Here is a 56,887-nt window from a genome sequence, read left to right as displayed (position 1 = left end):
AGCTTGCGGACAGGGTCGAGGCGGCATAGGATATCAACCGTATTCCAGATTCTGGGACGCCGGGCCGACTCGCTTCGGATCGGGCACTACACCAACTTTCTCGACACTACCGCAATCCGCGATGAGAACCATCAAATTTGGTGCCGTTCCGAGCCTCAGCAAAGGGCATAAACATCGTTTGCATAAGGCTGAGTTCCACTATCTATTTGCGAAGCAGACAACGCTGAAGAACTAAATACAGACTAAATCAAACACTTGCATCGAGCTCATTCATGATAATTCGACCGATTCTCAAGCTCCTTTTCGAGCAAGGCAATCCTTTGTGTGAGGCTTTTGATTGCTAAAACATGACGGCTCACTGCAACGCTAAGAGACAGAGAAATTGCAAGCAACAACACTATTGCACCCAGAAAGAGGAAATTGGCTGGGTTAACAAATCCGATAGCCGTGGAGCAATAATAAATAAGCTGAGGAAATAGATCACAAAGCAAGGCCGCCATGCACATCAAAATCCAAAGCAGAGAATACTTAAGAAGCATCTTTCCTTTGGATACGAGTCGAAGAACATAAACGAGGAACCCACCAAAAAAGATGGCCGCCCCAATCCTTAGAAAAAAATTCATTATTGGTCTCCCCTATGGATCCAACACACAAGGACAATAGCAAGCGTGACTTTAATCATGTAGTAGACGGAAGAGAGGACCCCAATGGATGAACGCCCGCCCTGGCGCTCATTCATCTTTACAGGTGCCTCCATAACGGGGAGACCAAGCTTCATAGCCAAAGCTATCGATTCCGGCTCCGGATAATCATCAGGATAGCTCTTGCAGAATAAGTCGATGGCGTCTTTATTGCAGGCTCTAAAGCCAGAAGTGGGATCGGTGACCGCCTTACCTGTAAGCAACTTAAGCAAAAAAGAGAGCCACCTGATTCCAACACGACGCATAAAGGTTGATTGGAAACCGTCAGTCTCGACCAAGAATCGAGAGCCTATCGCCAGACTCGCCCCACCCTCAATCAGCTTAACAAGCTCAGGTATATAAGAAGGATCATGTTGGCCATCGCCGTCAACCTGAATGTCAATATCATAGCCAAATCTCTGAGCATACTTATGCCCCGCCTGGACCGCCCCACCGATACCAAGGTTCTGTGGGAGATCCAATATGTTGACATCATGCTCTCGGCAAAGCCTAAGTGTCCCATCCTGTGAGCCGTCGTTAATTACGACATAGTCATATCCAGCAGCCTTAATAGAAGCAACGGTATTGAGAATACATTCCTGCTCGTTATAGGCGGGAATAATTACCAGAACACGCGGATATCCTTTTGAATCTTTTGTTAAAGCAAATGACAATCGAGTTTCATCCATTCCAAATAATAGTTGGCCCTTAGCGACGCTCGAAGAAAATGCGGCCCTTACAGTCCAACGCACTGTCTAGTAATGAATAAAGTTTACAGCATCCGGACTAACCATCGCGAAGTTACATCTCAAGCTTGGACATTTAGTTTGCACGGCTGGCATACAGCTGACGTTCACCTGGAGCCCCCATCCGCCATCGCGAGACACAAATCCGCTGCGGCTCTCGCCCAATTGCGCGGTGCATAAGACTTCGACGTCATTCTAATCGGACAAATCTGCTCCAACTATCCCCCCATCCCAACGATAGCCTTAATCTTTGGCACTAGCTTAAAGAAACGCGGTCTGGGTTGATACAGGCGAGGCCAACATGCGGCAGCGACGCGACGCCGGACGATAGCAATAAATAGGCGCCGAGACCCATGTCGGCCCCAAAGCCAGGCGCAATAACAGCGGCGTGCTTCTTGATATTCAGCGGTGCTCAAGCGAGCAAATATTCATGAAATAGGAGGAATCGACAATACCAAAATCGGCACTTATATCCAACTTCACGCAAAAGCCGAACAAAAGCCCTTGATTATCAACTTCATCCGAACAAAAGCCAGCCAAGTATCACTTAGCAAATACAAAACGCCTTCTCGACATCCATAGCAGTGGCATCCCAGTTATATCGACTTTCAACAAGCGCCCTAGAGTTTCGAGACTGAAGAGAAAGCAGCTCTCGATCATCAAAAAGCCTGCATAATGCCGAAACCACCTCATCAGATGCCATGGACCGAATTATTGTGCCGTAGCTATCATCTAAGATAAGCTCGCGTGCCCCGCCCACATCTGTTACCACTGCAGGCGTTCCGCAGGCTGAAGCTTCAAGAAGTACCGTTGAAAAGCCTTCGGAACGAGTTGGAAGACAAAGCACATCTGCTTGCTGAAGTAAGGAAGAAATATCCTCTGTGTTACATCTCCCAAGCCAAAACAAGTTAGACGAACAGGCTTCCTTGACCTCATTAGCCAGCGGACCATCCCCTGCAAGAACAAAACAAATATCACGCTTGGTAATATCTTTTGTGCGAGCCGCCTCAATAATTGAATTAATTCCCTTTTCAGGAATAAGCCGCCCGACAAAAGCTACAACCAAAGATGACTGAGGGATACCTAATTCAGATCGGAAATCTCTCCCCGAAGAAATACTCCTATAGAATGAGGCATTGATTGAGTTTGAAATAACGCCCTTTGCAGTGATATTAAAGTGCTGAAGCCATTCAACACTTTTAGAAGAAATCCCATAGAAATCAGGGTCAAACGTCTTTACGCGATCCGTAGTCCAATCCTCATATCGGCGCACAAAAAAATCAAGGAGTGGCTGATTGAAGGAAAGATACGCTGAGCCGTGGTCGAGAACGACAGCCTTAGCACTATGATCCGCAGCAAACTTCAGCCCTTCGAGCGAGAGAGGGAAAAGTCTCGTGTTTATCAGAACACCATTCCACTCATAATCATCAAGGGTTTGCAGGAGTCGGTAATAATCACTGGTTTTTTTGGGAAGAGGAAGTCTTCCATCAAGTAAGGGAATGCAAGGAAGACGAATTACCTCCAGGCCGTTTTCGACTGAATGACCGACTCCCACGCGCATCGAATCATTAGTAACGATAACCACCCTATCGCCGCGTGCGGTCAAGGCGTGAGCGAGACCATCGACAAAATTACCAATTCCACTAAGTTGCGGGTGATAATGGTGAGTGAAAATACAAATAGAGGAGCTCATCACATAACCTCATCTGATATAGATGTCATATCCTTAATTCTGTGCCGTCCAGACTTCCCCATCTCCAAAGTCGAGCAAGAGCGGAAGATGGGTATGTCGATTATCCGGTGACGGTATTTTTTTCCAATCGCCATACATCGTTGTAAGATATTTATCCGTCATACGAGGAACAGGGAATTCACTGCCTTCGAAAACAGCACTGCTCAGAGGGAAAATCTCTGAAATAGGCACTGGCGCCATATTCGGCCAGCTTAACGTCAGACAGTAATCAGAGACCTCACCCGTATTTGAGTCGGCAATACAGGAATCGAACAAATCCTGGTAAGAGCATGCGCCTCGAGAAACCAGTTGTTCCACCACGTGCATAGCAGAACAACCAATTTGCTCGAGTTGACCAAGGAACCCTTTATGAGGGACAACAATGGAAGAAGAATGATATAAATAGGCTCTTTTCTGTGCAATTGATGCAGTTCGGACTTGCTTTGCACGAAGGCGTTTATCTGTATAGAGCTGGTCATATGGAAAGATGTCGACAAAAATGCCCATCGAACTGGAAGCCTCTCGAGCCTCTTGATTCTCGAAGCGAGTTCCATCGCGATACACCTTAGCAAACATCGCAGCATAGCCAGTAGTATTCCGCGATGTATGGAGCGAATATCCTTCCGGTAACCCACCCTCGGCTAAAGAGCAAAAGCGGTCATAATCTGAACGCATCATTCCGATATCTATATCATCATCCCAAGGGATAAACCCCCTATGACGCATTGCTCCTAAACATGTTCCACCGTCAAGCCACCACCTGATGCCGTGCTTAGAGCAGAATGCGGCGACAACCTGAAGGATATCCAATTCAGTGTTTTGAAGCTTTAATAGCGCGTGAGCTTTAGACATCATCGGCCTATCTCTTTTCCCCGAACCATTGTTGCGTCTGTTTCCCCAAAACAGAAGACTGATAAATAAGGCAAATGGCATTGGATATAAGCGCCGATACAGTAGGGCCATTTAAGCCAAACAGCATTTGCGCAGGAGCCATAACAGCGACAGCACTAATTAAGGACAGCATGCTGCCAACAAATACCCCTCGGTAATTATCAAGAGAAACCAGCAAATCGTTGACAAACCAAGCGATGCCAGTCAAAAAGGCACAAGCCAACATAGGCTGAAGGAGATCGGTATGTTTAGCTATTCCAGCGCCATAAAACAGCGACAGCAATAATTTACCGAATAAGAAAAGGGCAACTGAAGATATGACACCGACAAAAAAGATGCCAGCAAGTATTTTACCTATGAGCGAAAAAAAGGACATTTCTCTAGAATGGTAACGCTCTACTAGATAACCTAATAAAGGATTATAAATATAGGTCGCACCCATTTGGATAATTGCCACAGGTGCAGCAACTGATGCATAAATACCCAGAGCAGAATCTCCGAATGAATAAGATAAATACTGCCTGGGAATATTCGGCGCCGCAGAAGCAGCGATGCCGCCCAGAACGATGGGCAAACAGCTACATAGGAAGGCTCTGACCTTCGCTCGGCTAATTCCAAGCTTGATTGCAGAAATCCGATTTGATCTTGGATAATCGTAAATAACTCCGATGCCTATTGTCACTACCGTCATAAGCAACAGTGCACCTTCGAGGCTATTAAAAAATCCAAAGACAAGAATGAATGAAAGGAGAGAGCCGATGCCCTGCATTATGAGGGATTTCCCAATATAGTCCATCCTATGACCAACCTGATCATTAGCATGCATGACATCAATGACTAAGCCAGCGGTTTTATAGAGAGCATACAGAAGAATAGCGGGCACCGCACCAATACGACACGTTGCAATGGAATAGACGGCTAACATTGCAAACGCTATAAACGTAGTAAAGAAACGAAAAGTCAGGTATTCACCAGCAGAGTTTTTCCTTTCAACATCTGCAATTTGCACCGTGTACATCCTGTATTGGGCTAATTGAGAAAACATGTTGAAAATAGACATAGCCAGCGAATAAATGCCTGCAGCACTATATCCATCAGACAGCCGAACGACCAAAATGGTGATAAGCCACTGACAGCCTAAATTAGTCAACGAACCGACGGTATTCCAGAACATATTATGTTTAATCGAAAGAGTCTTCTCTGTGGCCTTCACAAATATAAGCGCCCTTCTAAACCTGTCGAAATGAGGATACGGAACTATCTCGCAGCTTTAAGTTCTTTTAAAATCAAAATAAACAGCCAATTCGGCACAAGACGTATAATGATATCTGCTTTAGCGATAGACGGGCAAGCTCGTCGGTATTTAAGTAAACCAATTATGGAGCGCCGCTCCCTTGCTTCAGCGAACCCCAATATTTCCTTTAGATGCGGTGAATCGGGAAATCTATCGGCAAATCGCCTAGCAGTATCAACCCTGTTTTTAACTCTTGTCGAATACCAATCATCTTTTGAGGAAACACCTGCAAGGAATCCGGTTTCGTTACCACCATGTCGACGATACTTAACCAAAGGAGTCATAGTAAAGCTGCACTTCCCCAGTTCACTGCAACCCAATGTCAACCACAAGTCATGTGCAGTCGATTCCGGAAAGGGAATCATCGACTTCGCCGCACTCGCATCTAACATGAGAGCCATACCAATGCCGTAACATACGCTTGCGGCCTGTACAGTAATATCCTCTCCAGAGCACCAATTTACTTCCGGCGAATTAGGATGAGCTTTTCTATAACTCTTTACCAGAATATTTCCGTTTTCGTCAATTACCGATCTATCACAAACATCTAGAATTGAGCCTTCTTCTAGCATATGGTTGAGCGAAACTTCAACTCTATTAGGCTCCCAAATATCATCCTGATCGCAAAGTACTACGTAATCCCCTTCCGCCAAGGAGAGCAGCGCCTCGAACGATTTGACATAACCGAGATTATTATCACCGTGATAATACCGATAGGCGTTTTTCGTTATATGCGCTTGGATAAACCGCTCTAATGAATCCGATTCAGGGCAGTCATTTCTAACTAGAAGCGTAAGCGGAAACGTTTGTTTATCTATCGAATCAAGTTGTTCCGCGAAAAACTTAAGATCGGGTTTATAAGCTGAGAGAAGTACGCATACGCCAATATCATTTCCCATTTCTATTTCCAAAAATCCTCCCAAATTCATTGCTTAAAGATTATCAAAGCACCCTCAGTTAAAAGAAACTCTTTTAAAAATAGAGTATTAATCCCTGTCTCTTAAAACGAGTGCCTAATATCAATAAGTAACAACCTTTGTTCCATAAGGAATGTTATCGTAAATCCATTTTGCATTCTGAATCTCAAGGCGTACGCATCCAGCAGAGGATGGAACGCCCATCGTGGGATCCATCACGCGGTTGCTGTTGACGTAGTAGGGTGAGGAATGGAATAAGTAATCACCATAGAACTGCGTGTAGTAATAGCAAGTATATCCATGCCCAAAGGAGTATCCCTTACCGTAGACTTGATACTCCCCTATCACCGTAGGCGTGCTAGCTTTTCCCGTCGAACATACATATCGACGGTTTAAGGACCAGTTATTCCAGGATCCAGTGTAAATACTCGTAACGCAACGTGACGTATCGACAAGTATCAGCCAATTTGTATTGCTTGAATAACTTTGAGCCTTAGCATCCATATAGTCTGACACCCACGCGCCGTTAGCCATAAAGAAATTCCAGGATCCGTCCACAACGCGCCAGCCAGTAGCCATAGCTCCACTAGCATCAAGCCAATACCAGGCGCCGCCCAGATTGAGCCATCCTGTCTGCATATAACCAGACGAATTCAAGTAATACCAAGATCCGTTAACGGCAACCCAACCGGTTTTCATAGCATAAGTGGACGGATCTAAATAGAACCAGGAGCCATCCTTGTACAGCCAGCCAGATCGTGCATAGCCAGCGGTCTCATCAAAAAAGTACCATTTTCCGTTAACGTTCTTCCATCCAGCGCAGGGGGAGCCATCGGTTGAATCAGCATAGAACTTACAGCCTCCAAGCATCACAAACCCGTGAGCTTCGGCCAATTCGCCATCGCCGTTTGATGTAAACAGTTTTCCATTACGCAATGCTCCACACAATGAGCAATCAGAACCAGCAAAAGCCTTAGATGGCTCATCCTGAACCGAGTCCTGGACATCTACCCATTCACGACAAGCAACAGCGCCTGAAGCTTTTGCATAATAGCTTTTCCCATTTACAGAAAAATGACCAAGAAGCATTTTACCGTCGGCGGCAGGATCGAGATAATAGTATTGACCACCGTCCTTCAGCCATTCAGTCTTTATAATGCCCGACGCTTGAGAAGGCTCAGCGTAATACCAGTCTCCATCGCTCATAAACCAGCCAAGTGACAACGCTCCCGTTGAAGAAAAATGATACCGGTTGGATCCGATGACATAAAAGCCGGTAGCCATTCTATTGTCATTTGCGACATCGAGCCAATACCAAACGCCATTCACCAAACGCCAGCCCGATGCAAGTGCGCCGGAACCGTCAGCGTAATACCAGTCCGTCCCATCAAACGCCCAACCAACAGCCATTGCGCCGGAATCCGATAAATAGTAACGAGACGAACCGACAGAAACGATTCCTCTAGACATAACACCATCATTGGCGGGATCAAGCCAATACCAGTTATTGCCAGTTTGAAGCCAGCCGGTTAAGACTTCACCATTGCTACCCCAATACCATAAACCGTTATCAAGGCACCATCCATTAATCAGTCCATAGGTTCCAAGAAGATAAGGGTGCCCATCAATAACACGTCGACCAGTAGCCATAGAACAGCTGTTAAGGGAGTCAAACCAGTACCATTGGTCTCCAATAAACTGCCAGCCACTTGCCAAAGCGCCTGACGGACCCGCGTAATACCACTTCTTTTCAGTAAAAATCCAGCCGCAGCTCATTGCGCCATCACGAGCGGGGTCCAAGTAGTACAGCGAGTCGTCAATATTCTGAATTCCGGTCAAACGACAGCCATCTAGATAGTAATACCAGGACAAACCGTTCCATTGCCATCCAGATAGTTGTTCTGTAGTCGACGGGTCATGGCTTTCGACAACCTGTAGGCTCGAATCTTCCGTTGTTTTGCCGGCACAATCGCTGGAGTCTTGAGAGCAACCGCCACCGACCAATGCTCCCGGCCCTCCTGTCGAGTCGCGCTCTACGACACCGTTATCCGCCCCCTCTTCCACGGCATAAGCAGTGCAAGAAAATGCGGGGGCTGTAACTGAGAGTAAGGCGGAAAATAGCATCAAGCCAATTACTCGCCAGCAAATTCGATGATCAATCCGAGCATTCATTTCAAGCCCCCAACCGGTACCGACTGTCTTGCAGGGAATCTATTAAATAAACGGACGAGCTGCGCCGATTACATTTCCCCTCGCGCTAATAGGATGAATTCCGACACCTTGATGAGGCCAGGAATCAATCATCAAGCCGCCGCCAAGTGCAATTGCAATATGACCGCGGTAATAAATCACATCGCCGCGTTGAATCGAGCTCGTGCTCACGGGCATAAAGATATTGCTTCGATACCAATTCATGGAATTGTAGGTTTGGCTTGGATCCCAGCGATGGTTATAAGGGTTGTAAACACCCATATCCATGCCAGTAGCATAAAGGCACTGCAAGACAAAACCAGAGCAATCAACAGCTCCACCGGGAGCGGTAGACCAAGGCTCAATATATTGCGTACCGATATACTCATAGGCGCGCTGGATAAAGGCGTTCACGCAATCTTCCCGCGTTGCTTCGACAGAAATGCGAGAAGGGGTCACATAGGTAAAGTATCCGGTGCAATAGCTAGGCAGCTGAACAGTCCAAGAACTGACCTGAGGATACTGGGATGGGTTTTGCCAGCCAACTTTATCGCACTGGCCATCGCTCCAGAAAATTCGGCGAACACCGTCGATGGTCCTTGCGCCCGTTGCCATAGCGCCGCTGCCGTCTAACCAATACCACTTACCCGAATCTTTAAGCCAGCCAACATGCATGCTTCCATTGGACCCAAGGTAATACCATGTTCCATTCAGGCATTTCCAACCAGTTGCCATTTTCCCGTCGGCGTTCAGGTAATACCATGCACCGCCAGCAAAAACCCATCCGGTCTTCATCACGCCAGAATCAGCATCAAGCCAATACCAATCGTCGTCAATCTGCAGCCATCCACGATGAATGACGCCCGTTCCATGCTCAGCGTAAAACCTTAGATTTGCGACATTAACCCAGCCGGACGCAACCTGCCAACCATCGGCTCCGGCTATTTTCAGGATGGTGCCGTTTTCGCGAATCGCATCCTTGCAAAGGTATCCATTACCATCGGCATATCTTTCAACGCCTTCATTAACGGTAACCCAGCTTGAAATCACAAGCCTACCGCTCTGGTTTGCAAAACAATCGTTGCCGCCCACCTCAAATAAGCCCGTTTTCATGAGATGGCCAACAGGGTCCAAGTAATACCAGCTCGCGCCTTCTTTATACCAGCCAGAAATAAGTGCGCCAGATTGGGAAGCGAAATACCAACCGTCCTCGGACTGAGCCCAACCAACAGCCATAGCCCCATTGGGGTTCAAATAATATGCCGCGTTACCAAGGTCTAAATACCCAACGAACATTTTGCCGTCGGAAGCTGGGTCGAGATAATACCAACACCCGTTAACGAGTTTCCAGCCAGTAGCCGCAATACCGTTGGAGCAGTAATACCAATCTGCTCCATCCTTGTACCATCCATTTGCAAGGCCATAGTCACCAAAAATGTAGGTACAGCCATCAATCTTTTGACGGCCCTTGAGCATGATGAGCGTCTGTGGGTCAAAATAATAGCGAGTCCCACCTATCGTCTGCCATGACGAAGCAAGGGCACCCGATGAATAAGCCCAGTACCAATTCCCGTCAACGAGAATCCAGCCGGTTTTCATAGCGCCCGAGGCATCTAAATAGTATTTCTCGCTCCCGAGGTCGACAAAACCAACCTGCATTACATGGGTGGTAGGATCCAGGTAATACCATGTGCCATCTTGATAAAACCAACCAGCAGCTAAATCGCCTCCAGCATTGGCATAAAACCAATTTCCATCTGAGTTACGTAGCCAGCAGTTCTGATATAGCGCGCCAAAAGGCGTTGCGGCATTACCGTCATTCGCATAAAACGAAGCAGTCAAACCGCCATCATCGGTCACATTGAAATAACCTGTCTGCATTGCACCATCATTGGCTGGATCAAGCCAATACCAATAGCCCCCGCTTTGCAGCCAGCCGGTTTGGTGTTTACCGTTTTTTCCGTAATACCAAACTCCAGACGACTCGTCTCGTTGCCAGCCATCTTTTATGACGGAAGAATTATCAGGTTGCAAATCATCGGAAACCACAGAAGAAAAATCCACTTTTGACTCAATACTCTGAGCCTCAACGGAATCCTGTGCAAACGCGACATTCGCACTCAGGGGCAAGCAGCAAGCAGTAATTAATGACGCAGCAGCACAAACAAGCGTGGCCTTCTTTTCGAATCGATACATAAGCGACCCTCCCAGATATCTCCTTTATTTATTTTAATCCACATTCCAGGATTGATTTTCGTTACTGTCTGTTCAGTCTATGTAGATAAATATATTAAATTGAACACAACGTTCAATCATTCTATTCTTTCCCTAAGCAATGAACATCTTAATTGGAGGCCTGCAGTGGAACTGACCAAGCGTAACTTTACTGTTCTGTACGAATACCTAAAGAACCCATATGCCAGCCAGCGAGAAGTTGCCGAGCGCACTGGCCTCTCACTTGGATCGGTAAACGCAGCAAATAAAGAGCTTACGAATGAGGGCCTTCTCGAATCGGACAGCCTAACCGACAGCGGTTACGAAGCACTTCACCCCTATAAGGTTGAAAACGCAGTGATATTGGCTGCGGGGCTTTCGAGCCGCTTTGCTCCCATTTCGTATGAAAAGCCCAAAGGCCTTTTAAAGGTACGTGGTGAGATTCTCATCGAACGTCAGATTAGGCAGCTGCAAGACGCAGGTATCAGCAATATCACCGTCGTTGTCGGCTATAAAAAAGAGTATTTCTTCTATCTTGAAAGCAAGTTCGGCGTTTCGATTGTCGTCAACAACGAATACGCATCCAAAAATAACCACGCATCGCTTATGTGCGTAAAAGAGCGACTTGGCAACACCTACATTTGCTCAAGCGACGATTACCTTCTAAACAATCCATTTGAAGCATACGTTTGGAAAGCATTTTATTCTGCTCAATATGCTGAAGGCGCCACCAAAGAATGGTGCATTCAAACGGGAGCAATGGACAGAATCACCAATGTTACGATTGGCGGTTCCGATGCTTGGTATATGCTCGGGCACGTCTACTTTGATAAAGCTTTCTCGCTTGCATTTAAGCAGATTCTTGAGACGGAGTATAGCAAGCCGGAAACAACGGACAAGCTTTGGGAAGATCTATATATCGAGCACATCAAGGAGCTCGATATGGTTATCAAGAAGTATCCTGAGGGCGAGATCAACGAATTCGATTCTCTTGATGAGCTGCGTGCCTTTGATCCGCATTTTATCGAAAACGTTGACTCCGATATTTTCGATAACATCGAGCAAGTGCTCGGCTGCTCCAAATCAGAGATTCACGACGTTTATCCCCTTAAACAAGGTCTTACGAATCTGTCGTGCCACTTTAGAACCAATGATGGAGAGTACGTTTACCGCCATCCGGGAGTCGGGACCGAACTGCTTATTAACAGAAATGGAGAAGTAGCCGCACTTAAAAAAGCTAAGGAACTCGGCCTTGACGATACGTTCATCCATGAGGACCCAAAGCGTGGTTGGAAAATTTCGAAGTTTGTACCCAACGCAAAGCAGCCTGATCCGCATGATGCTGCCCAAATGAATCGAATGATGCAGATGTGTCGTTCGCTTCACGAGAGTGGTGCAAACGTCGAAACCGAATTTGACTTCTACCTCGAAGCAAAGCGCTACGAATCACTTCTTCTGGAAAAAGGTCCCATCGACATTCCAGGCTACAGGGAAATGGCCGCCGAAATCGATGAATTAGAGCGCTTTGTACAGGCCGACAATGCACCAAAATGCCTTTGTCACAATGACTTCTTTTACCTCAATTTCCTTATCGATGAGAACGACAAGTACTATCTCATTGACTGGGAATATGCTGGCATGAGCGATTACGCGAACGATTTTGGAACGTGCAGTGTCTGCTGTGAGCTTTCCGAAGATGAAGTCGACCGCGCGCTTGATGCATATTTTGGGCGCAAGGCAACGAATAACGAAGTTGCGCATAACTATGCGCACATCGCCCTTGCAGGATGGTGCTGGTACCTCTGGTCTCTTCTGAAAGAAGCCGAAGGTGACTTCGTGGGCGAATGGCTCTATATCTACTTTAATTACGGTGCCATATACCTCAAAAAGGCACTGGAGATCTATCGGAAAGGTGAGTAACGATGCAATTCGGCTTCTTTAGCGGCCTTCTTTGGGGCCTTGATACAGTAATTCTTGGAATCGGCTTGGCGCTCGCGCCCTATATTGGATCGGCGGAAGCGCTTGCATGCGCCTCCATTGCGGGGTCTTTTCTCCATGATGCCTTCTGTGCAATCTGGCTCTTTGGCTACATGGGAGTCCGAGGCAGACTGAAAGACACGCTCGCTGCGCTTAAAACTCGTTCGGGCAAGGTCGTCATCGCCGGCGCTCTACTCGGTGGACCTATCGGAATGACCGGCTACGTATTGGCAATTAATAACATCGGAGCTGCCTACACGGCAATCATCTCCGCCTTCTATCCCGCAGTCGGAGCATTCCTTTCCTTCGTGCTGCTGAAGGAGAAAATGGGCAAAGGCCAGATTCTTTCCCTTCTCGTTGCTCTTTGCGGCGTAATGACGATGGGCTATCTATCGGCCGGGTCGAGTGAGATTGCAAATGCCCCCCTCGGCTTACTCGGGGCGGTGCTTGCCGTTATTGGATGGGGATCCGAAGCGGTGCTGTGCGCATGGGGAATGAAAGATGATGCCGTTGATGACGAAACAGCTTTGCAAATCCGCGAAACTACAAGTGCGCTTGTTTATGGAGTGCTTGTACTTCCCCTCTTCGGAGCATGGCATTTCACGCTGGGCGCAATCCCGAGCATGCCCACATTGATTATTGCACTCGCCGGACTCGCAGGAACTGCATCCTATCTGTTCTATTACAAGGGCATTGCGGCAATCGGAGCAGCGCGTGCGATGGCTCTGAATATCTCCTATTCGGCATGGTCGGTGGTCTTTGGCCTGATCTTGCTTGGAACAATTCCCGACATGGCATCCGTAATCTGCTGCGTTGTAATTGTGTGCGGAACAGTTTTGGCAGCCAGTAACTGGGACGAACTATTTGGACGAAATAAGACGGCGTAGCTTGATTAACAATGCAGTAAAAAAGGGAGAGCTCGACGAGCTCTCCCTTTTTTAGCATTATGGCTATTCAATTACCACGGCCTGGCTATCCATCTGTTGCCACGTGCCGAAGAACACCTGGGCATTTCGCGTAACATTGCCGTTAATCGAATCCGAAAGAAAGACAATTCCCCGCTCGTCATCATAGCCTTTAAGGACTACGGCATGATTACCGCCCCACAGACCATAGGAATGCCCGTTATACCAACGAGCAGCATAACGGCCCCCTGGCCAACTTCCCCACTCGGTATTCCACATCTCAACAGGTTGACCACAGGTCAGCCTGTTCTTAATGGAAGAAATTGACGAGAAAGAGACGTCTTTTGCCTGCTTGCCACTTCCAGCAGCACGCAGAAAATTATTTCCAGCAATAGTAATCGCAGGGGCGACACATCCCATGAGACCCCCGCTGCTACGCCTCGGGTTGCCATCAAAAGCGGTAACAAAGTTGCCGTTGCTTCCCTTGGGCAAGTAATAATCCGCAATAATCGTCTTACCTAAACCGAAACCATAGTAGTTAAGCAAGTTTGTTAGGGCAACCGACTCACAGCCAGTAGGAAGTTCCGGATACTGCGAATAGCAAGGGACATCGACCCAAGCGCCAACCATTGCGCCGGATGAACTGAACTTGTAGTCAGTAGAGCCGATCCAATACCAACCGTTACTCAACATTACTCCCCCACGTGCGACATCAAGGTAATACCATGTGCCTCCAAGGGAAAGCCATCCCGTTTTCATCGCGCCAGAAGCGGAATCCAGCCAGTACCAGTTGCTGCCATCGTTAAGCCAGCCGGTCGCCATTCGACCATCCGGGTTAAAGTAATACCAAGACCCAGCAATTTGCTGCCACCCAGTCAGAATTACTCCACTAGCAGAACAATAATATCGAGCACCCTGACTCTCAATCCAACCAGTTCTGGCATTACCGTCATCGTCAATCAGCTGGATTCCCGAATCGGTCATGATGCCTTTAAGGTCAATTGCGCCGCTGGATGACGAATGATACATCCAAGACCCATCACCGTTTGACCAGCAATTAGCCATCATCTTGCCGGTACTATTAAATATGTATTCACATGATCCGATAGTTTGAACGCCCGTGGTCATGGCATGCGTCGAGGGGTCGAGCCAGTACCATGCACCGCTTAGGTTGAGCCAGCCGGAGGCGAGGGCACCGGAGCCCGTCGCGTAGTACCAGGTCCCGCCGTCGAGCACCCATCCGGTCGCCATCGCGCCGGAGGCGCTGAACCAGTACGCTGAGTCGTTGCACGCGTGAAGGCCCGTCACCATGGCGCCGGCCGCCTCGGGATCGAGCCAGTACCAGGAACCGCCGGTGTAAAGCCAGCCGGTCGAGGCGATGCCGTTCGCAAACCAGTACCAGGAGCCGTCGACGAGGCCCCAGCCGTTTAGGGGGCCGCAGCTGCCGAAGTAGCGGCGGACGCCCTGGGCATCGGTCTGGTAGCCCGTCAGCATGGCCCCCGTCCGGGCATCGAAGCAGTAGGGCACGCCGCCGACGGAAACGGGACCGTGCGCCAGCGCGCCGGAGCCCGTCGCGTAGTACCAGGTACCGCCGTCGAGGACCCACCCGGTCGCCATCGCGCCGGAGGAGTTGAACCAGTACAGTGAGCCGTTGCACTCGTGAAGGCCCGTCACCATGGCGTGCGTCGAGGGGTCAAGCCAGTACCACGTACCGTTTAGGTTGAGCCAGCCGGAGGCGAGGGCGCCGGAGCCCGTCGCGTAGTACCAGGTGCCGCCGTCGAGCACCCACCCGGTCGCCATCGCGCCGGAGGCGTCAAACCAGTACGCTGAGCCGTTGCATGCGTGAAGGCCCGTCACCATGGCCCCGCCCGCCTCGGGATCGAGCCAGTACCAGGAACCTCCGGCGTTAAGCCAGCCGGAACGCAATGCAACAGGATTGGTCGAATCCGCGTAAAACCACTTACCGTCAACCGAATTCCAGCCCTGCTTCCATTTAATGGATCCTTGAGCAGCGACCCCCTCGATGGAATCGGATGAAATGGCGGCCGAAGAGAAGGCTTGCCGTTCGGAAATAGAAGGCTCGGAAGAGTCTACAGAAACCTCATTCTCGGCACCAGCCACACTTGGACCAGTGAGTAATATCGCAGACAGAACAAATAGAGTTAATATTGTCAGCTTATTTCTTACCATGCACGGCCCCCAGAGAATACCAATCGTACATAGACATAGTCTACAAATGGACTAGCTCGCGCAATATGTAATTAGAAAAAAGCAATTAAAGAAGAGCTGTTAGCCGAGCCAAACGCCGTTACTCGAAAAAGAATACTGTGACCCGTTGATTTGTTGAGTGCCAGTGACCATCGCGTGTGTCGATGGATCCAGCCAGTACCACGCACCGCCGACGTAGGCCCATCCCGAAGCGAGGGCGCCGGAGCCAGTCGCGTAGTACCAGGTGCCGCCGTCGAGGACCCAGCCGGTCGCCATCGCGCCGGAGGAGCTGAACCAGTACATGGAGCCGCCGCATTCGTGCAGGCCCGTCGCCATGGCGTGCGTCGAAGGGTCGTGCCAGTACCAGGTACCGCTTAGGTTGAGCCAACCGGAGGCGAGGGCGCCGGAGGCCGTCGCGTAGTACCAGGTCCCGCCGTCGAGCACCCAGCCGGTCGCCATCGCGCCGGAGGGGCCGAACCAATAGGCAGAGCCATTGCATGCGTGAAGGCCCGTCACCATGGCGCCGGCCGCCTCGGGATCGAGCCAGTACCAGGAACCGCCGATGTAAAGCCAGCCGGTCGAGGCGATGCCGTTCGCAAACCAGTACCAGGAGCCGTCGACGAGGCCCCAGCCGTTTAGGGGGCCGCAGCTGCCGAAGTAGCGGCGGACGCCCTGGGCATCGGTCTGGTAGCCCGTCAGCATGGCCCCCGTCCGGGCATCGAAGCAGTAGGGCACGCCGCCGACGGAAACGGGACCGTGCGCCAGCGCGCCGGAGCCCGTCGCGTAGTACCAGGTACCGCCGTCGAGGACCCACCCGGTCGCCATCGCGCCGGAGGAGTTGAACCAGTACAGTGAGCCGTTGCACTCGTGAAGGCCGGTAGCCATGGCACCGCCCGCGTCGGGCTCGAGCCAGTACCACGTGCCACTCTGAAACAACCATCCGGTATACGCCTTGCCGTTGGAGGCTGCATAATACCAGGTGCTGTCAATTAGTTGCCAATGATAAAGGGAGACATCAACATACGCGTAGTTCATATCAACGTTGCCGTTGATTCCAGGGACTTTTCCGTTGCTCTTATACTGCCAAAAACTGTAATTGCCGGTATAGTCACATTGCGAGTTATATTGAGCAATCCAATGATCCCAAGAGCTACTCTTAAATACAGAGTCAGTCAAAATGTTGTTAAACCAATTTAAATTTGCATAAATACCAGGCTCATATCCTGCGGCAGAAATCCTATTACAAAAAACCTGCGCCCTCGATGCAATTCCGGTTTGACGTCCATTTGCAATTATCGAGCTATCCTCAAGATCGTAATACACCGGCAATCTTGGATTATGCCCAGAAAGGCAGTCAATCACCATTGATGCCTCGTCAGCTGCTTGCTGATCATCCCGAGCATACGAATAGATATAAATACCGTAAGGAATTCCAAGACGCTCGCACTCAGTAATATTACGGCTGAACTGATAGTCAACACGGCCGCCCCAAGATGGAGCGCCAAATCCAACACGCAGAATAGCGAAATCGATACCAGAAGCCTTAACGGCATCCCAGTCAATACGTCCTTGATGCTCGCTGACGTCAATGCCCTGTGCTGTAACCCCATCGGGAAGAGCGCCCATAGACAATAAGGCTATTCCGTCTTCTTCGGAAGAAGAATCATCTGAAACTAATTGTCCCCCCTCATAACGCCAAGAATTCTCAACTAGAGTCTGTGTAGCCTCCGCATCCGCAGGGCAAACAAACACGGAAACGAACGCAAGGACCATCAGCACCAACAATGCCAAAAACAACTTAAGATGTTTGTTCATATAAACCTCGTCATTCGCTCTTGATTGCGTCTAGCTTACAGCATAGCTATGAAAGAATCCCGAACATCTAACAGGACAAGACGCCATCTAGGACAATAAATAGTTGGGCGCAATGCTGCAAAGAAAATAAGAACTTACCGGAAGGGCCGAACCCGAAGGCTCATTGTCCCCCCCCCTCTTACCCCCAAGAATCCCGAGCTCAAACAAACTTTCAAACCAGATGTCAAAAAGGTAGGGGACCCAGAGAGTCCCCTACAACTCGGAATTCTAATGAATTAATATTACTTTCGATGGACCCAAAGCAGTCAAACCGGAGATGCGATTTCCATAACCATCACTATGCCAGAACAAATTTTCGCTCGGCGAATTGCCCCAGAAAAAGCCAATGTGGCTATCGTCCGCATATGGGTTGTAAGGATTGAAGAACACAATGTCCCCCTTACGAGCCAAACCGCTACGTAACAACTCATCAATAGAGTTGAAATAAGTCACGTTCGCGCACGTATCGATAGCGTAGCCGTACCAACGATACGCGTTTACGCAGCCGCCCCTTCCGGGACCTCCACTCCAAGGGGAATGGCTCTGCTCGGCGGCAATGGGAGCTAAATTACCGCCCGCTTTCATATACGCATGCGATACAAATCCACCACAATTCATGCCCGTATAACCGTCCCAACGCGGATCGCCCTTTGGGTATATGCACGTTTCCTGGCTGAGATGTGTGTCGTAGCGTGTTCCACGGTAATAGCCATCGTTTTCGTGGCTCATAAGCCAATTGACCAGGCTGGACCTATTGACCCCCAAAACAGAACCAGACGTATTCAACCATGCACCGCTTGCATTGAAGTAGTAGTCGACGCCATCAATTTTCAGCCACCCATTAGCAAACATGGCGCCCGAAGGCTGGAGCCAGTACCACGTACCGCCGTCATTAAGCCATCCAGTTTTCATCTTGAATGTAGAAGGGTCCATCCAATACCACGCACCGTTGACATATTGCCAACCAGACTTAAGGACACCATTGGAAGATGCGTAGTGCCAAGAATTGCCATTTTCGTCAGAAGCGTCATTCGACATAATCCAACCAGATGCCACATTAACGACACCGTTTGCGTCCGCATAGAAAACCGCGTCTCCAATATGAATTGTACCTGGCAATGAAGACAAGTCGGTACGATCAGCGATTACGGGAGATCCATCAGATGAAGTAGGCAACGGCTCGCTCAGTGCTCCAGACGAATTCGCCCATGACATACCGTCGCCCAAGTTAATCCAGCACGAAGATGCCATCGCGCCGGAATCATAAGAAAAATAGCGCGTGCTTCCTACCGCGAATTCACCAGTACGCATTGCACCGGATACATCATCAAGGTAATACCAGGCGCTTCCGGACTTTATCCACCGTCCTCGTTGAATAGCTCCGCTTGATGCGGCGTAATACCAAGTACCATCAGCAAGTGCCCAGCCTGTTGCCATGGCACCTGAACTCGTAAGGAAATAGGTGGACGAGCCCACTTACACAAAGCCCGTGAGCATAATATGGCTTCCTGGATCCAGGTAATACCAAGAATTCCCTAGAAGCAACCAGCCTCCATGCAGCAAGCCGTTGGAGTCAGCGTAATACCAGTTATTGTCAACAAGTGCCCACTGAGAGGAGAGCATGGCCCCCGACCCGTTAAAGATATAAGGGGTTCCATTGCATGCATTCAGCCCGGTTGCCATAGAACCGTCCGCAGGATCAAGCCAGTACCAACGGCCCCCATCCGAGAGCCAGCCCTTTACCAGGGCGCCAGAGCCGGAGAAATAATGCCAGACGGAAGCATCAAGGTGCCATCCGATAAGCATTGCGCCAGAAGAGGAGAATCCATACGTGGCTTCCCCGATCTGCAGCATTGTATCGTGGACCATCTTGCCCTCATCATCCAGCCAATACCAGTTGCTGCCGTCTGAAAGCCAGCCTTTTACCATGGCGCCAGAACCGGAGAAATAACGCCAAGCAGAAGTGGAGCCCGTAGAATCTAGGTACCAGCCGACACGCATTGCGCCAGAAGAGGAGAATCCATAAGTCGCACCCCCGACTTGGACCAATCCATCCTGAGCCATTCGGCCTTCGTCGTCGAACCAGTACCAGCTACCGTTTATATGTCTCCAAGAAGAAACAGCAATTGTTCCGTCGGACAAGCCCCAACGCCAAAAACCAGCCCCCTCTTCGGGCGATATCCACCCCTGATGCCAAATAATTTGATTCGAAACCTCAGAAGAGACCTCATTATCCACCTGAGAGTTCTGCTCAACGGCGAAGGCCGATTCGCGCTGAGCATCAACACATGATTCGACAGAAGCAATAACAACGGCAGAAGAAGGGCCCTCATCATGGTTTGCCAAATCAAGAGCGCATGACATCGAGGGAGAACCCAATAGGAGCCCAAAAGAAATGAGGCCCGAAAAAACCAGCACTCCGAATGACCATTTCTTCATAGCAGCACGGTATCCAATCACGCAGCGACCCCGTCACCTCAGGGCAACGGGGCCTCAATCAAAACTAGCTCAATAATGCGTTAGCCAATTTGTTGGCAGTTCTTGCACTCTCGTAAAGCACCGCGCTTCTGGGCCTCCTGGATAGAGATCTGCGAATAGCCCTTTGCGTCCTTGCCAACGGTACGACACTTATGCGTATGGTAAACATCGCTACCGCTCTTATACCAAACTAAACCGTAGCCCGGAATCCACTTGCCGTCCTCGCCGACATAGTAGGAGCCAACCCAGGCATTCGTAGCCATGGCGCCAGAAGACTGGAGGTAGTAGTCGCCGACCCAGGCGTCGTGGGCCATAGCGCCGGAACCGCTAAAGTAGTACCAGGCGCCGCCGACCTGACGCCAGCCGGTGGCCATCGTACCGGAATCGTCGAACCAGTACCAAACTCCACCAACGTTAGCCCAAGAGTTAGAGGCCATAGCGCCCGAACCTCCGAGCCAATACCACGTGCCGCCATTGCTGAGCCAGCCGGTTGCCATGGCGCCCGAACCGCTCGCATAGTACCAAGAGCCGCCTGCCAAGAACCAGCCAGTGGCCATTGCACCGGAGTCGCCGAACCAGTACCAGGAGCCGCCGAGGCTGCGCCAGCTGTTAGCGACCATGGCGCCCGAGCCGTCGAGGTAGAACCAAGTACCGCCGATGTTGAGCCAGCCAGTGACCATCGCACCGGAGGCATTAGTGTAGTACCAGGTACCCGAATCGTTGATCCAGCCAGTCAGCATGACCCCAGATTCATTGAAATAGTACCAAGCCCCGCCGAGATTATGCCAACCGGTCAATAGCTCACCGTCAGAGGTCGCATAGGACCACTTTCCGTAGATGGAGTCGTAGAACCAGCCGCCATGCTGCATGCGGCCATCGGCGTTGGCGCCAGGGGTGTTCAGGAAGTAATTCTTGCCGTCAATTTGAACTCGGCCGTATGCCATATCATGGCTTTCGGGGTAGAAGTAGTACTTGTCCCCACCGATAGACTGCCAGCCCGAAACTGCGGTCCCGTCAGCGCCAAAATAGTACCAGACGGCTTCGTAATCGTTATGCCACTGGTTCGTGACCATGGCGCCAGTTTTCGGATCGAAATAGCGAAGTTCGCCGTCCTCGCACCAGACGAGTCCGGTCTTCATGAAACCATCTTTGTTGAAATAGTATGTACCTGCGGGACGTGATGTAACTACAGAAGAATCGGTCCTCGAGGCGCTCTGATCAATTGAGTTTAAGCCTACTAGAAAATCCCTGTGAGTAGTCCCCCCAGCATTGCACTCAACGCTATACCGCGTAAGAGGGTCAGACGTCTGTTCATTTTGAGTGCCGTTCCAACCGTCATAGCCCCAGTAAGAAATCGGACGACCGTCGGAACACCATTCCGTAATCGGTCCACCGCCTCCGCCACCGCCAGCAATATCAGCAAATGAGGGCGCCGGGGCAACCGTCATGCAGGCAGCAGCAAATGCAACAACTCCCAGCACTGTTAGTCCGTGCCATCTTTCTCGAAGGTTTTTCATACGACATCCTTTCTCCGAGATTTAAGGCTCTCTAAAGTTATTTTTAAACTATCAATTCAGTTTTTCAACGGGAATTCGATAAAAGGTGTCTTTGTAGCTGCAATTTAAATATGAGTCACCACACCTCAACCGTTACGTCAAATAGCTTCTGAGTCAAACCGAGCACATAAGCGAACCAATTTAATACAACCACCTGTAAAAATTCTGAGGCACGTTTTCGATATGACAAGAGCTGCTTGAACGAGGAGTACTTGAACCCCACCGCTCTTGCAGCTCTTGAGGGCACTTTGCCGGATCTTGAAATTACTTCGCTCTAAAGCAAGAAGTACTCACTGTCGGAGGATAGGTTCGGCCCGAGCCACGGATCGCCATCCAAGAAGAACTCAGGCCAGCGCCGCATGAACAGTGCTTGCTAGCGCTTCCAGCGGCGCAGTTTTTCCTCGTTGCCCTCTCCCCTGCCGCGCGAGGTGAACTCGTGGTGGTACAGCTCTGCATAGGGCGTAAAGATGGTGCGGTAGCCGGCCACCCACACCCGAGGGCAAAAGTCTGCGTCGTTAAAGCCGGCGGCGAGTTCCTCGTTGTAGCCTCAAACCTGCTCAAATACGTCGCGTAGGACCATCTGGTAGGCGCCCGTCACGGCACTGAAGTTGCCCGGGCGCACAGCACGGGCAAGATAGCCCCCACGCTTTGCAAAAGGCATCTTTGTGGCCGCAAATTAAAAAACGCAATATCATGCCCATATCGATACGTCATATGCGGCCAGCGCATTCTATTGATGTGGAAACCGGTTCGATTCCTTGATTTAAACCGAAGCCTCTACAGCAATTAATAGCGCCTCCAACAACACCAGCACCAGAGGCATACCGACCGAGTCATCATCGACGGTCTCAGAAACTTAGCAACGGTTACCATGTCAGCCTTCGGCTCGATCGGCTTCTTAACAGCAGCCTCGGTGATAGTCGTCTTAGTTGCAACAACCGTGGGCGTTACCATGCCTCTAACAGGTTTCGCGTGCTCACGACGCGCTTTCCTAGATGATTATCGACCAATCCGCTACAACCAGTGAACGTTGGTTCGGAATCCCAATCTTTCCACCACCAGCGTAGCGGGATCGTCGTCAAATCACGTATGCGAAAGAAAATATCAAAAGTCTTGGTTCTACGACAAAGCTTTATTTAACAAATCGAAAGGGCCGATAAAACGTATGATGAAACCAATCAAGAGCTTCCTGAGACCTTCCAACATTAAGCAAATCGTGAACACAGCTGTTGGAACCAGAAGCACCTGCAACATTCCCAGTCCAACGCCGACACGCGTAAAGGGAAACTGCGAGCTCCAGAGCCAACTTTGGATAGGCCCATAGTCAGAAATAAGATAAGTAGCAAAACAAAGTTTCGCAACAGTGTTAACGAAACGGGAGGAAAAATGCGGCATTTTTAAATCAATCAACAAGACAGAGATGGCTATAACTAGTGAAAAAATAGACGCCGGCGAACCAAAAAAGCCGTTATACAAATTCGCAAAGGTCGAGCCCAGCAAACCATCAAAATGGAATTGACCATAAAACGAGATTGCAACTCCAACAAAAGAAGCAATGCAGCAAGCAACCAAGTGCCTTATATTCACTGTTGACAAATCTACATACCAGCGAATATAGCAAACAAGAACGCAAATTATAATAAAATCCACTAGTAGCCCGTCGATGGGAATCCAAAAGAGCGGCACATAACGCAGGAATCCAAAGGCGAAGACCAGAAAGATTGATAGATAAAGATGTAGTTTCTGGTCCAACGCATGCAAAGCCGGAATTAAAAAGGGCAGTAAAAATACAAGCCAAGCATAGACGGTTACAAACCACCAACTAGAACCAGTAAGAATTGGTGCAAAAATATCTATCAAATTGGTTGGACTTACTTGAATATCGCCGCGAAGCATGAAGAAAAAACCCAGCGCAATACTATAAAAGAGAACCGTGCCTTCAATTGAAGCTATCTGTTTGACAGCTTGTTTAATGGAGTATCCAGCTTTCCCCGCAACAAACCAGATTGTTATTGCAACAAAACAGCCGACCGCAGTTCTTCCAATTGGATAGAAAAAGATATTGTAGAAAAACCTAGTAAACGAACCAGGAAATACGGAAACAGAATCAGCGTTGTGAACAACAAAATGATGAGCCATTACCGTCCACATAAGGACAATGCGAAGTAATTCGATACGGGAATCTCGTATTTTTGCCATAATGCCCCCAAGTAAAATCAAAACCTAATTAAGCCTCGACCTAGAACCGTTCGAGAATCTCCTCGGCATTCTCTCGCAGATAGATATCTAGGTCCGGCACGGCAAACTGCACGTAGCCCCTCTGTGGTGCCTGAATAACCTCTCTTTGTAGCAATTTGGCCCTAATAGAGCTGATCTCATTGGTCTTTTTACCCATGCGCTTAGCAATCTCAGCTGATTTGGACTGTTGTTTATCCTCGCACATGGCCAATAGGTATTTGATATCGTTGAGCCCCAGTCCAGAAATCGCGGGCTCGTGAACAACATCGTGAAAACGAGCCTCTGCCAACGCAATGCCTTCGGTGACGTCGCGCTCGCTCACAATGGCACTTTTGGCACGATGCAAGTTGGCGCGCTGCCAAATGGAATAACCGACCAGTTGCACCAGATAGGCATAGCCCTTAGTGGCCTTAGCGGCTCTCGACAGAAGATCGTCCTCTATGGTCAAACCAGTCGCGACAAAGCTATCGCCCATAGAGAGCGCTACCTCCACCTGGTTGATAGGCGCCAGATCTTCGGGGAGAGCACGACGCAAGAACGTAAGCGCCTTGCCGTTAATAAGATCCATAACGCCGGCGGGTAAGCCGGCAAAGGCAAGTGCGATATCTACTTTTTCCCCTATCAAAAGCTGAACCGTAGACGCAATGGCACGCATATCGTCAATCGGAGCGTCCTGAACTTCATCGATGGCAATAAAAAGACCCTTGGATGACTTCGCTGCCGAACTTAGCAACTTTCTAAGGCTCGACTCTTTGGGTGCAACACCGACTTTCGCAGAAACAAAGCCGGCGTTTACGCCGACCGAAGCATTGGCCGCAAGGGAAGAATCAGCAACCTGATCCCTCAAGTCCAGCAATAGGTTAGGGCCAGCAGAAACAATAGCGGTCTTCCATCCAAGCTCTCGCGCACGATCCCTAAGATCGCAGAGCAAAACAGTTTTTCCGGAGCCCCTCGGTCCAGCAATGCGCATGAGCCTCGCAGGTGCACCAATTCCCGCATTCAAACTCTCGGTAAACTCAAGGGCGATATCATCGCGACCAATTATGCGCGGAGGCTCAGCGCCGGCAGTGGGACGAAAGGGGTTATGGAATGCTGTGACGCTCACTTGTTCGCCTTCCTAGGGAATCGATTAACAGTCAATCATTGCTTATATTTCTATCGTAGACTATATCGGATAATATCGAGTTATATAAGCCTGTATAAAATTATCGCGGAAGTATCGACCTTTCGTAATTTGTCTTAAAAAGTAGTCCAACGTTGCTTTCTTCCAAGCTCATACCGAAAGAAAGTTAAGGACTACCTAAAAACCATTGCCTTAATACGAGAAATACTCGCTCTCAGCGGATAAATTCGGCCCCAACCACGGATCGCCCGTCAAGAAGAACTCCGGCCAGCACTGCATGAACAGCGCCTGTTCACGCTTCCAGCGGCGCAGTTTTTCCTCGTTGGCCTCCTCCCTGCCGCGCGAGGTGAACTCGTAGTGGTACAGCTCTGCATAAGGTGTAAAGATGGTGCGGTAGCCCGCCTCCCGCACGCGAAGGCAAAAGTCTGCATCGTTAAAGCCGACGGCGAATTCCTCGTTGTAGCCTCCGACCCGCTCAAATACGTCGCGTCGGACCATCTGGCAGGCACCCGTCACGGCGCTAAAGTTGCCCGGGCGCACGGCACGGGCAAGATAGCCCTCACGCTTTGCCGAGAAGTCCTGGTTGGCATGGGCAAGTGCGCCGCGCACGCCGACCAAAATGCCAGCGTGCTGCACCAGATGATCGGCAAAATAGAGCTTGGCACCCACCACACCCGCATCGGAACGCTGCAGATAGCCCATCATCTCTTCGATAAAGTCCGGGCTTATGACCTCGGTATCGTTGTTCAGCAGCAGCAGGTAATCGCCCTTGGCATGCTCAACGCCAAAGTTGATGATCTGGGAGTAATTGAACTCGCCCGGCCAGTACACAACGCGTGCGTCACCCTTGCCTTCGGATGCTGCAGCCACGCGCTCCGGCAGGGTTTCGTAATACGCAAACGTCTCCGGATCTTCGCTGTTGTTCTCCACCAAGACGATCTCGTAGTTGGCATACGTGACCTTCTGAACGATCGACATCACACAGGCATCGAGCGTCTCGACGTGGTCCTTGGTGGGAATCACAATACTCACCAGCGGCGCAGGCTCCGGCAGCGCATAGCGCATGCGGTAGACAAACGGCGTCTCGGTCTCATCGACCGTTCCGTGAATGCCCAGTGCATTAAAGTGACGCTGCAGCGCAAGGCGTCCGGCCTCGATGGCATACGGCTTGCTATCTGCAGAGCCATCGGCGGTAGAACCGGGATGCACGCGCCAGTGATACAGCACGTGGGCAATATGCTCAAACCGTGCGCCCGATGCAAGGCAGCGAAGCGTCAGATCATAATCCTGGGCGCCCGCGACGTCTTCCGGCGACATGCCAATGCGATCGATAAGCGCCTTCTCCACCATCAGAAAATGCGTCACGCAGTTATGGCTATAGAGCAGGTCAACGTTGAGCTGCGTCTTAAAGACCGGCTGACCCCACTCCCCCGTTTTCTGAAACATGTCCTCGTCACAAAACAGGACCTGCGGACGCTCCCCCTCTGCCGCCTTGTTCAACGCGGCGACATAGTGGAACAACGCATCCGGCTCCAGAATGTCGTCATGGTCCAAAAATGCGATGTAGTCGCCCGACGCTTGTTGAATGCCGGCGTTAGTGTTGAGCACAATGCCGCCGTTGCCGGGTAGTTCGATGCGACGAACGCGCTCGTCATTGGCGGCGGCCGCAAGCTTGGCCACCGCATCCCATTCGGGCGAGGCGTCCATAAGCAGCAATTCCCAGTTGTCATAGCTCTGGGATAGCACAGAGTCCAGCAGCTCACGCAGGTAAACCCGATCAGTCTTATAGCACGGCACCACAATGCTCACGAGCGGCCTGTAGGCGAATGCTGCCGCTACAACGCACTGACACGCCAAGTCGCCCGGCTTCGCGCGATGCTGCTCAAACCAGCGTCGATAGGCCGCGTCATCCGCACGCGCATCTTTCATGCGGTTCCAACTGTCGTCGACCATGCCATTGTACAGACGACCATCCATGGCGCAAAAACCGCTCTGAATCTGGCCCGTGGGATCAGCCGCAATCGCAACAAAATCGCGTATATCCTGAGGCATCTCCACGCTCAGATACGTTTTATTGACGCGACAACCGTTTTGCCGGAGAACATCGACCTGCGACTCAAACACATGCACGGTGGCATCAATCGCATTCATGTGCGTATCGAAAATCTGGAGCCCAGGGACGCACTGGGGGTCTCCCGTCCACTTTACCTCATAGCGCCAGACGACGCCCTCATCTGCCGGTAAATAACGAACGGCATCGATCTCGTAGCGACCGCAGCACTCGCCGCGCTGCGCATCGCGGACAAGCGCGCACATCGCAGGCTTTGCTTTGTAGTTAATCTTAGATTCCAGCTTGGCAATACGACTATCAAGGCGAAGAGAGCCCAGCCTTTTGCCGCCGGACGCAAATGAGACGTCAATTGTAGAGCCGTCCATAAACGGAAGCACCAAGACGACGAGCTCACGCTCATAATCGGCAACGGAGGGGCAAAGCGCAAGCACGCGGCCATGATCGACCGGCAGTGCCAAAGACGGCACGCAAGCGCCATTGGTCGTCGCGTGAGCAAAGGCCTGGGAACCCTCCTGCTCAATAATCCCCGCGACATCCTGACCGGCAAAACGAAGCAGGACAAATAGACGACCCTGACTGCGGCAAAGCGCCAAACGTTTGATACTCATCTACACTTCTCGCTTTCCCAGAGCGTTCGCAGCCATGCGCTTGCACGCGCCCAGGCGCCCAAACCTCAAGACGTCGTAATCGAACATGAGCTTTTTGCACGAACGAGCAGCAGGAGCCTTACCGACAAGCGCCGCACGCACCATAGCGGCAACAGAAGGAGCGCATTGTGCGAGCGCAGCATCATTGCCCACGGCAGAACCGTCAAGCGCCGCGGCGACGGCAGCAAACACCTTGCCGCAGTCCGAACCCAGCAACCTGAGCGCGTCATACAGCACCAGATCACACAGGAAGTACGCCAGGTCATCGGCATGCCGGGCATCAAGCCCATCACGGCGCCAGTCGGCCAGCACCGCGGAGTAAATCTTCACGTGCTCCAGCAGACGTGTCTCGTCGTCGTAGCGCATGGTGTCCATGAGCGAACCCTTGCGCGCCACGCGGTAGTCGTACAGCTTGTTCGAGATAAGCGCGGTCTTACGCGAACGACCGTACACGGCAAAATCGAAGACCTGGTCCTCGCCATACTTAACGGTTTCATCAAACACGATCCCGCTACCCAGCAAAAAAGCGCGCTTGCAGGCGGTGCGCCATGCAAAAGGGCGAGACGCTTCCTTAAACAGCAGGTCGGAGCTATAGCCCTCAAACGAAACGTCGCGTGGACTCAGCACATAGTTAAGCCACGGATACCCCGCGTCGAGCGGATACGGGTTTGCGCCAAAGGTCAAAACGTCGCAGTCCTCGCGCTCAAAGGCATCGACGATTACACGGCACGCATCGGACGTAAAGCGGTCGTCGGAATCCAAAAACGCCACGATAGGCGCCGTGGACGCAGCGATACCCGCATTACGTGCGCTAGACAGGCCACCGTTCTCCTTATCGACCAGCGTAAAGCGCGCGTCCTTTTCGCAATAGGCAGCCGCAATATCGCGCGACCCATCCGGCGAGCCATCGTTAACCAGCACACCTTCCCAATCGGGCATATCCTGCGCGAGTAGAGAGTCCAGGCACCATGCCAGACAATCCTCCACCTTGTAGATGGGAACGACTACGGAAATCTTAGGGGTAACCATAATCACGCGCTCCTACTGTGCCGCCGGCACGTCATCGGGATGCGGGTTATCGCCATAGGCGCGCTGATACGTCAGCACGCGCCAGACCAGCGGCAGGCCGCCGATCTTAAAGTAGTGCTTAAATGTATTGAGCTTGCCCGGCTTCTTAAAATCAAAGCGCGAATCGATATAGGCGCGGGGCGACTTGACCATCAAACGCAAGTCGGTCTCGCCGCGCGGATCGAACAGCGACAGGTCAAAGCGACCGGCATCCCAATCGGCCTTGAGCTCGGGCGATGCCTTCTCCCAAAACTGCCCGCGCAACTCATCGACCAGGCGCTCATCATTCCAACGGTACGTATCGACCTTCATGCGCATTAAAATGCCCTGAAGCCGAGCCTTAAGCTCGGGGCGTTCATCCAAAAAGCGCTGCATCTCGGCATATTCATCGCACACGCAAAATACCTTGTTGGGCGAATTAACGGAGCTCTTCTCGTTGTCTTGGCGATAGCACAAAATGGGGTCTGCAATAAACGCAGCGCGCTCGGCGCAAGCCCAAACCTTAAAGTTAAAGCCTGCGTCCTGATACGAGGCGCCCGGCGTGGGAAGAAACCGAATCTGATTGTCGTTGAGGAACTCGCGCCGATAGATGGCAGACCAAATGGAAGGCTTGCGGTAGAAGATACCCGGACGATCGGCGGGGCGATACGCGGCGCCCGTCATATGCTCGTCGATGATCCCAAACAGCTCACGGCGCTCGCTGGGCGTGGACCAATACAGATAAAAGTCGCCCTTTACCACATCGGCATGCTCAGCATCGGCCTTGGCGACCAGCTTTTGGAGCGAGTCCTCAAACATAAAGTCATCGGACTCAAGGATGCCCACGTACTCGCCACGCGCCATCTCTAGACCGCGGTTCATCGAGTCGCCGTAGCCGCTATTGGCCTTGTCAATCATCTTGACGCGCGCATCGCGCTCCATGTACTCGCGGATGATATCTGGCGAGCTATCGGTAGAACCGTCGTTGATGCAGATGATCTCAATGTCCTTGAGCGTCTGCGCCACGGCGGAATCGAGGCACTCGCGCAGGTAGCGCTCAACATTGCAGATGGGAACAAGCAGCGAAACTTTAGGGGTATCAGAGTTCTGCAAGAGAACCTCCTGTTGAATAGCGTGTAACAGGGTTATTTTAGCAGCCGAGTTGCGGCGGGCGGCAGCGCCCAGAATTAGATAAAGCGTTCCAGGCAGGCCTTAAGACCGCGGGTCGAAAGATAGAACAGCGTGGCATCTGCCATCGAAACGCCCGAGGTCGCCGCTACGAGCTTATGGGCAACACGACGAACGGCGCCCTTAGCAGGCATATCCGCCCACTCCGATCCCAAAAACGTCGTGAAATCCATATTGACGCGAGCCGCCACGCGATGGAAGTCATCGGCGTCCAAGCGCGCCAGGTCGAACACAATGAGGTCCAAAAACCAAGTTATCAGCTCGCCGGGGCACAGGTCCAAAAGACCGTAGGCCGCCCAGTCCTCCAAGACCTCCTCGAGCATCCTCATGTGGGCGTCAAGCTTTTTGGCGCGGGCCCCGGCGCTGTTGAACTCGTGCGTCGCCGATTCGCTCTCCATCACGTAGTGGTAGAACTTGTCCGGTATGACGACGGTCTTGCGGGCAAGCGCATAAGCCGCAAATTGGAAGACGACGTCCTCGCCCAAAGCCAAACCGGGGGCGAAGCGAATGCCTTCGCGATTGAGCAGCTCGCGCGAAAAAGCCGCGCGGCACGCATAGGGCTGTGCGTTTGCGTGGAACAGCAACTGGGGATCACGGGCGCCAAAAGTGCCCGCCTTGGGGCTCATGAGTTGTTGGACACGTTTAGGTGCGGCGTCGGACGGCTCGCAGACGCCGCCAAAAACGGCAACCTCGGCATCCGCGGACGCCATGGCCTGCAGCACGCAGTCGACTGTCTGAGCGTCGATGTAATCGTCGGCGTCCACAAAGAAGACGACCTCGCCCTCGGCGGCATCGATACCGGCATTACGAGCGCACGAGACGCCCGCGTTTTCCTGGTCAATCACCAGCACACGGTCGTCGGCCTGCGCAATTTGACGCAAGACGCTTAGCGAGCCATCTGCGGACCCGTCGTTAACGCAGATAACCTGAATCGAGCGCTCCGACTGCGCCAACAGCGAATCGAGACATCGCCGAATCGAGCGCGCCGAGTTGTATACGGGAACGACAATAGTCGCTTTGGGGCTCGTGGCCTCTCCCATGCCGATCTACCCCCTCAGCGATTCGATGAGAAAGGCGGCGACCACGCCAGGGCCTCCAACCGATGCGTAGTACTTGGCACGCCCCAAGGCACCATCCGTCGCAAAACTCGGATGCTCGTCAACCCAGCCCTCAGGATCTTTGAGGATGGCAGCAAGATTCGCGCGCTTCCACGGCTTGAGGTCGTCAAGCGAAAAATCCCCCGCGTCCAAGGCCGCCTGAAATTCCTTGGCCATCTGAACCAGGAACTCCTTATAGAATTTGGGCGCCAGGCGCACGTAGTTCCACATGTACGAATCGTACTTAATGAGCTGATTGAACTTGAGCATGCGGGCGACTTCATCGCTTGCGTGATCGCGGGCATAATCCTCTCGGATCCAACGCTCAATCTCGGCATACTCGGCATTGACGCAAAAGACCTTGGCTGAAGAATTAACCGAGGAATTCTCGTTGTCCTGGCGATACGACAGCACGGCATCATGCAGGTAAACAGCCTTGTCGGCGCACGCGATCACCTTAAAGGCAAACGACGTGTCCTGAAAGGATGCCCCCGGAGTCGGCAGGAACTTGATGCCGTTGCGCTCAAGAAAATTGCGGCGGTACGCGGCCGACCAAATCGACGGCTTCTGCTTAAAGAACCGCGTCGTGTCGCTCGGGTGTACCGGCTTGCCGCAGTCCCTGGGCTTAAACATCTCGTGCAGCGAACGGCGCTCCTCGGGCTTAGACCAGTAGAAATCAAAATTCGCCTTTGCAAAATCGGCGTCAAAGCGCTCGGCAGCTGCCACGAGCTTCTCCAGCGCATCGGGTGCCATAAAGTCATCGGACTCTAGAATGCCCACGTACTTGCCGCGCGCCATATCGAGCCCGCGGTTCATCGAGTCGCCGTAGCCACTGTTGGCCTTATCAATCATCTTCACACGCGTATCACGCTCCATGTACTCGTGGATGATATCCGGCGAGCTATCGCTAGAGCCGTCGTTGATGCAAATGATCTCAATGTCCTTGAGCGTCTGCGCCACGGCGGAATCGAGGCACTCGCGCAGGTAGCGCTCAACGTTGTAGATGGGAATAAGCAGCGACAGAACAGGGCTGCCAGAGGAATTAGTAGACAAATGTGCTCCTTAGGAAATACCTATCGTTAATGGTATCAAAGGGCTGTCGTGCCAACGGGCGTTTATATAATCTATGGAGCCCATAGAGGCAAACCGTTACGAAAGGAAGCCATGCATCCCAAAGCCGCACGCAACATATCCATCGAAGCGCTGCGCTTATTCGCGGTCGCTGGGATTGCCATATTCCACACGTTTCAGTGGACCTTCCAGGCGACCTGCACCGGCCTGCCGGAATATGCGCCGCTCGCCGCCTTCCCTTACTCCGGCGCGCTCGGCTTTATCAACCTGCTGGGCTGCTGGGCCAACGAGGTCTTCTTTATGATCTCGGGGTACTTCCTTATTACTTCGGCTGCTCGCGCCTGGAGCGACGGGGCTACGTGGACGTCGCAACTTCAGCGGACGACGCAGCGCCTTGGCAAGGTCATCTTGCCCACCGCGTTTTATTGCCTCGCTGCACTCGCATGGTCCACAGCCGTCTCCCCCATTCCCGACGTCTCCTTTCACACGCACTATTGGTACACGCTAGGCCTTGAGTTTATCTGGGTCTATGCCGCCACGGTCTTCGTGGCACCATGGTTTGGACTGGCCAAGAGCCGACTCTCCCAGAAGAGCTACACGAAGACGGTCATCGCCGTTAGCATCCTCGCATTCGTTGCGAACGGGTATTTTGCCGCCATGAGTGCGACAAGCACCGGCGAGTTTTCTTGGCTGCAGAAGATCATGAGCGCCGTCACCTACGTCGTCGCCTTTTTGATGGGAGGGCTGCTCCGCGACTATACCGGGACGACAACTCCGCGCAAAACGCGCACTGTCGCCAAACGATTGCTTGCAGCAGCTTTTATCATCACGATCGCCCTGGAAGTCGCACTCTCCGCAACCGGTAATCTGTCGGCAATGGCAATGCTTTCCTATAAGTCGACCTCATTCGTCTCGTTCGCCCTCGCTGCCACCTCGTTGTTCTTTGTGGCAACCCGCGACAATAAATCGAGTAATCCTCGCGCCGCGAATGTCATTGTCACCCTATCGACCGCCACGCTCGGTTTCTATGTGATGCAGTCGCTCACCAGTAGCCTGTGGCGTCCAGTCTTCAATACGTTGCTCGCAAACATACTGGTCAGCCAAAACAGCCCGGCAGCTATATGTATCGTCACGGGTACCGTCATTAGCATCGTCTTTGCGCTGACGCTTCTCATCATCGATGCAGCTAGAAGCCTTATCGCCCGTAGTCTCAAGCAGCGATCAACGCATCACCATTGAGTATCGCGGCCACCATGCCCATGGCAGGTTCCTGCGTTTTATTCAAACCTTGCCAACATGGCGCAGCGACCCTTTACAATAGGTGCCGTCCAACGGACGCATTCGATAGCTTCCGCGCAGCGCTCGCCCGCCGCGCGTGAAAGGATATATTCCCCATGACTTCTACCCTCCCCGCTCCCATCGACAAGCTCGCCATCGTCGTCGTTACGTACAAGCGTCAGGAACTCCTGGCCAACCTGTTCGACTCCATGACCGAGCTCACGGCCGCGCCGTGGCGTATCGTAATCGTCGACAACGAGAATTCGCACGAGACCGAGGCCATGTGCGCGGCGTTCAACGAGCGCCTGGCCAACCTGTGGGGCGTCGACACCGATCAGCCCGACGCGCAGGGCGGAACCGACCGCGTCATCTACGCCCCGCAGCTCGAAAACGGCGGCGGCGCGGGCGGCTTTTCTGCTGGCACCAAATGCGCCTATGACCTGGGCGCCCAGTGGTTTTGGGTGATGGACGACGACGTGCTCGTCATCCCGGAGGGCATCGAGCGCCTGGCCAAGTGGACCGACCGCTACGACGTCATCCAGGGTTCGCGCCTGGACTTTGACGGCGGCGCTTTTTTTTGGCAGTACCAGCTTATCCTTTCGCTTGGCATCCCCAACCCCATCGCTAAGTGGGACCTGGGCCCCGAGGGCTACCGCGCCATGAACCAGTTGTGCTTTGAGGGTGGCCTGTTCTCACGCCGCGTTGTCGACAAGATCGGCCTGCCTGACGCTCGTTTCTTTATCTACGGCGATGACGCCTGCTATGGCTATGTCGCCAGCCAACACTTCCCTGCCGTCGTAGTCGCCGATGTGGTGCTCAAGCGCGCCCGCGCCGTCTCCAACTGGGATATCGCCGGCAAACGCCAGCTCAACTCCACCAGTGACACCAATCGTTACTACATCATGCGCAACCGCGGCTACTTGGCCCGCTACATGCAGATCTACGGTGATTACCACCCCATTTTGTTCCGTTTGGGCAATGTGGCGACCTTCTGCAAGGAGTTTATCCGCCTTGCCGCCGTCGACAAGTGCTTTAAGACCGGCATTCCGGCGCTGCGCCGTGGCATGAAGGATGCCCGCAAAATCGTACGCGACCCCAACTGGAAGCCCATGCCGCCCATGAAAGAAACCGAGTAAAGCCGGCCCTCCTATAACTTCTGACACGCGACGGTAACTCGTTGCCCATCAAAGCCAAACCCCCAGCGCATGCGGCCCACAGCAGGACGTGGCACGCGAATGTCGTCGAGACCGCTCCGCTCGATATCGAGCAATGCCTGTACCGACAGAAGCTCTAAGCCCAACGCATCGACATCGGGGTCGTACAGCATGCTGACCGAGATAAGCGGGCGGCTATCCAATATGCCAAGCGTATCCGCCGCATCAAAGGTATTGACGGTCGGAAACACCTGGAAACCCCCAAGCTCCGAACCGTGCGCTCGTTTTGTAACGGGGTCGGCATACCCAGGCAACCCAAAACAAAGACCCTGCAGTGCCAAACGAAAAGCCAGCAGCAAATCCGACTCGTCTCCATCGACGCCCAAGTCATTAATAATTGCGTCCAAAGCTCGCCTAACTGCACGCTCGTCTCCGCGGCAAAGACCCTCTTGGAAATCATCGATAGTCTCGGCACTCTCGGCAGCGCACTCGAACCATTCGATAATCACAAGACGCAGCGCATACCGGAGCTCGTTATTGGGAAGGCGCAGGGCGCGGGGCAGACTGCCGTCCGTCTGGTGATCGGTCGCATCTGTCGTCAGGAGTCCACTCAAATACAAATCGGTCCAAACACCTTCCGCTGTCCCGGCATCAGGCTTCACGGCGTCTATGCGCAGCGGCGCCTCAACACAGCCATACGGATTAAGCAAATCAAACATTGCCGCAAGCCATCTTAAATCCCAGGCGCCCACAGTCTCGTTCAGACAATCGGCATAGCAACATAGATCAAAGCGCGTTGGCGGCAGGCAGCCCCGAGCCAAGAACTCAACCACACGAGCCGGGTTCGAACAATAGAACCCGCCAAACCGGTAGCCTTCGAACCATTCGCGCGCGCAAGCCAGCCTGTCGCTCTGACCAGCGCAATCTAGCAGCGCCCTGTTTTCGGCATCCGAAAAACCAAAGCGGCGATCGCACCAGCTCGACAAGGGCGAAGCCAAACAATACGGGCAGTTGCGATGCGCAAGTGCCGCCCGTGCGGGGCCGGGTCGCTCCCCCATCAAGCAAACCAGCCGCAAAGAATCGATCGAGGAGACAATGACGTCAAAGAGCAGGCGGTCAAGCAACTCGACAAAGCACGAGCCATAGGCGCCCTTCGCCTGCATATGATTCGTAAATGCCGCGTCATACCCATCAACCAGCAGCACAACCTGTTCATCACATGCCACACGGAGGAGCTCGATTAACACGCCAAGAGCCGAATCGATTTCATCAGGAGCGGCAACACCACGCGCTACGCGCTCGATATGGCGCACGTCGCCGCGCGCTAAATCGGGAACTTCCAGCAGCGGCAACAGACGAGCGCACTCACGAGCGACGGCATCGCGCATGGCGGCCTCGGCATCGGCGCCTCGATAGGAGGAAGTAGAAAAATCCAAAGCAATGATCGGGTAGCGTGCATACTCATCACGATAGATGCCATCTTCTGCGTCCCATATTTGGCTACCGATGAACAGATTCACGCTCGACGAGCCGGGCACAGGACGCTCCAGATAACATTTGAGCATGGAGAGGTTCATACTCTTGCCAAAACCATGAGGCCGACAACAGAGCGCCACAGTCGATTCGCAATCTAAGATATCGGCAATAAACATGGTCTTATCAACTAAAACACAATGATCGGCGGCGTCGGCAAAATCATGAATATCAATCGGCAGAACAGCATTTCCGACGGGATTGAGCAACTTCACGCCAAAGGTGTTATCAATATCATACATTGCCTGTTCAGACACCGTTTTATCTCCCCTTTTATAATAACGATGCCATTTTAGCGACCATCTTGATAACAATTTTATTGTTCAACAAATGATTCGGGTAACGGTAGAAATGAATCCATAAGGGGGGCATAACAAAACGATTCGCAACAAATAGGGGTCCGGTGTTATCGCATCGGGCCCCTATTTCAATCGCTAAGGCAAAACGCTCGCTGAGAGCCTACTTTTGGGCGTCTTTCTCCGCAGCATCTTTGTTTTGTTGGTCAAGTTTATGCTTACCGCTCACAATAGACGTAGCGCCCAATGTGGCCAAGCTCGCGCTGGCAAGGCTCGCCATCAAAATCAAGTCACCCGTCTTGGGCATGCTGCCCTTAGAGGACTCAGTCGTCGTGGCTGAGGCAGTCACAACCTTGGTCTTACCCTGGTTCTGGTCGGCGCCATCATCAACCAGGCCCTTGGACCCATTGTCGTCCGTGTGCTTGCCATCCTTATCAAGGCGGGGATCCTTCGATTCCGCACCGTCTGATTCCGTGCCCTTGTCGGAATCAGACCCCTTAGAACCCTCGTCCTTCGAATCGCCCTTAGCATCCTCGGTCTTTTCCGTAGCGCCCTGGTCGGAGCCATCCTTCTTGGAAGACGAGCTGCTGTTGATGTCAACCATCAGCGAGGAGCCAAACATGGAGCCAAGTTGTTCGCTCGCAGAGGGTTTGCCATTCGTCGACGAGTCGCTCGAACCGGCAGTCGATCCACCGGCGGAAGAACCAGACCCTGCCGCAGCATCTGCGGAATTCGAAGGCGAGGCAGACCCCGCGCTGCCGCCCGATGCGACATCGCCATTTCCGTCGCTTGCTCCGGCATCGTATGAAGGAGCATCGACGGTATCCTCGTCAGCACCATTGGTATCGGCACTAGGCCCAGAGGGAGCAACGGGAGCGGCGGGCGCCTGGCTAGGCGCTGGAGTCACGGGCTTGGGCTCAGGCTCGGGTTCAGGCTCGACCGGCGGCGTCGCCGCGGCCTCGTCCTCGGTAATATAGACCAGGCAATCCTTAAGCTCGTTCTTGTAACGGTTCTTCCAGCCCTCGTGATATTGCGGCTGGCTCGAGTACTTACGGGCAACGTTATTGACCACGCTGCTGGAAAGCGCCGTCACAAATTCACGGTCGGTCATATCGTTTGTAAGATTTGCCCAGCGGAAAAAGTCCTGGCAGCCATAGGTGCCGCACATGTTGGTGATGCTCCACACCATACCCTTGACGCAATCGGCGCGGCCAGAGATATCAATACCAAGCGCGCTCTTGAGCCAGGCCTCGGTCACCGCGTAATAGGAGTTGTATGCATATGAATCTTGCAGCGCCGAGAACTCAGCCGGATCGGCGTTATAGGCGCCCTGGAAGGCCTCCTGTGCAATGCGGCCCAGATCCGTCAGCTGACCGTTCGAATGCATGGGGTTGCTTGCGTTGGAGATATCGCCTCCGCGGTCAATTGCAGACTTAAGCATGCCGTACTTGGCAGGATTGTAGTTATAGACCTGCTTCATAAACGGGACGAGCGACCAGCGTCGGTCAAACTGGTAGTAACCGAGCGCGTTGTAACCATCGCCGTACGAAAAGCCCTGGTTATAGTTGCCGTGGCTCTCATACTTGGTAAAGTACTTCATCTCGCTGGTCACATTGACAAACGAGACGCCTTGGACCGACCTCAGCACGCCCGAGAAAGACTGCTGGGTATAAAGACCCTTATCGATATCGGTGGCATCCGAGGCAACGCCCGGCGTGGGCTCATCCGCAGCAGCGGGCGCGGGCGCGGCAACGGCGCCAAACGAAAGAGCCAGCGTCAATCCGGCAACAATCGCAGAATGCTTGGGCTGCATAAGATCCTCCTTGCATTGGTGTAGTTAAAGTGCAGTTTGCAAAGATAGATTTAAGTATCGCAGCAAGACCGATGTCGTACAACAACAACTCGACAGACGGTAACTCCCTCCGCGAAATCTTGAGGAATTGCGCTCGAGTTACAGCTTGATATCGAAGTTAATCTCGGGCACGGCCGCCAAGTCGGCCAACGTCACGCCGTCGACGTACTTTTCAATCACGTCGTCCAGACCGCGCCAGAACTTCACAGTAGAGCACAGATCGCTGCGAGTGCAGTTGTTGTCGATGCCATCGCATGCGACGGGCGCCGTGCTGCCCTCGACGGCGCGCAGTATATCGCCGGCTCGCACCTCGGCCGGGTCCACGCCCATCATGTAGCCGCCGCCCTTGCCGCGCACACTCTTGAGCAGGCCCGCCTTCATAAGCGGACGGACCAGCTGCTCCAAATACTTTTGCGAAATATGCTCACGGTCGGCAATCTCGCGCAGGGCGATTTTGCCCTCGGCGTCACCGAGCGCCGCGATATAAATCATCAAACGGAGGGCATAGCGGCCCTTAGAAGAAATGAGCATACCTACCCTCCCGGTGCGCTTGAGACAAAATCATCAGCAGAGTTTGCCCCCGATGCCAAGCGTGTGGGACAGACGATCCCGATTATTATGTCCCACATCTGAAAAGTCGAGTGGATTAGTCGGGTTTTCCCTTGACTAACGCCGAACCCATAGTAACTTTATTCCGAGAAGATTCCTAGGGTTTAGTACACCTATGAGTACACCATAAACAGAGAGGGACAGCATGAGCGCAAATCCGCTGCTTTCCATCGAAGGTCTGACCGCCTCCGTGGACGAGAAGACCATCCTCCACAACGTCAACCTCAACGTCGCCGCCGGCGAGACCCATGTGCTGATGGGGCCCAACGGCGCCGGCAAGTCCACCCTCGGCCACCTGGTCATGGGCGACCCCGTCTACACCGTGCAGAACGGCCGCATCGTCTTTGACGGCCAGGACATCACCGAGCTCACCACCGACAAGCGTTCGCGCGCCGGCCTGTTCCTGAGCTTCCAGGCTCCGGTCGAGATTCCGGGCGTGCCGCTGTCGAGCTTTTTGCGCGCCAGCATCGCCGGCCGCCCCGGCCTGGAGATGAAGGGCAAGGAATTCCGCCGTCGCGTCAAGGAGCTCGCGGCCGAGCTCAACATGGATACCGCCTACCTCAACCGCGAGCTGGGCGTAGGCTTCTCGGGCGGCGAGAAAAAGAAGGTCGAGATGCTCCAGCTTCTGCTGCTGCAGCCCAAACTCGCCATCCTGGACGAGACCGACTCCGGCCTGGACGTCGACGCCCTTTCCACCGTCAGCCACGGCATGGACGCCTACCGCAAGAGCTGCAACGGTTCCATGCTCATCATCACGCACAACACGCGCATCCTGGAGCACCTGGATGTCGACCGCGTCCACGTTATGGTCAAGGGCCACATCGTGCGCGAGGACGACGCCTCGCTGATCCCTTGGATCGACAAGAACGGCTTTGAGGCCTTCGAGCGCGAGGCCGTCGAGCAGCGCGCCCAGGCCGAGGCCGTCGCTGCCGAGCAGCAGGCGTAAAGGGGCGACGCAATGACCAAGAACCGCACCGAGGTCGCGGACATCGACCGCAGCCTCTACGACTTCACCTATGGCGAGGAGGGATTCGAGCGCCTCGACGCCGGCATCACGCCCGACATCGTGCGCGAGATCAGCGCCAAGAAGGACGAGCCGCAGTGGATGCTCGACCTGCGCCTCAAGTCCCTCGAGATCTTCAACCGTTTTCCCGACCCGACGTGGGGCCCCTCCATCGAGGGCCTGGACATGGACAACATCGTCACCTACGTCAAGCCCAACACCGACCAAAAGCACGACTGGGAGTCGGTGCCCGACGACATCAAGAACACCTTTGAGCGCCTGGGCATCCCCGAGGCCGAGCGTAGCTACCTGGCAGGCGTCGGCGCGCAGTACGACTCCGAGCTCGTCTACCACAACATGCAGGACACGGCGTCCAAGATGGGCATCGTCTACTCCGGCATCGAGGAGGCCCTGCACGACCCGCGGTGGGAGCCGCTCATCCACGAGAAGTTTATGACGCTCATCCCGCCCACCGACCACAAGTTTGCGGCCCTGCACGGCGCCGTATGGTCGGGCGGCTCGTTTGTCTATGTGCCCAAGGGCACCAAGCTCGATTTTCCGCTGCAGAGCTACTTCCGCCTCAACGCCAAGGGCGCCGGCCAGTTTGAGCACACGCTCATCATCGTCGAGGACGACGCCGACCTGCACTTTATCGAGGGCTGCTCCGCGCCCAAGTACAACGTGGCCAACCTCCACGCCGGCGCTGTCGAGCTCTTTGTGGGCAAGCGCGCGCACCTGCGCTATTCGACCATCGAGAACTGGTCCAAGAACATGTATAACCTCAACACCAAGCGTGCGCGCGTGGACGAGGACGGCGACATCGAGTGGATCAGCGGCTCCTTCGGCAGCCATGTGGGCTACCTCTACCCCATGAGCGTGCTCAACGGCCGCCGCGCCCGCTCGAGCTTTACCGGCATCACCTTTGCCGGCGCCGGCCAGAACCTCGATACCGGCTGCAAAGTCGTACTCAACGCGCCCGAGACCTCGGCGACCGTCGAGACCAAGGGCATCTCCAAGAGCGGCGGTATCCAGACCTTCCGCAGCTCCATCGTGGCCACGCCCAAGGCCGAGGGCTCCAAGGCAACCGTGAGCTGCCAGTCGCTGATGCTCGACGACCAAAGCCGCTCCGACACCATCCCCGCCATGGACATCCGCGCCAAGAACGTCGACATCGGCCACGAGGCCACTATCGGCCGCATCGGCGACGACAAGGTGTTCTACCTGATGAGCCGCGGCATCTCGGAGGAAGAGGCCCGCACCATGATCGTCAACGGCTTTGCCAACCCGGTCTCCAAGGAGCTGCCGCTTGAGTACGCCGTCGAGATGAACAACCTGATCAAGCTCGAGATGGAAGGAGCGATCGGATAATGAATCAGACCACGAACACGCCGAACGCATTTACGTCATCCGAGCTTCTGCAGTGCGACGTATCGGGAGCGACGAGCCCGACGACGCGTACTAAAGGTACGCGAGGAGGGTCGGAGCCCCGAGACGGCGTGCTGCAGGAGATCGGGGGCGTCAACGCGATGCCGGCCGCCACTTGGGGTTGGCTCAAAATGAACCAGACCAAGCTTGAGCTTTCGGACGAGCTTGCCGCCGCTCCCGCCGAGGCCGTTGAGGTCGAGGGGCTGGACGAGCAGATCCATGGCGCGGCAGACGCCTTCGACGCCGCCATGGACGCCATGGCCGAGCGCTTCCCCGAGCGCCGTGCCTCTGCCCCCGGCGACGCCGCCGACCGCGCCCGCATCACACCCGAGACCGAGCTCGACGTGCCCGCCACTTCCGTCTACCAGGCCGGCGCTATCAAGCTCGAGGAGGAGCTCTCCCCTGCCGAGGCCTTCGAGACCGGCATGGGCGAGGCTGCCTACACCTATCTGGCCGACCATGCCACCAAGCGCATCGTCATCGACGTGCCCGCCTACGGCCGTGCCACGGTCACCGTGCGCGTGAGCGGCGTCGATGCCGCCGCTGCCATCGCCGCCATCGATGTCGTTGTCCGTCCGCAGGCAACGCTCGACCTGCAGATCGCTCTGGACTCCCCCGTTGCCGGCGAAGGCGTCGTGGGCTCCGTGCTGCGCGTGTGCGCTCACGAGTACGCCACCGTCAACGTTACCTGTACGCAGACGCTCGACGACAGCTGGATCGCGCTCGACGACACCGGCCTGTTCCTGGACGAAGGCGCACGCGTCAACGTGCAGCACACCGTACTGGGTGCTGGCGCCAGCGCCACCGGCCTTGCCGGCGACCTGCTGGGCGACACCGCCAAGGTGATGATCGATACCGATTACCTGGGTGCTCGCGAACAAGTGCGCGACTTTAACTACGAGCTGCGCCACCGCGGTCGCAAGACCGAGTGCGAGATCGACGCCAACGGCGTGCTGACCGGCACGTCCAAGAAGGTCTACCGCGGCACCATCGACCTCGTGCACGGCTGCAAGGGTGCCGTCGGCACCGAGCGCGAAACCGTGCTTTTGGCCAACAAGGGCGTCGACAACAAGACCGTTCCCGTCATCCTCTGCGACGAGGACGACGTTTCCGGCAACCACGGCGCCACCATCGGCCACGTCCGCGACGAGCAGCTGTTCTACCTCGCCTGCCGCGGCCTTGACCAAAATGCCGCCGAGGACCTGTTCATCCGTGCCAAGCTGGAGGACGCCGCACTTTCCGCCGCCGACGAGCGCATCCGCGCCGCCGTCGTCCGCCTGGGCAACAACCTGATCGATAACTTTGAGGAGGAGCTCGCATGATCGACACCGAGCACGTTAAATGTGATACCTGTACTGCCCCCGAGCCCATGGAGTTCGACGCCAGCGATGAGGCCTCGCGCGGCTGGCCTACCGTCGACATCGAGACCAACCCCTACAAGGCGCAGTTCCCGCTGTTCCAGCAGCACCCCGAGATCGCCTTCCTCGATAGTGCCGCCACCGCGCAGCGCCCCGCCTGTGTGCTCGACGCCGAGCGTGACTTCTACCAGCGCATGAACGCCAACCCCCTGCGCGGCCTGTACTCGCTGTCCGTCGAGGCCACCGAGGCCATCGCGAAGGTGCGTCAGCAGATCGCCGACCTCATCGGCGCCTCCCAGGCTAATGAGATCGTCTTCACCCGCAACACGAGCGAGTCGCTCAACCTGGTCGCCAAGAGCTTTGCGCCCACGGTGCTCGAGCCCGGTGACGAGGTCGTCATCACCATCATGGAGCACCACTCCAACCTAATCCCGTGGCAGCAGGTCTGCCGCGAGACCGGCGCCAAGCTCGTCTACCTCTACCCCACCAAGACCGGTCAGCTCACGACCGAGGAAGTGCTTGCCAAGGTTGGCCCCAAGACCAAAATTCTGGCCGTGGGTCAGATCTCTAACGTGCTGGGCGTCGAGAACCCGGTCAAGAATCTCGGCAAGCTCGTGCATAAGTACGGCGGCTATCTGGTCGTCGACGGCGCGCAGTCGCTGCCGCACATGCCGGTCGATGTGGCCGATCTGGGAGCCGACTTCTTTGCCTTTAGCGCGCACAAGGCCATGGGCCCCATGGGCATTGGCGTGCTGTGGGGCAAGATGGATCTGCTCAACGCCATGCCGCCCATGCTTACCGGTGGCGAGATGATCGATTCGGTCACCGAGCAGGACGCCGTCTGGGCGCCCGTCCCCGAGAAGTTCGAGGCCGGCACGCAGGACGCCGCCGGCATCTTCGCCACGGGCGTGGCGCTTGATTACCTCGTCAACACAGTGGGCTACGAAAACATCCAGGCCCGCGAGCAGGCGCTTGTCCACTACCTGATGGGCGAGCTCATGCAGCTCGACTTTGTCCAGATCATCGGATCCATCTATTGGGACAACCACCACGGGGTCGTGAGCTTTAACGTCAAGGGCGTCCACCCTCACGACGTCGCGAGCATCATGGACATGGACGGCGTCTGCATCCGTGCCGGTCACCACTGTGCGCAGCCGCTGCTCACCTGGCTGGGCGTCGAGAACCTTGCCTGCTGCCGCGCCAGCGTGGCCTTCTACAACGACAAGGCCGATATCGATAAGTTCATCGCCGGCCTGTATCACGTTTGGAGCACGTTCAATGGGTAATCTGTACACCTCCACCACGTTTATGGAGCACAACTCCCACCCCGACTACAAGTACGAGATGGATGCCCCCACGCACGAGCACGACGGCATCAACCCCAGCTGCGGCGATGAGCTCACCCTGCAGCTGCGTGTCGAGAACGATGTGATCGAGGAGGCCTCGTTTACCGGGCACGGCTGCGCCATCAGCCAGGCCAGCGCCGACATCATGGCCGACCTCATCACGGGCGAAACGGTCGAGGAGGCTCGTCGTCTGGCAGGGCTTTTCCTCGCCATGATCCGTGGCGAGGAGCTCTCCGAGGCAGACTTGGAAGACCTAGACGAGGCCGCTCAGCTCCAGGACATCTCACACATGCCCGCCCGCGTCAAATGCGCCGAGCTCGCCTGGCGCACCCTCGACGGCATGCTCGAGGGTCAGGCTAACCAGTAACGGATGCCCCGAATCCAAGGTTTTTGATTGCCGAGCCGCCCGATACGGGCGGCTCGGCTTTTTCATAACGAGCGCACGCGCAGCCACGCTTCCGGCGCCCAATCTGTCATTTATCGCACGGCCAACCGCAAGCACAAGCGTTTTTCACAGTACCAAAGGCTTGCCACAGGGCCACGGGGCACGCCGAGCAAAGCGCCAGGCACCGTCCTACTAGGCTCCGGCTCGCCTCCTGCCTGCCGCAGACGGGTCCCATAGGGTGCGGCGTGCATTTTTGCGAGTTTTCAGCACGCCAAGCTATGTGCATACAAATCACGAGCATAAATTAGCGCCTTCGGGCGCGTATATATTGCGTTTTAGAACAGGCATTACGGTCTACGGGGACGCAAACGCGTGCTTCGGGGCGTATTGGCAGACAAATAATTGTCTCGGGGCCCGCAAGTTGCAAGGTTATAGCAGTTCCGACAGCACTACGATGCTGAAAACTCCGCTTTTTGCACGGCGTGGACGGGGGTAGGCACGGGCAAAACCGGACTGAGCTATTGTTTTATGCAAGACGGCAATCATTCTATGCATATTTAGAAGTGTAGTTAACGTCCAAGCATTTAGAATGATGGTCCCAGTGGGCAGACAGCCCTATCCCAGGCTGTCATCAGTCCGCACCGCCGTTCGAGCACGGGCACGCACAATACGAGAAGCGGTACTTTTGCTTATCCCCGTATACCGCTCAATCTGGCGCACCGTAAAACCAGCATCGTGCAAGCCAAGAATAACGATATTGCGCTGCGCCGGCGGCGCCGCTTTAACCCCCTGGAGCGCAACCCCGCATCCCTTCGCCAACTCGTCGGCAAAGGCGCGCCGCTCCAACTCCATCTCTACCAAATCGCGCATCGCCGGATCGCCGCCGTCGGGCGTCGAAAGCGAATAGGCAATAAAGGCTTTGGCAGAACCAAAAAGCTCAAGCACGCAAGAAGGATCGGAAAATACCCTCGTAGCATCTGCCTCGTCACCGTCGTAAACGCGCAGATGCTCCGCAAAGCTGCTCCAGGGATACCGCTCAATTAGGTTGATGCCCGCATCCTGCGGATCGGCGTGAACGGAGCGAACAGCCTCCATCACCTCCCGGTCGGTATCGAGCGAACAGCGCTCAAAACGTTCCCGGAACAGGCAGCCCGAACGCCCAGTACGCTTATTGAACCGACGAGCATACGTCAACAGCAGGCGTTGCATGGCTGCACTCATGTTGTCCTCATAATCCAGAAGTACCAGATCCACATGGTCGCCCATGAGGCACCACGCCACAATCGTTACCTGGGCATCGCGGCAGCAGTCGCGCATCAGCTCCAAAAACTCCCACCGGTCCTCGTCGCTCTCAAAGATCAGCTGACTGCCCATACCGCGGGCACAGACATGGTAAAAACCGGTGATCGTTTTCCAAACACGCTGCATGGCGCTCCCTTCGCCGGGACCTGCTTACCATCCAATACATCACGATTGAAACGTGCCATCAAAACATTCACGCAAAATGGCACCCGTCGACGGTAAAAGGCGGCAAACCGACGGCGAATGGCATCATAACCACAGGCTAGACACCGCAACATGGGCAAGAACCAACCAATAACTTGACCAGAACTGACCCCCTATAACGTATCGCATAACCGCAACCAAGCTTGTTAAATCGTTTCAATTGAAAGTTCCGCGTTTCTCGCTACGAAAACTGAGCCGTTCGCCGAATATTCCGTGCATTTCGCGGTATTATAGGGGCTGCATGTCATGTCCCTTTCGAAGGGTCGCCCGGCAATCACCAGCCACGACCCCCAGACGGGACGCCAACACGATAGAGAGGAGAGGCATGCAGTACTCACAGGAAGTGGAGAACATGTGCCCCGTTGCCAAGGGTGCATACCACGGCCCCGCACCCATCCCCGAGGAGGGCAAGTGGGTCCAGGCTAAGGAGATTTCCGACATCTCCGGTCTTACGCACGGTGTGGGTTGGTGCGCACCTCAGCAGGGCGCCTGCAAGCTCACGCTGAACGTCAAGGACGGCATCATCGAGGAGGCCCTCGTTGAGACCATCGGCTGCTCGGGCATGACCCACTCTGCTGCCATGGCTTCCGAGATCCTTCCCGGCAAGACCATCCTCGAGGCCCTCAACACCGACCTCGTCTGCGACGCCATCAACGTTGCTATGCGCGAGATCTTCCTGCAGATCGTTTACGGCCGCAGCCAGACCGCGTTCTCCGAGGGCGGCCTGCCCGTGGGCGCCTCCCTCGACGACCTCGGCAAGGGCCTTCGCTCTCAGGTCGGCACCATGTTCGGCACCAAGGCCAAGGGCGCTCGTTACCTCGAGCTCGCTCAGGGCTACGTCACCCGCATGGCTCTCAACGACAAGAACGAGATCATCGCGTTCGAGTTCCTGAACCTCGGCAAGTTCACCGACGCCGTCAAGGCCGGCAAGACCCCCGAGGAGGCCATCGCTGGCGCCATGGGCCACTATGGTCAGTGGGAGAACGCTGCCAAGTACATCGACCCGCGCACCGACGAGGAGACTCACTCCGTCGCCAGCGTGTTCCCGGTTCACGAGTAGAAAGGGAGGGAAATAACTATGACTGTTACGTTCGAAGGTTACGAGCGCCGCGCTGACAAGATCAACAAGTGCCTCGCCGACAACGGCATCGCCTCCCTCGAGGAAGCTCTGCAGATCTGCACCGACAAGGGCTTCAACCCGCGTGAGATCGTCAACAACACCCAGTCCATCGCCTTCCAGAACGCCGAGTGGGCCTACACCCTCGGCTGCGCTCTCGCTGTCAAGCGTGGCGCCAAGAACGCTTCTGAGGCTGCCGCCATCATCGGCGAGGGCATCCAGGCCTTCACCGTTCCCGGCTCCGTCGCCGAGGACCGCAAGGTCGGTCTGGGCCACGGCAACCTGGGCGCTATGCTGCTCTCCGACGACACCGAGTGCTTCGCCTTCCTGGCCGGCCACGAGTCCTTCGCTGCCGCTGAGGGCGCTATCGGCCTGGCTCTGAACGCCAACAAGGCTCGCAAGAAGCCGCTGCGCGTTATCCTCAACGGCCTGGGCAAGGACGCCGCCCAGATCATCGCCCGCATCAACGGCTTCACCTACGTGAAGACCCAGTTCGACTACTACACGGGCGAGCTCAAGGTCGTCGAGACCATCCCCTACTCCGATGGTCCCCGTGCTGCCGTTAACTGCTACGGCTCCGACGACGTCCGTGAGGGCGTTGCCATCATGTGGCACGAGAACGTCGACATCTCGATCACCGGTAACTCCACCAACCCCACGCGCTTCCAGCACCCCGTCGCTGGCACCTACAAGAAGGAGCGCATCGAGGCTGGCAAGAAGTACTTCTCCGTCGCCTCTGGTGGCGGCACTGGCCGTACCCTGCACCCGGACAACATGGGCGCCGGCCCTGCCTCTTACGGCATGACCGACACCATGGGCCGTATGCACTCCGACGCCCAGTTCGCCGGTTCTTCCTCCGTGCCTGCGCACGTCGATATGATGGGTCTCATCGGCATGGGCAACAACCCCATGGTCGGTGCCACTGTCGCCTGCGCTGTCGCCGTCGAGGAGGCCCTCAAGGCCTAATCGCGCCCGCGCGATGCTCATATAGTTGAGCTTCGGAGCCGCTATCCACCCGGGTAGCGGCTCTTTTTGTTTGCACTGCCGCAGGGTTGCTAATGCCGATATATCAGTTGGGACGAAATACGAGATGTGATGAGATGGAGCGTCAGAGCGTCCATAACGCCCATCTGCCATAGTTGCCCTTTACCGATTTGCCGAGTCTTTTCGGCCTCATTGCCGATCACCCATGCGACAATGCGCCGGACGAGAAAGGAATCCGATGGAATCGACTGATGTACTGGTAATTGGATCTGGCATTGCGGGCCTTTGTGCCGCCATAGAAGCGGCACGCGCGGGCGCGACCGTTGCCGTCGCAAGCGCCGGCAAGACCATGAGCGGATCGAGCTTTTTCCCGGGCACCTGGGGCCTAGGTCTCATCGGTCCCGTTAACGAAGACGACGAACAGGATCTCATCGACACCATCCAGACCGTGGGCGGCGGTGTCGCCGACCCTACGCTCGTCCAGACGTTCGTCCACGGTATTCCCCAGGCCATCCAATGGCTCGAGCAGGATCTAGGTGTTGAGCTCCAACGCCCGCAAAGCGCCGAGAGCGCCCTGCAAAAGCAATTTATCCCCTGCTTTGACCATAAGACACGCAATTGGCGCGGCCTTACCCGCAAGCCCCTTGAGGACGCGTGTGCGGCCCAGATCAAGTCTCTCGGCATTCACCTGCTCCCCCGCCACGAGCTTATCGACCTTGTTGAGGACACGACCGGAAAGATTATCGGCGCCGTACTCTACAACCAAACGGACGAGCGCATCGTGACCCTTGCAGCCAAGGCCACCATCATCGCTGCGGGCGGCACGGGTGGCCTGTTCGAGCGAAGCCTCACTTCCGCCGACGTGCTCAGCTCCTCGCAGGCCATCGCGCTGGCACACGGCGCAACGCTCACTAATATAGAGTTCATGCAGATGATGCCGGGCTTCATCGAGCCCAAGCGCAACCTTGTCTTTAACGAGAAGACCTGGCGCTACGTACATGTAGACCAGCCGGTCGATATCGCCGACGACAAGCTGGGCGATCTACTTGAGCAACGCTCCGGATATGGCCCCTTCACCTCGCGCTTGGCCTCCCGCGCCATCGATCTTTCCATCGATCAAGCGGGTGCTGAAGGTCTGGCGCTCCACTACGACTTCCCCCGCGAGGACGTCCCCGAGTTTGTGCAGACCTTTGCCACCTGGCTACAAGACGAACACGGCATCGCGCCGACCGACGAGATGCGTGTGGCGATGTATGCCCACGCCGCCAATGGCGGCATCAAAATCGACAAGACCGCGTACACGGGCGTTGAGGGCCTCTATGCCTGCGGCGAGGCGACAGGCGGCATGCACGGGGCCGATCGCATTGGTGGCCTGTCAAGCGCCAACGGCATCGTGTTTGGGCGCATCGCGGGCGCCTCGGCAGCCCAAGCAGCACAGAATGCACCTGAGGTGTTCCCAAAGGCGGATGTCGCCCTCCCCCAGTATGGCATTGCCACAACAGACGCCGAGCGCCTGACCCGCGGCCTCAAGCACACGATGAGCACCTACTGTATGATCAACCGCACCGAAGGGGGCCTATCCAAGGCACTACACGAGCTTGAGGGCTTGAAGACGGAGGCAACGACCTTGAGCACGCAGAAAGCCCAGGACAGCGAAATCGCAGCCCTCGCCCGCCTGCAATCGCAGATTCAGCTGGCACAGGAAATGGTCAAAGCCATGCGCAAGCGAACCGAAAGCCTCGGATCGCACTATCGAGCGGACTAAACTGGACACTCATCTAAAGCAGAACACAACTAATCGACATCTATGGGCCCCGTGAGCTCGAGGTGGCACGGGGTCCATTCGTGTCCGCACGGCAGCGTATCCTTATTCTGAATACAGAGCAGGCAAAGCCCGCACAGACAATAGACCAGCGGGGAGGAGATATGGACAGTCGCGATATCGAGAAGTGGCGTGTCAAACTTGATAGCTACGCCAATGTGGAAGACGGCGTTGAGTATTGGCTCGCACGCGATTTAATGGAACCCATGGGGTACACTCGATGGGAGAACTTCGCCGAAGTTGTTTAGAGGGCAAAAGTCTCGTGCGAAACAAACAAAACTCCAGTTGATTCCCATTTTCGTGATACCACGAAAATGGGAACAGCCGGTGTCGCCGCTCGCGCGGCTAAAGACTACAAACTTACTCGCTATGTATGCTATTTAATCGCACAGAACGGAGATTCAAACAAGCCAGAGATCGCGCTCGCCCAGGCATACTTTGCCGTGCAGACGCGCCGCCAAGAGCTCATAGAACAGCGCTTCGCAGAGATTCAGCGCTTGCAGGCGCGCCACTCGCTATCCGATTCAGAGAAACAGCTCTCGGGTATTGCGTTCAAACGCGGCGTGGACTCCAAAGGATTCGCGATCATCAAGTCGAAGGGCGATGAAGCGTTATTCGGCGGCAGAAGCACGGCGGAAATGAAGCAGCAGCTCGGCGTACCCAAGAGGGCAGGCTCGACTTGTAAAGCGTCTGTGCCCTTTCGGGTTCGACCCCATGCGAGGTCAACAAAAAAGACGGCCAACTTTCGCTGACCGTCTTAACATGCTTTGGTGGGCCGTCAGGGGGTCAGCCTGCTGCGCAGGCGGCCGCTGCGGCGCTTCGCGCCTTGCGCGCTGCGCTGGTAAATGCTTACGCATTTCCTCAGCTCCGCGCCCTTTCGGGTTCGACCCCATGCAAGGTCAACAAAAAAGCGACCAGCCTAAGCCAGTCGCTTTAACATGCTTTGGTGGGCCGTCAGGGGGTCGAACCCTGGACCTTGGGATTAAGAGTCCCCTGCTCTACCAACTGAGCTAACGACCCAAAGCTAAAGTCCGTAGTGGCGGACTTTAGAGGAGATATCGTGTGGTGGGCCGTCAGGGGGTCGAACCCTGGACCTTGGGATTAAGAGTCCCCTGCTCTACCAACTGAGCTAACGACCCGATATCAACACGAAGCAAGAACTGGGGTGGGTAAAGGGACTCGAACCCTCGACCTACGGGACCACAACCCGTCGCTCTAGCCAACTGAGCTACACCCACCGTGTCCTGTGCGCTTCGCGCTCGACTATTATTGCAAGGAACGCCACGCGACGCAAGCCCCAATTTTCAAGAATTTTGAAAAGAGTTTTTCGGATCCATTTCGAGCAAATCCCACCGGTTCCATAGGAGTAAACTTGCCCCACCCCGATGTTCGAAAGGACAAGCATGAAAGAACTCTCCAATCGCACGGCAACGTTTACCGATTCGGTCATCCGCCGCATGACGCGCATCTCCGATATGTACGGCGCCGTCAACCTCTCGCAGGGCTTTCCCGACTTTGATCCCCCAGCGCAGCTGCTCAAGAGCCTGAACACCATCGCCACCGATCCCAAACCGCTCTACCACCAGTACTCCATCACCTGGGGCTCCCAGGCCATGCGCGAGGCGCTTGCCGCCAAACAGGAGCACTTTATGGGCATACCGATCGACCCCAACCAGAACATCGTGGTCACTTGCGGCTCCACCGAGGCCATGATGGCTGCCATGATGACGGCCACCAACCCCGGCGACAAGGTCGTCATCTTCTCGCCGTTCTACGAGAACTACGGCGCCGACACAATCCTTTCGGGTGCCGAGCCCATCTACGTGCCGCTCAACCCGCCCACATTCGACTTTGACCGCGAGACACTCGAGGCGGCCTTCCGCGACAACGACCCCAAGGCCATCGTCCTGTGCAACCCTTCCAATCCCTGCGGCAAGGTCTTTACGCGCGATGAGCTCACCTTTATCGCCGATCTCTGCAAAAAGTACGACGCCTACTGCATCACCGACGAGGTGTACGAGCACATCGTCTACGCGCCCCACGAGCACGTCTATATGGCCACGCTGCCCGGCATGTTCGAGCGCACCATCAGCTGCAGTTCGCTATCCAAGACGTACTCCATCACCGGCTGGCGTCTGGGCTACACCATCGCCCCGGCCCAGATTACCGAGCGCATCAAGAAGGTCCACGACTTCCTCACCGTGGGTGCCGCCGCTCCCCTGCAGGAAGCCGTCGTCACCGCCCTCAACTTCGACGACAGCTATTACCAGGAGGTCCTCGATCTCTACACAGCCAAGCGCGATCTGTTCTGTCAGGGGCTCGATAGCATTGGTCTTGAGCATAACGTGCCGCAGGGCGCCTACTACGTCATGATGGACATCTCTGAGTTTGGCTATGACAGCGACCTCGACTTCTGCGAGGACCTCGCGTCTAAGGTGGGCGTGGGCGCCGTGCCCGGCTCGAGCTTCTTCCGAGAGCCCGTCAACCATCTGATTCGCCTCCACTTTGCCAAACGAGACGAGACGATTAACGCGGCGCTGGAGAACCTCAAGTCGCTACGCGATAAAATCAAGCCGCGCGGGTAAGGACGGCCCGGCAACTAAAGCACCCAAAGAAGCCCCGCACCGCACGCGCGTTGTGGGGCTTCTTTTTATAGCGCTTTCTTAATTTGTTTAAAGCGCTATACTTTAGTCACGGAGCAACTCGTCCCAGGGGGAGGAATACTATGGCAGTGCAGCAGCTTATCGGAGCGCTCGAGGCCGGCGGCACCAAGATGGTCTGCGCCACGGGCTATGCAGACGGTACGGTTCTGGAGCGTGAGCAGATCGCAACCACGACCCCGCAGGAGACCGTTGAGGCCGTCAACGCCTGGTTTGCAAACAAGGGCATCGCCGCGCTGGGCATCGGCGCCTTTGGCCCCACCGCAGTCAACCCTGCCTCGCCCCAATACGGCAAGATCTTGGAGACGCCCAAGACGGCATGGCGCTACTTTGACCTGCTGGGCACCATCCAAAACGAGCTCAATATTCCCTGTGGCTACGACACCGACGTCAACGTCGCCTGCCTGGGCGAGGTCACCTTTGGTTGCGCCCAGGGCCTCACCGACGTGGTGTATCTGACCATCGGTACCGGTGTGGGCGCCGGCGTGCTCTCGGGCGGCCAGCTCGTGCACGGCATGATGCATCCCGAGGCCGGTCACATCCTGGTCACGCGCGACCCGCGCGACACCATCGGCGAGCACAGCGGCTGTCCTTTCCACGACAACTGCCTCGAGGGCCTCATCGCCGGCCCCGGCATTAAAAAGCGCTGGGATGGCAAAAGCGCCGGAGACATGGCCGATGACCCGGAGGCCATGGACCTGCTCGCAGGCTACCTGGCACAGGCGCTCATGACCTACACGCTGTGCTATGCGCCGCAAAAGATCATCATCGGCGGCGGCGTAGCCGACCACACCCCCATCGTGCCGCTCGCCCGCAAAAAGTGCGCCGAGATGCTCAACGGCTATATCGTCACGCCCGAGGTCAATGGCATCGATACCTACATTGTCAACAACAGCCTCGAGGGTAAGCAGGGCATCATGGGCTGTCTGGCCCTTGGCGCACAGGCGCTCCAGTAAAGGGTGCACCAACGACACACGGTATTGCCGGGCTCGTATAACGCGCAGACAACGCTATCGCGTCCTGCAGGGCCCCCAAACGCACAAGGCCGTCTAGGACCAAGCCAAACGTCCTAGGCGGCCTTTTTGGTGCATACAAGCGATCGGAGGAGATATCGGAGCACGACGCCGGTAGCCGCTCCGCAGCAGTCAATCATCACGTCGGTGATCATGCCGGCGCGCCCCGGCACAAATAACTGAATCGTCTCGTCGATTGAGGGGACCAGCAGCAGAAAAACCACCGTGGGAAGCAGTCTGTCAAAAGTGCGTCGACCCTCGATATCAAAGGCATGTGTCACCAAAACACCGAGCACCATATACTCGGTAAAGTGTGCGCACTTGCGGACGACAAAGTTGGTCACCCATTCATACGGCAGGCTCAAGCTATGCAAAAACCCGCGGACGTCCTCCATGATCGCCAGGCTCAGTGAGCCGGACCCCGTGCCGGGAACCAGTGAATTGCCCCAGATCAGCAACACCATGGCGCAGGCCGCAACCGCCCACTTACGATCGATCTTAATCATGCAGAACTAGGCCTCGGCACGAAGCGGCGTAAAACTGGCGGTACCGCCCTCGATAACACTCAAATAGGCACGGCCCGTACGCTTGGCGGTAGAGGACTGCAGGCGCTCGATCTCTTCCTCAAGGATCTGATTGACGCGCTCGTGGCGACGGTTTTCCATAACGCCGGCGGCGATAGCCTCGGCGCGCTCGATACCCTCGCGCGAGATACGCGCGGTATCCTCGGGAAACACGGAGCTGTGGCGGCCAACATAGACGGGAGCAACAGACACAGGTGAGGCCGCAGGCGTGGGCATCGGTGCGGGAGCGGGCTCGGCGACCTCGGCCATGATCGCCATGGCGGCGGCCCACATGTCCTCGTGGCCCGAATAATCGGCCATGGGGATATCTTCCTCGAGGGAGGCATCGGGGAGACTGTCGGTATCCACGCGATTCTGGGCATCGATAGAGGCAGTGATGGCGGCGGGCTCGTCCAAATCGGTGAGATCCACACCCTTGGCATCGGAAATGATGGGCATGCTGGCGAGCTTGGCGTTGTACGGCACCGCCTCCGCGGCCTGCATTTGGGCCGAAGCGCCCCAAAGCGAGCTTTCGGCAGCACGACGAGCGGCGATGGTCTCCTCGTCGACAACCAGGGGCTCATCGGCAAAGGGGTCGGCGACAGGAGCCGGCTGAGCTGCGCCCTGCTGGCCGGTCGAAGCGGCCGCCGCGGCAGAGGTGTACGCAGCCGACGAAGCACCGTTATAGGCGGCATTGTTGGCAGCGTTGGCCACAAGCGCCACGAAAGCTGCAGTGCTGCCCGCAGGAGCGGCATGAGAGCCCGAGACGGCACGTGCGGCAGCAGCGATGTCGTCGCGGTTATAGGAGCCAGTCTTTTCACCGTTTGTGAGCTCGTCAATTGCGACCTGGTAGACATCGCGCGAGCGAGCGGGATCGCAGCTAACCGGCGAATCGTCGTCGAGCATGCTATCGATCATAGCCCAGGCATCGGCCTCGTCCATGGCATTGGCGGCACGGGCGATGGTCGGAACGCCATCATCGGCATGACGGCGTTGAAACGCGCCGGTCAGACCGGAGAGAAGCGAAGAGGATTGACCCTGCTCGTCCAAAGTGACAGGAGCCCGGGGAGCAGCCTCCTCCTGCTGAACGGGAATAGAGGCGGTCTTGAACTCGTTGTAGGTCCGACTAAACTGAGCGGCGCCGCCCACGGCATCGGGCTCAAACAGGCGGCCATCGTGCTCCGCACGATACTCAGAGATACCCAGCGAGGCGGCATAGATACCCACGCCGGCCACTGCGCCCACGGCAAAGGGAACAGCACCCGCGACAACCGTCTCGTTGATTGACGAAAACGGCAGTGTAGCGGCATACACGACCACGGGTGCGGCAAGGCCGATCCCGCAGGAAAGTCCGGCAAGGACTGCTCGTTGTGTTGCATCAGAAGAAGCCATGAGCTCTCCCCATCTTCCAGCACCCAAATCGCATCATTCAGTTGGCTGCGCGAGAGAAGATGAAGCGGGGCTATGCCCCAAAGCAACGGTATAAGGTTCGTTTCATCTGCGTTTTCCGTCGCGAAGCTTATCTGCTATTATGCGAAACCCCCTTGGGGATTGCAAGCGACGAAGCGGAATTGAAACGGCCTTGATTATCAACTTTATCCGAACACCTCCCACATTCATCCGTACATGTGCGGATGAATGTGGGAACCCGATACACTGAGGGCCGGATCGGCCGGCCCCGGGAGATCGGAGGACGGCATGTCCGGAAAGAAGAAAAGTGGCTCCGCAAGGGCGGTCCCGAGGGCCTACGGAAGGCTCACGAGGCACGAGTGTGTTTCGTCAAGAGGATTTGAGCAAAAAGATCATCGGAAATTGAGCAGCCTGAGCATCGGAAGCGCGCACGCTTTTTGAGCGGCTAGCCCTCCTGCATGAGGGCATGGCGGACGCGGTAGGACTCGCCGCGGAACTGGACGAGCCTCCCGTGGTGGACGATGCGGTCGATCACGGCGGCGGCCATCTGGTCGTCCCCGAACACCGACCCCCACCTGCTGAACTCCAGGTTCGTGGTGATTACCACCGACTGCCTCTCGTATGCGTCGGCGAAGACCTGGAAGAGCAGCCTCGCCCCGTCCGAGTCGAGCGGGAGAAACCCGAGCTCGTCGATGACGAGCAGACGGGCCTTGCCGATGAGCGCGGCCTCCCGGTCGAGCCTCCCGTCGTCGCGGGCGCGCCTCAGGCGCATCACGAGCGAGGACGCCGTGAAGAAGCGCGCCTCGAGCCTCCTCTCGCACGCCAGCGCGCAGAGGGCCGACGCCATGTGCGTCTTGCCGGTGCCGACGTCGCCCATGAGCACGAGGTCCTCCCTGCGCTCGACGAAGTCGAGCGCGAGCAGCGACTCGCGCCCCATGCCCTCCGGCCACGACACGGCCGACCAGTCGTAGCCGTCGAAGGTCTTGGGCGCCGGCAGCGCGCAGCGCCTGAGCAGCGTCGCGCGCTTCGAGGCCTCGCGGCTGGACCTCTCCGCCTCGAGGTAGCCCGCCAGGTACTCCACCTGTTTCGGGGTGCCGAGCCTCGACCACTCCTCCAGGACGGCGGTGGTGAGCGAGCACGACCGCCCGGCCTCCACGACCCTGCGGGCCAGCTCCTCGCTAGCGGCCATCGGCGACCGCCCCCTTCAGGAACCCGTCGTAGACCGACAGGTCGGCCCCGCCGGCCCCGCCGCCGCCTCCCGCGATGCGCCTCGCCAGCACGTCGACCGTGGCGTCGTCGGGGACGCGGCCGCCCTCGACGACCCTGAGCGCCGCCTCGCATGCCGCCTCGAAGCCCGAGGACTCGCTCGCCCGGCCGATCGACCTGAGCGTGCGCCTCCTGCCGGCGGAGTCCATCCGGTCGATCCCCTCGACGAGCCCCGGCGGCATG

The 56,887-nt window shown here is 55.2% G+C and carries 44 protein-coding genes, 3 tRNA genes and 2 pseudogenes; 17 read left to right on the top strand and 32 right to left on the bottom strand.

The features are described 5' to 3' along the window. Window positions 1-235 (top strand): hypothetical protein (locus ACTQ1E_RS06215; RefSeq protein ID WP_441565348.1); only part of this gene is annotated, 235 nt, incomplete at its 5' end. Window positions 236-266: 31 nt separating this feature from the next. Here the strand turns inward: ACTQ1E_RS06215 and ACTQ1E_RS06210 are convergent. The 8 genes from ACTQ1E_RS06210 to ACTQ1E_RS06175 form a co-directional block, all read right to left on the bottom strand. Further along, window positions 267-623 carry a DUF2304 domain-containing protein gene (locus ACTQ1E_RS06210; protein WP_441565346.1) on the bottom strand — a complete coding sequence of 119 codons (357 nt, stop codon included), beginning with the start codon at window positions 621-623 and terminating at the stop codon, window positions 267-269. After that, window positions 623-1,369 carry a glycosyltransferase family 2 protein gene (locus ACTQ1E_RS06205; protein WP_117840741.1) on the bottom strand — a complete coding sequence of 249 codons (747 nt, stop codon included), beginning with the start codon at window positions 1,367-1,369 and terminating at the stop codon, window positions 623-625. Before ACTQ1E_RS06205 ends, ACTQ1E_RS06210 begins: the two co-directional genes overlap by 1 nt. Before the next feature lie 604 nt (window positions 1,370-1,973). After that, window positions 1,974-3,119 carry a glycosyltransferase family 4 protein gene (locus tag ACTQ1E_RS06200; RefSeq protein ID WP_148346127.1) on the bottom strand — a complete coding sequence of 382 codons (1,146 nt, stop codon included), beginning with the start codon at window positions 3,117-3,119 and terminating at the stop codon, window positions 1,974-1,976. Window positions 3,120-3,152: 33 nt separating this feature from the next. After that, window positions 3,153-4,013, bottom strand: coding sequence for a LicD family protein (locus tag ACTQ1E_RS06195; protein ID WP_158558654.1), 861 nt, complete (start codon window positions 4,011-4,013; stop codon window positions 3,153-3,155). Window positions 4,014-4,017: 4 nt separating this feature from the next. Further along, a complete protein-coding gene (locus ACTQ1E_RS06190; RefSeq protein WP_441565343.1) occupies window positions 4,018-5,262 on the bottom strand; it encodes a hypothetical protein in 1,245 nt (414 codons plus the stop codon). Window positions 5,263-5,306: 44 nt separating this feature from the next. Further along, the gene (locus ACTQ1E_RS06185) at window positions 5,307-6,254 is read right to left on the bottom strand and encodes a glycosyltransferase (protein WP_158566237.1); all 948 of its coding nucleotides are present in this window, start codon (window positions 6,252-6,254) and stop codon (window positions 5,307-5,309) included. Window positions 6,255-6,362: 108 nt separating this feature from the next. Beyond that, a complete protein-coding gene (locus ACTQ1E_RS06180; RefSeq protein WP_441565340.1) occupies window positions 6,363-8,432 on the bottom strand; it encodes a L,D-transpeptidase family protein in 2,070 nt (689 codons plus the stop codon). Window positions 8,433-8,474: 42 nt separating this feature from the next. Continuing rightward, window positions 8,475-10,646 (bottom strand): NlpC/P60 family protein, encoded by a 2,172-nt coding sequence (locus tag ACTQ1E_RS06175; protein ID WP_441565338.1) that lies wholly within the window; start codon window positions 10,644-10,646, stop codon window positions 8,475-8,477. Window positions 10,647-10,811: 165 nt separating this feature from the next. Between ACTQ1E_RS06175 and ACTQ1E_RS06170 the strand changes: the two genes are divergently transcribed. Next, complete coding sequence (locus ACTQ1E_RS06170) at window positions 10,812-12,584, top strand: phosphotransferase (RefSeq protein ID WP_441565336.1); 1,773 nt, start codon at window positions 10,812-10,814, stop codon at window positions 12,582-12,584. 2 nt (window positions 12,585-12,586) lie between these two features. Then, window positions 12,587-13,528, top strand: a complete 942-nt coding sequence (locus tag ACTQ1E_RS06165) for a DMT family transporter (protein WP_117716690.1) — start codon at window positions 12,587-12,589, stop codon at window positions 13,526-13,528. Window positions 13,529-13,591: 63 nt separating this feature from the next. On the opposite strand, the gene ACTQ1E_RS06160 is transcribed toward ACTQ1E_RS06165, so the two are convergent. From ACTQ1E_RS06160 to ACTQ1E_RS06100, 13 genes and pseudogenes are all read right to left on the bottom strand, one after another. After that, window positions 13,592-15,667: a C39 family peptidase gene (locus ACTQ1E_RS06160; protein ID WP_441565334.1), complete on the bottom strand. Its 2,076-nt coding sequence runs from the start codon at window positions 15,665-15,667 to the stop codon at window positions 13,592-13,594. Window positions 15,668-15,835: 168 nt separating this feature from the next. Next, entirely contained in the window at window positions 15,836-16,789 is a 954-nt protein-coding gene (locus tag ACTQ1E_RS06155; protein WP_441565352.1) for a hypothetical protein, read from the bottom strand. A 27-nt stretch (window positions 16,790-16,816) separates the two neighbouring features. Then, window positions 16,817-17,380: pseudogene (locus tag ACTQ1E_RS06150) on the bottom strand (glycoside hydrolase family 25 protein); the annotation flags it as partial. 456 nt (window positions 17,381-17,836) lie between these two features. Then, the gene (locus ACTQ1E_RS06145; protein ID WP_441565332.1) at window positions 17,837-19,084 is read right to left on the bottom strand and encodes a hypothetical protein; all 1,248 of its coding nucleotides are present in this window, start codon (window positions 19,082-19,084) and stop codon (window positions 17,837-17,839) included. After that, window positions 19,085-20,047, bottom strand: coding sequence for a hypothetical protein (locus tag ACTQ1E_RS06140; protein ID WP_441565330.1), 963 nt, complete (start codon window positions 20,045-20,047; stop codon window positions 19,085-19,087). A gap of 80 nt (window positions 20,048-20,127) precedes the next feature. After that, entirely contained in the window at window positions 20,128-21,534 is a 1,407-nt protein-coding gene (locus ACTQ1E_RS06135; RefSeq protein ID WP_441565350.1) for a hypothetical protein, read from the bottom strand. A gap of 1,227 nt (window positions 21,535-22,761) precedes the next feature. Further along, a complete protein-coding gene (locus ACTQ1E_RS06130) occupies window positions 22,762-23,841 on the bottom strand; it encodes an acyltransferase family protein (protein ID WP_441565328.1) in 1,080 nt (359 codons plus the stop codon). 40 nt (window positions 23,842-23,881) lie between these two features. Continuing rightward, window positions 23,882-24,985, bottom strand: a complete 1,104-nt coding sequence (locus ACTQ1E_RS06125) for an ATP-binding protein (RefSeq protein ID WP_441565326.1) — start codon at window positions 24,983-24,985, stop codon at window positions 23,882-23,884. Between the two features lie 210 nt (window positions 24,986-25,195). After that, the gene (locus tag ACTQ1E_RS06120; protein WP_441565324.1) at window positions 25,196-27,682 is read right to left on the bottom strand and encodes a glycosyltransferase family 2 protein; all 2,487 of its coding nucleotides are present in this window, start codon (window positions 27,680-27,682) and stop codon (window positions 25,196-25,198) included. Beyond that, complete coding sequence (locus tag ACTQ1E_RS06115) at window positions 27,683-28,750, bottom strand: glycosyltransferase family 2 protein (protein ID WP_441565322.1); 1,068 nt, start codon at window positions 28,748-28,750, stop codon at window positions 27,683-27,685. Between the two features lie 12 nt (window positions 28,751-28,762). Further along, window positions 28,763-29,881 carry a glycosyltransferase family 2 protein gene (locus ACTQ1E_RS06110; RefSeq protein ID WP_441565320.1) on the bottom strand — a complete coding sequence of 373 codons (1,119 nt, stop codon included), beginning with the start codon at window positions 29,879-29,881 and terminating at the stop codon, window positions 28,763-28,765. 74 nt (window positions 29,882-29,955) lie between these two features. Further along, complete coding sequence (locus ACTQ1E_RS06105; protein ID WP_441565318.1) at window positions 29,956-30,996, bottom strand: glycosyltransferase family 2 protein; 1,041 nt, start codon at window positions 30,994-30,996, stop codon at window positions 29,956-29,958. A gap of 6 nt (window positions 30,997-31,002) precedes the next feature. Beyond that, complete coding sequence (locus ACTQ1E_RS06100; protein ID WP_441565316.1) at window positions 31,003-32,106, bottom strand: glycosyltransferase family 2 protein; 1,104 nt, start codon at window positions 32,104-32,106, stop codon at window positions 31,003-31,005. A 111-nt stretch (window positions 32,107-32,217) separates the two neighbouring features. Between ACTQ1E_RS06100 and ACTQ1E_RS06095 the strand changes: the two genes are divergently transcribed. Both ACTQ1E_RS06095 and ACTQ1E_RS06090 read left to right on the top strand, forming a co-directional pair. Further along, on the top strand, window positions 32,218-33,363 hold the full coding sequence (locus tag ACTQ1E_RS06095) for an acyltransferase family protein (RefSeq protein ID WP_441565314.1): 1,146 nt from the start codon (window positions 32,218-32,220) through the stop codon (window positions 33,361-33,363). 155 nt (window positions 33,364-33,518) lie between these two features. Continuing rightward, window positions 33,519-34,538, top strand: a complete 1,020-nt coding sequence (locus tag ACTQ1E_RS06090) for a glycosyltransferase (protein ID WP_441565312.1) — start codon at window positions 33,519-33,521, stop codon at window positions 34,536-34,538. Window positions 34,539-34,549: 11 nt separating this feature from the next. Here the strand turns inward: ACTQ1E_RS06090 and ACTQ1E_RS06085 are convergent, their stop codons facing one another. The 3 genes from ACTQ1E_RS06085 to ACTQ1E_RS06075 all read right to left on the bottom strand — a co-directional run bounded on the left by ACTQ1E_RS06085 (window position 34,550) and on the right by ACTQ1E_RS06075 (window position 38,768). Beyond that, on the bottom strand, window positions 34,550-36,346 hold the full coding sequence (locus ACTQ1E_RS06085; RefSeq protein ID WP_441565310.1) for an AAA family ATPase: 1,797 nt from the start codon (window positions 36,344-36,346) through the stop codon (window positions 34,550-34,552). A gap of 202 nt (window positions 36,347-36,548) precedes the next feature. After that, the gene (locus ACTQ1E_RS06080; protein ID WP_441565308.1) at window positions 36,549-38,198 is read right to left on the bottom strand and encodes a hypothetical protein; all 1,650 of its coding nucleotides are present in this window, start codon (window positions 38,196-38,198) and stop codon (window positions 36,549-36,551) included. A 138-nt stretch (window positions 38,199-38,336) separates the two neighbouring features. Then, window positions 38,337-38,768, bottom strand: coding sequence for an RrF2 family transcriptional regulator (locus ACTQ1E_RS06075; protein WP_441565306.1), 432 nt, complete (start codon window positions 38,766-38,768; stop codon window positions 38,337-38,339). Window positions 38,769-38,991: 223 nt separating this feature from the next. Between ACTQ1E_RS06075 and sufC the strand changes: the two genes are divergently transcribed. Genes sufC through sufU form a run of 5 tightly spaced genes read left to right on the top strand, consistent with a single transcriptional unit; the run spans window position 38,992 to window position 44,345 of the window. Next, entirely contained in the window at window positions 38,992-39,792 is an 801-nt protein-coding gene (gene sufC / locus ACTQ1E_RS06070) for a Fe-S cluster assembly ATPase SufC (protein ID WP_441565304.1), read from the top strand. Between the two features lie 12 nt (window positions 39,793-39,804). Further along, a complete protein-coding gene (gene sufB, locus ACTQ1E_RS06065) occupies window positions 39,805-41,217 on the top strand; it encodes a Fe-S cluster assembly protein SufB (protein ID WP_427794570.1) in 1,413 nt (470 codons plus the stop codon). Further along, window positions 41,217-42,596: a SufB/SufD family protein gene (locus tag ACTQ1E_RS06060; protein ID WP_441565302.1), complete on the top strand. Its 1,380-nt coding sequence runs from the start codon at window positions 41,217-41,219 to the stop codon at window positions 42,594-42,596. The genes sufB and ACTQ1E_RS06060 overlap by 1 nt, the downstream gene beginning before the upstream one ends. Continuing rightward, window positions 42,593-43,918, top strand: a complete 1,326-nt coding sequence (locus tag ACTQ1E_RS06055) for an aminotransferase class V-fold PLP-dependent enzyme (RefSeq protein ID WP_441565300.1) — start codon at window positions 42,593-42,595, stop codon at window positions 43,916-43,918. Before ACTQ1E_RS06060 ends, ACTQ1E_RS06055 begins: the two co-directional genes overlap by 4 nt. After that, complete coding sequence (gene sufU, locus ACTQ1E_RS06050; RefSeq protein WP_441565298.1) at window positions 43,911-44,345, top strand: Fe-S cluster assembly sulfur transfer protein SufU; 435 nt, start codon at window positions 43,911-43,913, stop codon at window positions 44,343-44,345. Before ACTQ1E_RS06055 ends, sufU begins: the two co-directional genes overlap by 8 nt. A 633-nt stretch (window positions 44,346-44,978) precedes the next feature. Here sufU and ACTQ1E_RS06045 read toward each other — a convergent pair. After that, window positions 44,979-45,791 (bottom strand): transposase, encoded by an 813-nt coding sequence (locus ACTQ1E_RS06045; RefSeq protein WP_441565296.1) that lies wholly within the window; start codon window positions 45,789-45,791, stop codon window positions 44,979-44,981. 403 nt (window positions 45,792-46,194) lie between these two features. Between ACTQ1E_RS06045 and ACTQ1E_RS06040 the strand changes: the two genes are divergently transcribed. From ACTQ1E_RS06040 to ACTQ1E_RS06020, 5 genes are all read left to right on the top strand, one after another. Further along, window positions 46,195-46,929, top strand: coding sequence for an iron-sulfur cluster assembly scaffold protein (locus tag ACTQ1E_RS06040; RefSeq protein ID WP_006235554.1), 735 nt, complete (start codon window positions 46,195-46,197; stop codon window positions 46,927-46,929). A gap of 18 nt (window positions 46,930-46,947) precedes the next feature. Then, on the top strand, window positions 46,948-47,952 hold the full coding sequence (locus ACTQ1E_RS06035) for a GGGtGRT protein (RefSeq protein ID WP_154518278.1): 1,005 nt from the start codon (window positions 46,948-46,950) through the stop codon (window positions 47,950-47,952). 256 nt (window positions 47,953-48,208) lie between these two features. Further along, window positions 48,209-49,735, top strand: a complete 1,527-nt coding sequence (locus ACTQ1E_RS06030; protein WP_441565294.1) for an FAD-dependent oxidoreductase — start codon at window positions 48,209-48,211, stop codon at window positions 49,733-49,735. Window positions 49,736-49,896: 161 nt separating this feature from the next. Continuing rightward, window positions 49,897-50,040, top strand: coding sequence for a hypothetical protein (locus ACTQ1E_RS06025; RefSeq protein ID WP_441565292.1), 144 nt, complete (start codon window positions 49,897-49,899; stop codon window positions 50,038-50,040). A 66-nt stretch (window positions 50,041-50,106) separates the two neighbouring features. Beyond that, window positions 50,107-50,544 carry a hypothetical protein gene (locus tag ACTQ1E_RS06020; RefSeq protein ID WP_441565290.1) on the top strand — a complete coding sequence of 146 codons (438 nt, stop codon included), beginning with the start codon at window positions 50,107-50,109 and terminating at the stop codon, window positions 50,542-50,544. A 192-nt stretch (window positions 50,545-50,736) separates the two neighbouring features. On the opposite strand, the gene ACTQ1E_RS06015 is transcribed toward ACTQ1E_RS06020, so the two are convergent. The 3 genes from ACTQ1E_RS06015 to ACTQ1E_RS06005 form a co-directional block, all read right to left on the bottom strand. After that, window positions 50,737-50,812: transfer RNA gene (locus tag ACTQ1E_RS06015), tRNA-Lys, on the bottom strand. A 43-nt stretch (window positions 50,813-50,855) separates the two neighbouring features. Beyond that, a tRNA-Lys gene (locus ACTQ1E_RS06010) sits at window positions 50,856-50,931 on the bottom strand. A 22-nt stretch (window positions 50,932-50,953) separates the two neighbouring features. Further along, a tRNA-His gene (locus tag ACTQ1E_RS06005) sits at window positions 50,954-51,030 on the bottom strand. 165 nt (window positions 51,031-51,195) lie between these two features. Here ACTQ1E_RS06005 and ACTQ1E_RS06000 point away from each other — a divergent pair. After that, the gene (locus ACTQ1E_RS06000; protein ID WP_441560069.1) at window positions 51,196-52,377 is read left to right on the top strand and encodes a pyridoxal phosphate-dependent aminotransferase; all 1,182 of its coding nucleotides are present in this window, start codon (window positions 51,196-51,198) and stop codon (window positions 52,375-52,377) included. 140 nt (window positions 52,378-52,517) lie between these two features. Further along, a complete protein-coding gene (locus ACTQ1E_RS05995) occupies window positions 52,518-53,408 on the top strand; it encodes an ROK family protein (RefSeq protein WP_441565288.1) in 891 nt (296 codons plus the stop codon). Window positions 53,409-53,521: 113 nt separating this feature from the next. Here the strand turns inward: ACTQ1E_RS05995 and ACTQ1E_RS05990 are convergent, their stop codons facing one another. From ACTQ1E_RS05990 to ACTQ1E_RS05975, 4 genes and pseudogenes are all read right to left on the bottom strand, one after another. Further along, complete coding sequence (locus ACTQ1E_RS05990) at window positions 53,522-53,971, bottom strand: VanZ family protein (RefSeq protein WP_427794116.1); 450 nt, start codon at window positions 53,969-53,971, stop codon at window positions 53,522-53,524. A gap of 6 nt (window positions 53,972-53,977) precedes the next feature. Further along, window positions 53,978-55,420, bottom strand: coding sequence for a hypothetical protein (locus tag ACTQ1E_RS05985; RefSeq protein WP_441565286.1), 1,443 nt, complete (start codon window positions 55,418-55,420; stop codon window positions 53,978-53,980). Between the two features lie 463 nt (window positions 55,421-55,883). Beyond that, complete coding sequence (gene istB / locus ACTQ1E_RS05980; RefSeq protein WP_441069484.1) at window positions 55,884-56,627, bottom strand: IS21-like element helper ATPase IstB; 744 nt, start codon at window positions 56,625-56,627, stop codon at window positions 55,884-55,886. Continuing rightward, window positions 56,617-56,887, bottom strand: a pseudogene (locus ACTQ1E_RS05975) (hypothetical protein); the annotation flags it as partial. The pseudogene ACTQ1E_RS05975 and the gene istB, both read right to left, overlap by 11 nt.

The organism is Collinsella sp. LCP21S3_C7, from assembly GCF_052118485.1.
Classification (GTDB): Bacteria; Actinomycetota; Coriobacteriia; order Coriobacteriales; family Coriobacteriaceae; genus Collinsella.
This window is presented reverse-complemented; position numbering and strand designations above follow the sequence as displayed.

Excerpts from the sequence above, each read along its gene's own strand:
- ACTQ1E_RS06165 (WP_117716690.1), top strand. The coding sequence starts at position 12,587 with ATGCAATTCGGCTTCTTTAGCGGCCTTCTTTGGGGCCTTGATACAGTA.
- ACTQ1E_RS06000 (WP_441560069.1), top strand. The coding sequence starts at position 51,196 with ATGAAAGAACTCTCCAATCGCACGGCAACGTTTACCGATTCGGTCATC.
- ACTQ1E_RS06175 (WP_441565338.1), bottom strand. The coding sequence starts at position 10,646 with ATGTATCGATTCGAAAAGAAGGCCACGCTTGTTTGTGCTGCTGCGTCA.
- sufU (WP_441565298.1), top strand. The coding sequence starts at position 43,911 with ATGGGTAATCTGTACACCTCCACCACGTTTATGGAGCACAACTCCCAC.
- ACTQ1E_RS06035 (WP_154518278.1), top strand. The coding sequence starts at position 46,948 with ATGACTGTTACGTTCGAAGGTTACGAGCGCCGCGCTGACAAGATCAAC.
- ACTQ1E_RS05995 (WP_441565288.1), top strand. The coding sequence starts at position 52,518 with ATGGCAGTGCAGCAGCTTATCGGAGCGCTCGAGGCCGGCGGCACCAAG.
- ACTQ1E_RS06030 (WP_441565294.1), top strand. The coding sequence starts at position 48,209 with ATGGAATCGACTGATGTACTGGTAATTGGATCTGGCATTGCGGGCCTT.
- ACTQ1E_RS06200 (WP_148346127.1), bottom strand. The coding sequence starts at position 3,119 with ATGAGCTCCTCTATTTGTATTTTCACTCACCATTATCACCCGCAACTT.
- ACTQ1E_RS06140 (WP_441565330.1), bottom strand. The coding sequence starts at position 20,047 with ATGAAGAAATGGTCATTCGGAGTGCTGGTTTTTTCGGGCCTCATTTCT.
- ACTQ1E_RS06180 (WP_441565340.1), bottom strand. The coding sequence starts at position 8,432 with ATGAATGCTCGGATTGATCATCGAATTTGCTGGCGAGTAATTGGCTTG.
- ACTQ1E_RS06195 (WP_158558654.1), bottom strand. The coding sequence starts at position 4,013 with ATGATGTCTAAAGCTCACGCGCTATTAAAGCTTCAAAACACTGAATTG.
- ACTQ1E_RS06135 (WP_441565350.1), bottom strand. The coding sequence starts at position 21,534 with ATGACGGTTGCCCCGGCGCCCTCATTTGCTGATATTGCTGGCGGTGGC.
- ACTQ1E_RS06205 (WP_117840741.1), bottom strand. The coding sequence starts at position 1,369 with ATGGATGAAACTCGATTGTCATTTGCTTTAACAAAAGATTCAAAAGGA.
- sufB (WP_427794570.1), top strand. The coding sequence starts at position 39,805 with ATGACCAAGAACCGCACCGAGGTCGCGGACATCGACCGCAGCCTCTAC.
- ACTQ1E_RS06025 (WP_441565292.1), top strand. The coding sequence starts at position 49,897 with ATGGACAGTCGCGATATCGAGAAGTGGCGTGTCAAACTTGATAGCTAC.
- ACTQ1E_RS06045 (WP_441565296.1), bottom strand. The coding sequence starts at position 45,791 with ATGCAGCGTGTTTGGAAAACGATCACCGGTTTTTACCATGTCTGTGCC.
- ACTQ1E_RS06155 (WP_441565352.1), bottom strand. The coding sequence starts at position 16,789 with ATGAACTACGCGTATGTTGATGTCTCCCTTTATCATTGGCAACTAATT.
- ACTQ1E_RS06130 (WP_441565328.1), bottom strand. The coding sequence starts at position 23,841 with ATGGCAAAAATACGAGATTCCCGTATCGAATTACTTCGCATTGTCCTT.
- ACTQ1E_RS06020 (WP_441565290.1), top strand. The coding sequence starts at position 50,107 with ATGGGAACAGCCGGTGTCGCCGCTCGCGCGGCTAAAGACTACAAACTT.
- ACTQ1E_RS06105 (WP_441565318.1), bottom strand. The coding sequence starts at position 30,996 with ATGGGAGAGGCCACGAGCCCCAAAGCGACTATTGTCGTTCCCGTATAC.
- ACTQ1E_RS06060 (WP_441565302.1), top strand. The coding sequence starts at position 41,217 with ATGAATCAGACCACGAACACGCCGAACGCATTTACGTCATCCGAGCTT.
- ACTQ1E_RS06095 (WP_441565314.1), top strand. The coding sequence starts at position 32,218 with ATGCATCCCAAAGCCGCACGCAACATATCCATCGAAGCGCTGCGCTTA.
- ACTQ1E_RS06040 (WP_006235554.1), top strand. The coding sequence starts at position 46,195 with ATGCAGTACTCACAGGAAGTGGAGAACATGTGCCCCGTTGCCAAGGGT.
- sufC (WP_441565304.1), top strand. The coding sequence starts at position 38,992 with ATGAGCGCAAATCCGCTGCTTTCCATCGAAGGTCTGACCGCCTCCGTG.
- ACTQ1E_RS05985 (WP_441565286.1), bottom strand. The coding sequence starts at position 55,420 with ATGGCTTCTTCTGATGCAACACAACGAGCAGTCCTTGCCGGACTTTCC.
- ACTQ1E_RS05990 (WP_427794116.1), bottom strand. The coding sequence starts at position 53,971 with ATGATTAAGATCGATCGTAAGTGGGCGGTTGCGGCCTGCGCCATGGTG.
- ACTQ1E_RS06115 (WP_441565322.1), bottom strand. The coding sequence starts at position 28,750 with ATGGTTACCCCTAAGATTTCCGTAGTCGTTCCCATCTACAAGGTGGAG.
- ACTQ1E_RS06075 (WP_441565306.1), bottom strand. The coding sequence starts at position 38,768 with ATGCTCATTTCTTCTAAGGGCCGCTATGCCCTCCGTTTGATGATTTAT.
- ACTQ1E_RS06210 (WP_441565346.1), bottom strand. The coding sequence starts at position 623 with ATGAATTTTTTTCTAAGGATTGGGGCGGCCATCTTTTTTGGTGGGTTC.
- ACTQ1E_RS06090 (WP_441565312.1), top strand. The coding sequence starts at position 33,519 with ATGACTTCTACCCTCCCCGCTCCCATCGACAAGCTCGCCATCGTCGTC.
- ACTQ1E_RS06120 (WP_441565324.1), bottom strand. The coding sequence starts at position 27,682 with ATGAGTATCAAACGTTTGGCGCTTTGCCGCAGTCAGGGTCGTCTATTT.
- ACTQ1E_RS06055 (WP_441565300.1), top strand. The coding sequence starts at position 42,593 with ATGATCGACACCGAGCACGTTAAATGTGATACCTGTACTGCCCCCGAG.
- ACTQ1E_RS06080 (WP_441565308.1), bottom strand. The coding sequence starts at position 38,198 with ATGCAGCCCAAGCATTCTGCGATTGTTGCCGGATTGACGCTGGCTCTT.
- istB (WP_441069484.1), bottom strand. The coding sequence starts at position 56,627 with ATGGCCGCTAGCGAGGAGCTGGCCCGCAGGGTCGTGGAGGCCGGGCGG.